Origin of the sequence: Paraburkholderia youngii (genome assembly GCF_013366925.1) — a bacterium.
Classification (GTDB): domain Bacteria; phylum Pseudomonadota; class Gammaproteobacteria; order Burkholderiales; family Burkholderiaceae; genus Paraburkholderia; species Paraburkholderia youngii.
This window is the reverse complement of record NZ_JAALDK010000001.1, coordinates 4,181,603-4,239,273: the sequence shown is the minus strand read 5'-3', so window position 1 is coordinate 4,239,273 and position 57,671 is coordinate 4,181,603. Positions and strand designations below refer to the sequence as shown.

The 57,671-nt window shown below is 65.1% G+C and carries 46 protein-coding genes and 5 tRNA genes (1 of these 51 cut by a window edge); 22 read left to right on the top strand and 29 right to left on the bottom strand.

Annotated elements, in window-relative coordinates; all coding sequences use genetic code 11:
* Positions 1–270: 270 nt before the first annotated feature.
* The 3 genes from map to G5S42_RS19455 are packed head-to-tail and all read left to right on the top strand — an operon-like array spanning position 271 to position 5,891.
* Complete coding sequence (map, locus tag G5S42_RS19465; RefSeq protein ID WP_309235153.1) at positions 271–1,155, top strand: type I methionyl aminopeptidase; 885 nt, start codon at positions 271–273, stop codon at positions 1,153–1,155.
* 29 nt (positions 1,156–1,184) lie between these two features.
* Entirely contained in the window at positions 1,185–3,764 is a 2,580-nt protein-coding gene (locus G5S42_RS19460) for a [protein-PII] uridylyltransferase (protein ID WP_176108285.1), read from the top strand.
* A 6-nt stretch (positions 3,765–3,770) separates the two neighbouring features.
* Complete coding sequence (locus tag G5S42_RS19455) at positions 3,771–5,891, top strand: pseudouridine synthase (protein WP_176108284.1); 2,121 nt, start codon at positions 3,771–3,773, stop codon at positions 5,889–5,891.
* A 96-nt stretch (positions 5,892–5,987) separates the two neighbouring features.
* Here G5S42_RS19455 and def read toward each other — a convergent pair whose 3' ends face one another.
* The 5 genes from def to G5S42_RS19430 form a co-directional block, all read right to left on the bottom strand.
* Complete coding sequence (gene def, locus G5S42_RS19450) at positions 5,988–6,521, bottom strand: peptide deformylase (RefSeq protein WP_176108283.1); 534 nt, start codon at positions 6,519–6,521, stop codon at positions 5,988–5,990.
* Positions 6,521–8,584 carry an NAD-dependent DNA ligase LigA gene (gene ligA, locus G5S42_RS19445; RefSeq protein ID WP_176108282.1) on the bottom strand — a complete coding sequence of 688 codons (2,064 nt, stop codon included), beginning with the start codon at positions 8,582–8,584 and terminating at the stop codon, positions 6,521–6,523. The genes def and ligA overlap by 1 nt, the downstream gene beginning before the upstream one ends.
* A gap of 168 nt (positions 8,585–8,752) precedes the next feature.
* Positions 8,753–10,069, bottom strand: a complete 1,317-nt coding sequence (locus G5S42_RS19440) for a cell division protein ZipA C-terminal FtsZ-binding domain-containing protein (protein WP_176108281.1) — start codon at positions 10,067–10,069, stop codon at positions 8,753–8,755.
* 113 nt (positions 10,070–10,182) lie between these two features.
* Entirely contained in the window at positions 10,183–13,701 is a 3,519-nt protein-coding gene (smc, locus tag G5S42_RS19435) for a chromosome segregation protein SMC (protein WP_176108280.1), read from the bottom strand.
* Positions 13,702–13,880: 179 nt separating this feature from the next.
* Positions 13,881–14,930 carry a DMT family transporter gene (locus tag G5S42_RS19430; protein ID WP_176108279.1) on the bottom strand — a complete coding sequence of 350 codons (1,050 nt, stop codon included), beginning with the start codon at positions 14,928–14,930 and terminating at the stop codon, positions 13,881–13,883.
* A 374-nt stretch (positions 14,931–15,304) separates the two neighbouring features.
* Between G5S42_RS19430 and dapC the strand changes: the two genes are divergently transcribed.
* From dapC to cls, 6 genes are all read left to right on the top strand, one after another.
* The gene (dapC, locus tag G5S42_RS19425) at positions 15,305–16,525 is read left to right on the top strand and encodes a succinyldiaminopimelate transaminase (RefSeq protein WP_176108278.1); all 1,221 of its coding nucleotides are present in this window, start codon (positions 15,305–15,307) and stop codon (positions 16,523–16,525) included.
* 62 nt (positions 16,526–16,587) lie between these two features.
* Positions 16,588–17,415, top strand: coding sequence for a 2,3,4,5-tetrahydropyridine-2,6-dicarboxylate N-succinyltransferase (dapD, locus tag G5S42_RS19420; protein ID WP_176108277.1), 828 nt, complete (start codon positions 16,588–16,590; stop codon positions 17,413–17,415).
* Entirely contained in the window at positions 17,415–17,780 is a 366-nt protein-coding gene (locus G5S42_RS19415; RefSeq protein WP_018435509.1) for an ArsC family reductase, read from the top strand. Before dapD ends, G5S42_RS19415 begins: the two co-directional genes overlap by 1 nt.
* Positions 17,781–17,908: 128 nt before the next feature.
* Positions 17,909–19,048, top strand: coding sequence for a succinyl-diaminopimelate desuccinylase (dapE, locus tag G5S42_RS19410; RefSeq protein WP_176108276.1), 1,140 nt, complete (start codon positions 17,909–17,911; stop codon positions 19,046–19,048).
* Between the two features lie 14 nt (positions 19,049–19,062).
* On the top strand, positions 19,063–19,947 hold the full coding sequence (gene prmB / locus G5S42_RS19405; RefSeq protein WP_176108275.1) for a 50S ribosomal protein L3 N(5)-glutamine methyltransferase: 885 nt from the start codon (positions 19,063–19,065) through the stop codon (positions 19,945–19,947).
* A 281-nt stretch (positions 19,948–20,228) separates the two neighbouring features.
* Positions 20,229–21,716: a cardiolipin synthase gene (cls, locus tag G5S42_RS19400; RefSeq protein WP_176108274.1), complete on the top strand. Its 1,488-nt coding sequence runs from the start codon at positions 20,229–20,231 to the stop codon at positions 21,714–21,716.
* An 11-nt stretch (positions 21,717–21,727) separates the two neighbouring features.
* Here the strand turns inward: cls and G5S42_RS19395 are convergent, their stop codons facing one another.
* The gene (locus tag G5S42_RS19395) at positions 21,728–22,207 is read right to left on the bottom strand and encodes a glutathione peroxidase (protein WP_013089718.1); all 480 of its coding nucleotides are present in this window, start codon (positions 22,205–22,207) and stop codon (positions 21,728–21,730) included.
* Between the two features lie 166 nt (positions 22,208–22,373).
* On the opposite strand from G5S42_RS19395, the gene G5S42_RS19390 reads away from it, so the two are divergent.
* Both G5S42_RS19390 and G5S42_RS19385 read left to right on the top strand, forming a co-directional pair.
* Positions 22,374–24,329, top strand: coding sequence for an ATP-binding cassette domain-containing protein (locus G5S42_RS19390; RefSeq protein ID WP_176108273.1), 1,956 nt, complete (start codon positions 22,374–22,376; stop codon positions 24,327–24,329).
* Between the two features lie 124 nt (positions 24,330–24,453).
* Entirely contained in the window at positions 24,454–25,509 is a 1,056-nt protein-coding gene (locus tag G5S42_RS19385; RefSeq protein ID WP_176108272.1) for a CaiB/BaiF CoA transferase family protein, read from the top strand.
* Positions 25,510–25,519: 10 nt separating this feature from the next.
* Here G5S42_RS19385 and G5S42_RS19380 read toward each other — a convergent pair whose 3' ends face one another.
* The 3 genes from G5S42_RS19380 to alr all read right to left on the bottom strand — a co-directional run bounded on the left by G5S42_RS19380 (position 25,520) and on the right by alr (position 28,402).
* Entirely contained in the window at positions 25,520–25,798 is a 279-nt protein-coding gene (locus G5S42_RS19380; RefSeq protein ID WP_176108271.1) for a DUF2866 domain-containing protein, read from the bottom strand.
* 153 nt (positions 25,799–25,951) lie between these two features.
* Positions 25,952–27,328, bottom strand: coding sequence for a DNA repair protein RadA (gene radA / locus G5S42_RS19375; protein ID WP_013089722.1), 1,377 nt, complete (start codon positions 27,326–27,328; stop codon positions 25,952–25,954).
* Positions 27,329–27,331: 3 nt separating this feature from the next.
* The gene (alr, locus tag G5S42_RS19370) at positions 27,332–28,402 is read right to left on the bottom strand and encodes an alanine racemase (RefSeq protein WP_176108270.1); all 1,071 of its coding nucleotides are present in this window, start codon (positions 28,400–28,402) and stop codon (positions 27,332–27,334) included.
* Between the two features lie 218 nt (positions 28,403–28,620).
* On the opposite strand from alr, the gene lplT reads away from it, so the two are divergent.
* Positions 28,621–29,928: a lysophospholipid transporter LplT gene (gene lplT, locus G5S42_RS19365; RefSeq protein ID WP_176108269.1), complete on the top strand. Its 1,308-nt coding sequence runs from the start codon at positions 28,621–28,623 to the stop codon at positions 29,926–29,928.
* A gap of 61 nt (positions 29,929–29,989) precedes the next feature.
* Positions 29,990–30,796 carry a bifunctional hydroxymethylpyrimidine kinase/phosphomethylpyrimidine kinase gene (gene thiD / locus G5S42_RS19360; protein WP_176108268.1) on the top strand — a complete coding sequence of 269 codons (807 nt, stop codon included), beginning with the start codon at positions 29,990–29,992 and terminating at the stop codon, positions 30,794–30,796.
* A gap of 6 nt (positions 30,797–30,802) precedes the next feature.
* Here thiD and G5S42_RS19355 read toward each other — a convergent pair whose 3' ends face one another.
* From G5S42_RS19355 to tsaB, 4 genes are read right to left on the bottom strand one after another with little or no spacing between them, the layout of a single operon-like run.
* Complete coding sequence (locus tag G5S42_RS19355) at positions 30,803–31,804, bottom strand: DUF1853 family protein (RefSeq protein WP_176108267.1); 1,002 nt, start codon at positions 31,802–31,804, stop codon at positions 30,803–30,805.
* A 26-nt stretch (positions 31,805–31,830) separates the two neighbouring features.
* Positions 31,831–32,817, bottom strand: a complete 987-nt coding sequence (locus G5S42_RS19350; protein ID WP_176108266.1) for a uracil-DNA glycosylase — start codon at positions 32,815–32,817, stop codon at positions 31,831–31,833.
* Positions 32,804–33,298, bottom strand: a complete 495-nt coding sequence (rimI, locus tag G5S42_RS19345; protein WP_176108265.1) for a ribosomal protein S18-alanine N-acetyltransferase — start codon at positions 33,296–33,298, stop codon at positions 32,804–32,806. Before rimI ends, G5S42_RS19350 begins: the two co-directional genes overlap by 14 nt.
* Positions 33,295–34,131 carry a tRNA (adenosine(37)-N6)-threonylcarbamoyltransferase complex dimerization subunit type 1 TsaB gene (gene tsaB / locus G5S42_RS19340; protein WP_176108264.1) on the bottom strand — a complete coding sequence of 279 codons (837 nt, stop codon included), beginning with the start codon at positions 34,129–34,131 and terminating at the stop codon, positions 33,295–33,297. The genes rimI and tsaB overlap by 4 nt, the downstream gene beginning before the upstream one ends.
* A gap of 166 nt (positions 34,132–34,297) precedes the next feature.
* Here tsaB and G5S42_RS19335 point away from each other — a divergent pair, with 166 nt between their 5' ends.
* The 3 genes from G5S42_RS19335 to aceA all read left to right on the top strand — a co-directional run bounded on the left by G5S42_RS19335 (position 34,298) and on the right by aceA (position 38,303).
* Positions 34,298–34,567 (top strand): acyl-CoA-binding protein, encoded by a 270-nt coding sequence (locus tag G5S42_RS19335; RefSeq protein ID WP_152851132.1) that lies wholly within the window; start codon positions 34,298–34,300, stop codon positions 34,565–34,567.
* A gap of 426 nt (positions 34,568–34,993) precedes the next feature.
* Positions 34,994–36,598, top strand: coding sequence for a DEAD/DEAH box helicase (locus tag G5S42_RS19330; protein WP_176108263.1), 1,605 nt, complete (start codon positions 34,994–34,996; stop codon positions 36,596–36,598).
* 400 nt (positions 36,599–36,998) lie between these two features.
* Positions 36,999–38,303: an isocitrate lyase gene (gene aceA / locus G5S42_RS19325; protein WP_176110570.1), complete on the top strand. Its 1,305-nt coding sequence runs from the start codon at positions 36,999–37,001 to the stop codon at positions 38,301–38,303.
* 267 nt (positions 38,304–38,570) lie between these two features.
* On the opposite strand, the gene G5S42_RS19320 is transcribed toward aceA, so the two are convergent.
* Positions 38,571–39,005 (bottom strand): universal stress protein, encoded by a 435-nt coding sequence (locus G5S42_RS19320; RefSeq protein ID WP_018435495.1) that lies wholly within the window; start codon positions 39,003–39,005, stop codon positions 38,571–38,573.
* 127 nt (positions 39,006–39,132) lie between these two features.
* Entirely contained in the window at positions 39,133–40,035 is a 903-nt protein-coding gene (locus tag G5S42_RS19315; RefSeq protein WP_176108262.1) for a LysR family transcriptional regulator, read from the bottom strand.
* A 162-nt stretch (positions 40,036–40,197) separates the two neighbouring features.
* Between G5S42_RS19315 and G5S42_RS19310 the strand changes: the two genes are divergently transcribed.
* Together G5S42_RS19310 and aceB are read left to right on the top strand one after the other, a co-directional pair.
* Positions 40,198–41,016, top strand: coding sequence for a haloacid dehalogenase type II (locus G5S42_RS19310; protein WP_176108261.1), 819 nt, complete (start codon positions 40,198–40,200; stop codon positions 41,014–41,016).
* A gap of 76 nt (positions 41,017–41,092) precedes the next feature.
* Positions 41,093–42,685, top strand: a complete 1,593-nt coding sequence (gene aceB, locus G5S42_RS19305; RefSeq protein WP_176108260.1) for a malate synthase A — start codon at positions 41,093–41,095, stop codon at positions 42,683–42,685.
* A 126-nt stretch (positions 42,686–42,811) separates the two neighbouring features.
* On the opposite strand, the gene G5S42_RS19300 is transcribed toward aceB, so the two are convergent.
* A complete protein-coding gene (locus G5S42_RS19300; protein WP_176108259.1) occupies positions 42,812–43,213 on the bottom strand; it encodes a gamma-glutamylcyclotransferase family protein in 402 nt (133 codons plus the stop codon).
* Positions 43,214–43,395: 182 nt separating this feature from the next.
* Here G5S42_RS19300 and G5S42_RS19295 point away from each other — a divergent pair, with 182 nt between their 5' ends.
* Positions 43,396–44,295 carry an AraC family transcriptional regulator gene (locus tag G5S42_RS19295; protein ID WP_176108258.1) on the top strand — a complete coding sequence of 300 codons (900 nt, stop codon included), beginning with the start codon at positions 43,396–43,398 and terminating at the stop codon, positions 44,293–44,295.
* 47 nt (positions 44,296–44,342) lie between these two features.
* On the opposite strand, the gene G5S42_RS19290 is transcribed toward G5S42_RS19295, so the two are convergent.
* The 7 genes from G5S42_RS19290 to gltX all read right to left on the bottom strand — a co-directional run bounded on the left by G5S42_RS19290 (position 44,343) and on the right by gltX (position 47,288).
* Complete coding sequence (locus G5S42_RS19290) at positions 44,343–44,807, bottom strand: GNAT family N-acetyltransferase (protein ID WP_176108257.1); 465 nt, start codon at positions 44,805–44,807, stop codon at positions 44,343–44,345.
* 150 nt (positions 44,808–44,957) lie between these two features.
* Positions 44,958–45,034, bottom strand: a tRNA-Asp gene (locus tag G5S42_RS19285).
* An 80-nt stretch (positions 45,035–45,114) separates the two neighbouring features.
* Positions 45,115–45,190: transfer RNA gene (locus G5S42_RS19280), tRNA-Glu, on the bottom strand.
* 61 nt (positions 45,191–45,251) lie between these two features.
* A tRNA-Asp gene (locus G5S42_RS19275) sits at positions 45,252–45,328 on the bottom strand.
* Between the two features lie 90 nt (positions 45,329–45,418).
* A tRNA-Glu gene (locus tag G5S42_RS19270) sits at positions 45,419–45,494 on the bottom strand.
* A 189-nt stretch (positions 45,495–45,683) separates the two neighbouring features.
* Positions 45,684–45,759, bottom strand: a tRNA-Ala gene (locus G5S42_RS19265).
* A gap of 119 nt (positions 45,760–45,878) precedes the next feature.
* Positions 45,879–47,288, bottom strand: coding sequence for a glutamate--tRNA ligase (gene gltX / locus G5S42_RS19260; RefSeq protein WP_176108256.1), 1,410 nt, complete (start codon positions 47,286–47,288; stop codon positions 45,879–45,881).
* A gap of 489 nt (positions 47,289–47,777) precedes the next feature.
* Here gltX and G5S42_RS19255 point away from each other — a divergent pair, with 489 nt between their 5' ends.
* The gene (locus G5S42_RS19255; RefSeq protein WP_176108255.1) at positions 47,778–48,722 is read left to right on the top strand and encodes a patatin-like phospholipase family protein; all 945 of its coding nucleotides are present in this window, start codon (positions 47,778–47,780) and stop codon (positions 48,720–48,722) included.
* A 112-nt stretch (positions 48,723–48,834) separates the two neighbouring features.
* Here G5S42_RS19255 and G5S42_RS19250 read toward each other — a convergent pair whose 3' ends face one another.
* From G5S42_RS19250 to G5S42_RS19225, 6 genes are all read right to left on the bottom strand, one after another.
* Complete coding sequence (locus G5S42_RS19250) at positions 48,835–49,500, bottom strand: C40 family peptidase (RefSeq protein ID WP_176108254.1); 666 nt, start codon at positions 49,498–49,500, stop codon at positions 48,835–48,837.
* 135 nt (positions 49,501–49,635) lie between these two features.
* Positions 49,636–51,267 (bottom strand): ABC transporter ATP-binding protein, encoded by a 1,632-nt coding sequence (locus G5S42_RS19245; protein WP_176108253.1) that lies wholly within the window; start codon positions 51,265–51,267, stop codon positions 49,636–49,638.
* Positions 51,264–52,370, bottom strand: a complete 1,107-nt coding sequence (locus G5S42_RS19240) for an ABC transporter permease (RefSeq protein ID WP_176108252.1) — start codon at positions 52,368–52,370, stop codon at positions 51,264–51,266. Before G5S42_RS19240 ends, G5S42_RS19245 begins: the two co-directional genes overlap by 4 nt.
* The gene (locus G5S42_RS19235; protein ID WP_176108251.1) at positions 52,370–53,407 is read right to left on the bottom strand and encodes a microcin C ABC transporter permease YejB; all 1,038 of its coding nucleotides are present in this window, start codon (positions 53,405–53,407) and stop codon (positions 52,370–52,372) included. Before G5S42_RS19235 ends, G5S42_RS19240 begins: the two co-directional genes overlap by 1 nt.
* A gap of 49 nt (positions 53,408–53,456) precedes the next feature.
* Complete coding sequence (locus G5S42_RS19230; protein WP_176108250.1) at positions 53,457–55,373, bottom strand: extracellular solute-binding protein; 1,917 nt, start codon at positions 55,371–55,373, stop codon at positions 53,457–53,459.
* 182 nt (positions 55,374–55,555) lie between these two features.
* Positions 55,556–55,903 (bottom strand): hypothetical protein, encoded by a 348-nt coding sequence (locus G5S42_RS19225; protein WP_176108249.1) that lies wholly within the window; start codon positions 55,901–55,903, stop codon positions 55,556–55,558.
* A 459-nt stretch (positions 55,904–56,362) separates the two neighbouring features.
* Here G5S42_RS19225 and G5S42_RS19220 point away from each other — a divergent pair, with 459 nt between their 5' ends.
* Together G5S42_RS19220 and G5S42_RS19215 are read left to right on the top strand one after the other, a co-directional pair.
* Positions 56,363–57,649 (top strand): MFS transporter, encoded by a 1,287-nt coding sequence (locus G5S42_RS19220; RefSeq protein ID WP_176108248.1) that lies wholly within the window; start codon positions 56,363–56,365, stop codon positions 57,647–57,649.
* A gap of 19 nt (positions 57,650–57,668) precedes the next feature.
* Positions 57,669–57,671 carry the 5' end (the start) of a glycoside hydrolase family 31 protein gene (locus G5S42_RS19215; protein WP_176108247.1) on the top strand. Its footprint extends 2,433 nt past the window's final position, so the window shows 3 of its 2,436 coding nt (coding positions 1–3); it begins with the start codon at positions 57,669–57,671; its stop codon lies off the right edge, out of view.

Genomic DNA, 57,671 nt, shown 5'->3' with positions numbered 1-57,671 from the left:
AAAGCGGACTAGGACCGACTTAGCCAAAGAGTATAGCACGCGACTATCGACCGACTCAACCGACCCAACCACCGGCGGATAGCCGTGCGCACTGGAGCGCACAGCCGGGCTCCGAATCCCGGCTTGGCGCCCTATGGCCCACCAATTGACCGATTTTGATCACTTTTAGCCCATTACCGCCTGATCCAGCGCAACGAGCCCGCCCCCACTGCTGTAAAATGGCTCGATTCCGCCACCCGCGGGGGATCGTCGAGGATCGACCGGCATTCCGTGTGTACCAGACGCCCTCCGCCAGGCCACCGCAACACCCAGCAAGCCTTATCCAGCAAGGCTTCCGAGGAAACCATGGCTATCACCATCAAAAACGAAGACGACATCGCGAAGATGCGCGTCGCCTGTCGGCTCGCGAGCGAAGTGCTCGACTACATCACGCCGTTCGTCAAGGCCGGCGTCACCACTGGCGAGCTCGACCGCCTGTGCCACGAATACATGCTGAAGGACCAGGGCACGGTCCCCGCACCGCTGAATTACCAGCCGCCCGGCTACCCGCCGTACCCGAAAGCCACCTGCATTTCCGTCAACGACGTGATCTGCCACGGCATTCCCGGCGACAAGGCCCTGAAAAACGGCGACGCGCTGAACATCGACATCACGGTCATCAAGGACGGCTACTTCGGCGACACCAGCCGCATGTTCATCGTCGGCGAAGGGTCGATCATGGCGAGGCGCCTCGTGCAGGCTACCTTCGAGTGCATGTGGCTGGGCATCGACCAGGTGCGCCCCGGCGCGCATCTCGGCGACATCGGCTATGCGATCCAGAAGCACGCCGAAGGCCTCGGCTACAGCGTGGTGCGCGAATATTGCGGCCACGGCATCGGCACCGTGTTCCATGAAGATCCGCAGATCCTGCACTATGGCCGCCCCGGCACCGGCCTCGAATTGCAGGCCGGCATGATTTTCACGATCGAGCCGATGATCAACGCCGGCCGCCGCGACATCCGCACGATGCCCGACCAGTGGACCGTCAAGACCAAGGACCGCAGCCTGTCCGCGCAGTGGGAGCATACCGTGCTCGTCACGGAGACCGGCTACGACGTGCTGACCGTGTCGGCCGGTACGCCCGCGCGTCCGCCCGTGGTCGCGGCTACCGCCTGACCGATTCCGACCTCACCTTCCGTCTGCCAATGAGTAGCGTTCCAGCCGTCGCCCCCTCCCATGCCTCGTCGCTCAAGGCGGACTACAAAGTGGCCAAAGCCCAGTTGCTGGAACGCTTTCGAACGGCCACCAACGTCGACGCGTTGATGGCCGCGCTGGCGCGCGCCACGGACCATTCGCTGCGCGCCGCCTGGGACACCTGCGAACTGCCCGACGATCTCGCACTCGTCGCGGTCGGCGGCTATGGGCGCGGCGAACTCGCGCCGCACTCCGACATCGACATCCTGGTGCTGTTGCCCGACACGCGGCTCGAGCATCTGGAGGCGCGCATCGAGCGCTTCATCAGCCTCGCGTGGGATCTCGGGCTGGAACTCGGCAGCAGCGTGCGCAGCGTGTCGCAATGCCTCGAGGAAGCGGCCAACGACGTCACGGTGCGTACCTCGCTGCTGGAAGCCCGTCGCATCACCGGCAGCACCGCGCTGTTCAACGATTTCGCCCAACGCTACCGTGCAGCGCTCGACCCGAAGGCGTTCTTCCAGGCGAAGGTGCTCGAAATGCGCCAGCGTCACGCGAAGTTTCAGGACACGCCGTACGCGCTCGAGCCGAACATCAAGGAAAGCCCGGGCGGGCTGCGCGACCTGCAGCTGATCCTGTGGATCACGCAGGCGGCCGGGTTCGGCAGCAGTTGGCGCGAGCTCGAAGCGCGCGGACTGATCACCGAGCGCGAGGCGCGCGAGCTGCGCCGCAACGAGAGCTTCCTGAAGGCGCTGCGCGCGCGGCTGCATGTGATCGCCGGGCGCCGTCAGGACATCCTGGTGTTCGACCTGCAAACGCCGGTCGCCGAAAGCTTCGGCTTCAGGCCGACCGCGACCAAGCGCGCGAGCGAGCAACTGATGCGCCGCTACTACTGGGCCGCGAAAGCAGTCACGCAGCTCGCGACGATCCTGATCCAGAACATCGAGGCGCAGCTGTTTCCGAACACGAGCGGCATCACGCGCGTGCTGTCGGATCGCTTCGTCGAAAAGCAGGGCATGCTCGAAATCACGTCCGACGACGTGTTCCAGCGCGAGCCGAACGCGATCCTCGAAGCGTTCCTGCTTTACGAGCGCACCCCCGGCGTGAAGGGTCTGTCGGCGCGCACGCTGCGCGCGATCTACAACGCTCGTGACGTGATGGACCAGCATTGGCGGCGCGACCCGGAGAACCGCCGGCTTTTCATGGAAATCCTGAAACAGCCGGCCGGCATCACGCATGCGTTCCGGCTGATGAACCAGACCAGCGTGCTCGGGCGTTATCTGCTGAATTTCCGGCGCATCGTCGGGCAGATGCAGCACGACCTGTATCACGTGTACACCGTCGATCAGCACATCCTGATGGTGCTGCGCAATCTGCGCCGCTTCGCGATCGCCGAGCATGCGCACGAATACCCGTTCTGCAGCCAATTGATTGCCAACTTCGACCGGCCGTGGGTGCTGTACGTGGCCGCGCTGTTTCATGACATCGCCAAGGGGCGCGGCGGCGATCATTCCACGCTGGGCATGGCCGACGCGCGGCGCTTCTGCCGGCAGCACGGCATCGAAGGCGAGGATGGCGAACTGGTCGTGTGGCTCGTGCAGCAGCATCTGACGATGAGCCAGGTCGCGCAGAAGCAGGACACCAGCGACCCCGAAGTGATCAAGCGCTTCGCCGAACTGGTCGGCACCGAGCGGCGTCTGACCGCGCTCTATCTGCTGACCGTCGCCGACATCCGCGGTACCAGCCCGAAGGTCTGGAACACGTGGAAAGGCAAACTGCTCGAAGACCTCTACCGCACCAGCCTCGCCGTGCTGGGCGGCGCTCAACCGGACGAGCATTCGGAACTGAAGTCGCGCAAGGAAGAAGCGCTCGCGCTGCTGCGTCTGGAAACCGTGCCGGAAGGCGCGCAACGGGCGCTGTGGGACAAGCTCGACGTCGGCTACTTCCTGCGCCACGACGCGGCGGACATTGCGTGGCAAACCCGCGTGCTGTACCGCCACGTCGAAACGCCAACGCCGCTCGTGCGCGCGCGGCCGTCGCCGATCGGCGAGGCGCTGCAGGTGCTCGTCTACGTGAAGGACCAGCCCGATCTGTTCGCGGGCATCTGTGCGTATTTCGACCGCAACGGCCTGTCGGTGCTCGACGCGCGCGTCAGCACGACGCGCCACGGCTACGCGCTCGACAACTTCCTCGTCACGCACACCGAAGAGGACGTGCACTATCGCGACATCGCCAATCTGGTCGAGCAGGAACTGACCGCGCGGCTCGCGGGCCACGGCACCTTGCTGCCGGGACCGTCGAAGGGCCGGCTGTCGCGGCTGTCGCGCACCTTCCCGATTACGCCGCGTGTCGACCTGCGGGCCGATGAGCGCGGCCAATACTACATCCTGTCCGTGTCGGCGAACGACCGGCCGGGCCTTCTTTATTCGATCGCGCGCGTGCTGGCCGAGCACCGGGTCGGCGTCGCCTCGGCGCGGATCAATACGCTCGGCGAACGCGTCGAGGACGTGTTCCTGCTCGAAGGACACAGCCTGTCGGACAACCGCCTGCAAATTCAGGTCGAGACCGAACTGCTGCGCGCGATCGCAGTGTGAGATTTCATGCGAAACAAATTAACAGCGAAGCATCCGCGGCCGGCGTCGTCCGAACGGGCCCCTGTCCGCCCCGGCAGCGCGTCGGCGCGTAAACCGACCCGTCCAGCGCGGCCGAAGCCTTTCGAGGCCGAGGGTGGCGCGACGCGGCCGGTCAGCGCGAAGCCGGCGGGCGCCGGTGCCCGCGCGCCGCGTGCCGAAGGGTCGGGTCCGCGCGAACGGGGTGCGGCTGCCGCGGGCGCACTGCGCCGCTTTGAAGGTGCGGCTGAGCGTGGCGAACGCGGAGAACGCGCACCGCGTCGTTTTGAGGGCAGCGCTGAGCGTGGCGAGCGTGCCCCCCGACGCGAATTCGGCGAGCGGACTGAACGCGCGCCGCGTCGCTTCGAAGGCAGCGCTGAGCGTGGCGAGCGTGCCCCCCGGCGCGAATTCGGCGAGCGGACTGAACGCGCGCCGCGTCGCTTCGAAGGCGGCACTGAGCGTGGCGAACGTGCTCCACGGCGCGAATTCGGCGAGCGGAGTGAACGCGCGCCGCGTCGCTTCGAAGGCGGCGCTGAGCGTGGCGAACGTGCTCCACGGCGCGAATTCGGCGAGCGGAGTGAACGCGCGCCGCGTCGCTTCGAAGGCGGCACTGAGCGTGGCGAACGTGCTCCACGGCGCGAATTCGGCGAGCGGAGTGAACGCGCACCGCGTCGCTTCGAAGGCGGCGCTGAGCGCGGCGAACGCGCGCCCCGTCGCGAATTCGGCGAGCGCGCAGAACGCGCGCCGCGTCGTTTCGAGGGCAATGCGGAGCGCGGCGAGCGCTCACCGCGCCGCGACGACGGCGAACGCCGTCCGTTCAGTGGTCCACGCGCAGGCGCAGGCAGACCGTCGGAAGCCAGCGGGCGTGACGACCGCCCGGTGCGCCGGGAGCGCGATGCCGCCGATCGTCCGCGCTTCGGTAGCGATCGCGGCGAGCCGCAGCAGCGTCGCGGTGGTGATCGAGGCGAGCGCAGCGACCGCGCCCCGCGCCGCTTCGAAGGCGAGCGTGGCGAGCGCAGCTTCGGGAAACCCGCAAAAGGCGGCTACGGCGAGCGCACCGAGCGTCCGGCGCGCGCCACGCGTGAGGACCGCGGCGACCGCGGTGCACGCGGCGACTGGACGCCCTCGCGTCGTGAGTCCGGCGACCGCGCCGCACGCGGCGGTGAACGTACCGAGCGTCGCGAGCGCCCTGCGCGCAGCTTTGGCGACACGCTGCCAGCCGCGAACCGCCGCTTCGGCGACGACCGGCCCGCCCGCGCCGCCAAGCCGCGAACGTCGGCATCGGCAACAGCCCAACCGGTCGACACCACCATCGACACCCCGCACCCGCCCCGCCGCGATCGCGAAGACGCGCCGGGCATGCTACGTCTGTCGAAGCTGATGTCCAAGCTCGGCCTGTGCTCCCGCCGGGAGGCCGACGAGTGGATCGAGAAAGGCTGGGTCATGGTCGACGGCGAGCGCGTCGACACGCTCGGCACCAAGGTGTTCCCGGATCAGCGCATCGACATCGATCCAGCCGCCGAAGCCTTTCAGTCGAGCCAGGTGACCGTGATCGTCCACAAGCCGGTCGGCCTCGTATCGGGACAGGCGGAGGACGGCTATCAGCCGGCCATCACGCTCGTCACGCCGGAAAATCGCTGGGAAGGCGACCATTCGGGCATCCGCTTCTCGGTGTCGCATCTGCGCCAGCTCGCGCCGGCCGGACGTCTCGACATCGATTCGACGGGCCTGCTGGTGCTGACGCAGGACGGCCGCATCGCGAAGCAACTGATCGGCGGTCACTCGGACGTGGACAAGGAGTATCTGGTGCGCGTCGCCTACGGCGATCACACGGTCGACGTCGAAAGCCACTTCCCGGCCGAAAAACTCGCGCTGCTGCGCCATGGCCTGTCGCTCGACGACGTCGCGCTCAAGCCCGCGCAAGTCAGCTGGCAAAACGGCGAGCAGCTGCGTTTCGTGCTGCGCGAAGGCAAGAAGCGTCAGATTCGCCGCATGTGTGAACTGGTCGGTCTCGAAGTGGTGGGCCTGAAGCGCGTGCGCATGGGCAACGTGATGCTCGGCGCGCTGCCGCCGGGACAGTGGCGCTATCTGTCGGAAGACGAGTCGTTCTGAAGTCCGTCCAATGCGCCTCGTTGCTCAGAGCGGGCGCATCGGCATAACAAAAAACCCACGCACTTAGGCGTGGGTTTTTTGTTGGCGGCAGCCGTGTCAGTCGTCGCTATTCGGATCGAGATCGGGGAACAGGACCTCGGTAAAGCCGAACTTCGAGAAATCGGTAATCCGCATCGGATACAGCTTGCCGATCAGATGATCGCATTCGTGCTGCACGACCCGTGCATGAAAGCCCTCGGCGACCCGGTCGATCGGATTGCCGAACTGATCGAAGCCGTGATAGCGGATCATCGAAAACCGGCTCACCACGCCGCGCAGTCCCGGCACCGACAGGCAGCCTTCCCAGCTCTCTTCCATGTCCTGCGACACCGGCGTAATGGTCGGATTGATCAGCACCGTCTCCGGCACTGGCGGCGCGTCCGGATAGCGCTCGTTCGAACCGAAGCCGAAAATCACCACCTGCAGATCGACGCCGATCTGCGGTGCCGCAAGACCCGCGCCATTCGCCGCGTGCATGGTCTCGAACATGTCTTCCACGAGCCGGTGCAGCTCGGGCGTGTCGAAGTGATCGACCGGCTCGGCGATTCGCAGCAGGCGCGGGTCGCCCATCTTCAGAATGTCGTGAATCATCAGTGCCCCTCCAGGAGCTTGCGCATACCATCTTCGTCGAGTACGGGGATGCCGAGTTCCTCGGCCTTCGCGAGTTTGCTGCCCGCGTCGGCGCCCGCCACCACGTAACTGGTTTTCTTCGAAACCGACCCCGCCACCTTCGCGCCGGCCGCTTCGAGCATTTCCTTCGCATCCTCGCGCGACAGGTTCGGCAGCGTGCCGGTCAACACGACCGTCTGGCCGGCCAGCACGCCCTGCGGCGCCTTCGGCGCGGGCGGCCCCTCGGGCCACGTGACTCTGCCCGGCGCGCGCAGCTGCTCGATCACCGTGCGGTTGTGGTCCTCGGCGAAGAACTGGTGGATCGATTCAGCGACGACCGGCCCCACATCGTTGACTTCGAGCAGCGCTTCCAGCGACGCATCCATGATCGGATCGAGCGAGCCGAAGTGCTTCGCAAGATCCTTCGCGGTCGATTCGCCGACATGGCGAATCCCCAGCGCGTAGATAAAGCGGCCGAGCGTCGTGTGCTTGGCTTTTTCGAGCGAGTCGAGCAGGTTCTGCGCCGATTTATCGGCGAAGCGGTCGAGCTCCGCGAGCGTCGCGAAGCCGAGATTGAACAGATCGGCCGGCGTGCGGACCAGGTTCTGTTCGACCAGCTGATCGATGATCTTCTCGCCGAGGCCGTCGATATCGAGCGCGCGGCGCTGCGCGAAGTGCCACAGTGCCTGCTTGCGCTGCGCCGGACAGAAGAGCCCGCCCGTGCAGCGGGCAATCGCCTCGTCGGGCAGCCGCTCGATCGCCGAGCCGCACACCGGGCACTGCGTCGGCATCACGAACTCGCGAGCGTCGGCCGGACGACGCTCGAGCAGCGCGCTGACCACCTCCGGAATCACGTCGCCGGCGCGCCGCACGATTACCGTGTCGCCGATGCGGATGTCCTTGCGGCGCACCTCGTCTTCGTTGTGCAAGGTCGCGTTCGTGACCGTCGCGCCGCCGACGAACACCGGCTCCAGCCGCGCGACCGGTGTGATCGCGCCGGTGCGGCCGACCTGCACGTCGATCGCGACGAGCTTCGTCAGCGCTTCCTGTGCGGGGAATTTGTGCGCGAGCGCGAAGCGCGGCGCGCGCGACACGAAGCCGAGCCTGTCCTGCTCGTCGCGCCGGTTGACCTTGTAGACGACGCCGTCGATGTCGTACGGTAGCCTGTCGCGCTTCTCGCCGACCGCGTGGAAGAAGCCGAGCAGGCCTTCGGCGCCCTGCACGACCGCACGCTCGCCATTGACCGGCAAGCCCATCTCCTTGTACCAGTCGAGCAGTTCGCTATGCGTGGGCGGCATCTCGATGCCGTCGAGCACGCCGATCCCATACGCGAAAAACGACAGCGGCCGCTGCGCGGTGATCTTCGAATCGAGCTGGCGCAGGCTGCCGGCCGCCGCGTTGCGCGGGTTCGCGAATTCTCGTTGCCCGGCGGCGCGCTGGCGTTCGTTCAGGCGCTCGAAGTCGCGCTTGAACATCAGCACTTCGCCGCGCACGTCGAGCACGTGCGGCACGCGCTTGCCCTTCAGCTTCAGCGGAATCGAGCGGATCGTGCGGACGTTTTCGGTGACGTTCTCGCCAGTCGTGCCGTCGCCGCGCGTGGACGCCTGCACGAACACGCCGTCGACGTAGCGCAGCGAGATCGCGAGACCGTCGAATTTCAGCTCGGCCGCGTAGTCGACGGGGACCGGCGGCTCGCTCGCGTTATTGCCGAGCGCGTCGCCGATGCGCTTGTCGAACGCGACGATGTCTTCGTCGGCGAAACCGTTGTTCAGCGACAGCATCGGCTGATCGTGCACGACCGGCTCGAAACCGCTCGCGGCCTTACCGCCGACACGCTGCGTCGGCGAATCGGGCACGATCAGATCCGGATGCTCGGTCTCGATGCGCTCCAGCTCCTTGAACAGCTTGTCGTACTCGGCATCCGGCAGATCCGGCTGATCGAGCACGTAGTACGCGTAGTTCGCGCGTTCGAGTTCCGCGCGCAACCACGCGGCGCGTTCGGCCGGAGCACTGGTTGCGGAAGAAGGGACGGAGGATCGGGCCATGCGGTCGGAAGCTTCTCGATAATGAAAGTCGGACATCGGATTATCGCAGGAAGCGTGCCCCTTTACATCGGTGAATACCGCGCAAACCGTGCTGCGATGCAGGCCGGAAACGACGACGGCCGCACATCGTGCGGCCGTCGTCAAAATGCGTAGAACGCTGAAATGGGCTTACTGGCTGAACAGGCGCCGCGTGGCCGGCGAACCCGCCGGAATGCCCGCCTGTTCGAGCTTCGCGTACAGCGTCATCAACTGTTTTTCGATCGCGAGCAGCGCGCTTTCGGGCAACGGCCGGCGGCCGTCGTCGACCACGCGTCCGCCGATACGCTCGGCCAGCGACTTCGCGTAATCGCACATCAGACGGAACGGCAGAATGTCTTCGTCGGCGACCGGCACATCGAGCACCAGCGTGATCATCTCGCCGCCTTTATACGTGAGGTCGTCGCGCAGGAAGTTGGTGTCGCCGAACTGCAGCATGAATACCGGGTTTTGCCGCGAGTCGAGCTTGACGAAGCGCGTGCCGTCACGCGACAGCAGCAGACCGTCCTGCGACGCGACCGCCTGCACGTAGTTGGCCGACCACGGTGCGCCGTCCGACAGCACGTTGATCGACAGCTGCGCGTCGCACTGGGCGGCAAAGCCATCGAGCTCGCGCGCCATCGCGACGGTTTCGAGCATGTCGGGGAATTCCGGCGCGGCGTCGAGCGCGTCGGCGAACTGCTGCACGCCGGTCACGAACTCGGAAAATTCGAGCTCGTTGAGCGCGCCGCTGCGGTTCGCGAGCTGCGCGGCCGCGCGCAGTTCGTCGTAGCGCGTGCCGTTCTGCAGCAGCTCCCATGCGCCGCCGCCTTCGGGCTTGCCTTCGATATGCACGGGCTTGCTGCCCGCGCGACGCAAGCGCTGCGCGAGCGGCAGCACCTTGTCGCCGGCCACGGGACCGTTCAATCGGATCGGCACGATACAGTCGATGCGCCGATCCACGATGGCCGGCGGCGCCGACGAGATCGTCGTGGCGGCCGGCAGGATCGGTTCGACCCGCTCGTGCTCGGCGGGCGCCGGCTGGGCCGCGGGCGCTTCGGCCGCGGGTCGCTCCACGTCGGCGTCCGAAGCCGCCGCATGCTCGCCTTCGCCGGCGGTATCGGAATCCGCCAACGGGTAACCGTTCGGCGACGTCATCTCGGCCTGGATATCAGCCGGTGTATCGAGCGGCGCCGCGCCCGCGCCGAACGTCGGCTCGACGCGCGCGGCGCTCGGGTGCGCGGTCGCCTCGGCGCTCACGCTGGGCTCGCGCCGCGTGGTCGGCCGGGCCGGCTCGATGAACGGGCTCTGCTCCTCATGCTCGTCCCGCGCGAGGCTCTCGGCGGTGTCGGCCGGCATCGGCCGCGGCATCTTGCGACGCACCTTCGCGCCCTGCCACGCGTTGTACACGACCACGCCCCCCACCACCACGGCACCCGCGCCGATCAAACCGAGTGTCAACTCGTCCATGCATGCTCCGTCAGCAATTCTTCTATCCACGCAGGCCTGCCGTCCGCTCCACGTACCGCGCGGCTCTCATCGAGGCCGCTGCGCTGAATGCGGATGCCCGCGAAGGCGTTAACTCAAACGATATTCTGGGCGAAACCCGCCGCCGTTTCCATGTCGACCGCAACGATCCGCGAGACGCCCTGCTCCTGCATCGTCACGCCGATCAGCTGCTGCGCCATCTCCATCGCGATCTTGTTGTGCGAGATGAACAGGAACTGGGTTTTGTCCGACATCGCCCGGACCAGATTCGCGAAGCGTTCGGTGTTGGCGTCGTCGAGTGGCGCGTCCACCTCGTCGAGCAGACAGAATGGCGCCGGATTCAGCTGGAACATCGCGAACACGAGCGCGGTCGCGGTCAGCGCTTTCTCGCCGCCCGACAGCAGGTGAATCGTCGAATTCTTCTTGCCCGGCGGCTGCGCCATCACCTGGACGCCGGCGTCGAGGATTTCGTCGCCGGTCATGATCAGCTTCGCCTGGCCGCCACCGAACAGACGCGGGAACAGTTCGCCGAAATGACGGTTCACTTCATCGAACGTGCTTTGCAGCAGCGTGCGCGTTTCGGCGTCGATCTTGCGGATCGCGTCTTCGAGCGTTTCGATCGCGCTCGTCAGGTCGGCCGACTGCGAATCGAGGAAGCTCTTGCGCTCGGTCGCGGCCTTCAGCTCGTCGAGCGCGGCCATGTTGACCGGCCCGAGCGCGATGATCGCGTTGTTGATGCGCGTGACTTCGCCCTGCAGGTACGAGGGCTTCATGTCCGGCGTCAGCTTCGCTTGCAGATCGGCTTCATCGACCCCGGCCGCGGTCAATTGCTCGACGAACTGCTCGCCGTTGATGCGCGCGGCCTGCTCCTTCAACTGCAATTCGTTAATGCGGTCGCGCAGCGGCTGCAGCGCGCGCTCGGCGGTGAGGCGCGTTTCGTCGGCCGAGCGCAGCTTCGCGGTCAGGTCGTCGAGCTCGACGCGCGCGGCGCGCAGCGCCTCTTCCTTGACGGCGCGGATATCGAGCGCGTCCTGCAGACCGGTGTGCGCGGTCTGCTCGTTGATCGTTTCGAGCTCGGCGCGCGCGTCTTCGAGCGAGCCCGCAACGCGCTCGCTCTGCTCGTGCGCGACCTGAATGCTGCGCTTCAATTCGTCGATGCGGTTCGCCATGTTGCGCGCGGCAAAGCGCGCGTCGGTGGCGGCGCGGTCGAGATCGCGTGCTTCGCCGCGGGCGGTCGTCAGTTCTTCGTCGAGTGCTTCGAAGGCGAGCTGATGGTCTTCGAAGCGCGCCTGCAGTTCGGCGAGCTCGCCGTCGTGACGCTCGAAGTTCGCTTCCGATTCCGCGCGCAGCGCACGCTGCTCGTCGACCTGGGCGGCAATCTCTTCGAGTTCCTCGCGGATCTGCGTGCTGCGCTGTGTATAGCGCTCGTGCGCCTGGGTGAGCTTCAGCACGTCCATCTGCAACGCGTGGACCCGCTGCGTCGCGCGTTCGGCTTGCTGACGCATTTCGGCGAGCGCCTGCGCGGCTTGCGTGTGCGCGGCTTCGGCGCGGATCGCGGCGGCCTTCGCCTCATCGGCGAGCAAGGCCTGCGCACGCACCTGGCGGCCGAGATTTTCGATTTCCTGCTGACGCGCGAGCATGCCGGCCTGTTCGGAATCGGCCGCGTACAGTTGCACGCCGACGCGCGTGACCACGTGCCCCGCCTTCACCACGAATGCGCCGCCCTCGGGCAGCTGCGCGCGCATAGAAAGCGCCTGCTGCAGATCGTCGGCGACGAACGCAAGGCCGAGCCAGTCGGTCAGCACCGCGCGGATACCCGCGTCCTCGATGCGCACGAGCGACAAAAGCGAGCGCAGCGCGCCGGCGGACGGGGCCGGCTGACCGGCCGCGGGCGGTGCGTAGAACGCGAGCTTGGCGGGGGGCGCGTCGGTTGCGAACGCCTTGACCCAGTCGAGATTCGACACTTCGAGCGCGGCGAGGCGCTCGCGCAGCACCGCTTCGAGCGCGGTTTCCCAACCGGCCTCGACATGCAGCTTCTTCCATAGACGCGGCAGGCTGCCCAATTCGTGCTTGTCGAGCCACGGCTGGATCTTGCCTTCGGTCTGCACGTTTTCCTGCAGCTGCTTGAGCGCGGCGAGGCGCGCATCGAGCTGATGAATCTGCGCGCTTTCGGCCTGCACGCGCTCCTGCGCGGCGCGCCGTTCGCCGTCGAGCCGCGGCAGTGTTTCCTGCGCGTCGGCGAGGCGTCCCTGCGCGTCGTGCAGGATTTCCTCGTGCTCGGCGAGCTGCATGCGCAACTCCTCGAGCTGCGCTTCGTCGGGCGCGTCGAGGCCGCCCTCTTCCGATTTCAGCCGCTCCTGGCGCTGCTGCAGTTGCTGCAATTGCTGATCGGCATTGCGCTGATGCGCGGCTTCGAGCTTCAGCGCCTGCTCGGTCTGCGCGATGCCGGCGCGCTCGGTGTTCAGCTCCGCCTGCGCGTCGCGCCAGCGCGCTTCGAGCGCGGGCAGCGCGTCGTGCTTGGCGGCGGCGTTCTCTTCGGCCAGCACGGCTTTTTCTTCGGCGACGGCCAGTTGTTCTTCGGCGTCGGCGATATCGTCCTGCGCCTTGTCAGCCTGCGATTGCCACTGTTCGCGCTGCGCGGTCAGCGCGGCGATCTGCGCCTGCACGCGGTTGCGCGATTCGACGATGAAGCGGATCTCAGCTTCCAGCCGGCTCACTTCCGCGTTCGCCTCGTACAGCGCGCCCTGCGCGCCCTGCATCGCGTCGCTCGCCGAGTAATGCGCGACGCGCAGCGTTTCGAGTTCCGCCTCGACTTCGCGCAGCTTCGCGGTTTGCGCCTCGAGGTCGATCTGCGCCTGTTCGATCGCGCGTTGCTGACGCTGCTGCTCGCCAGCCGCCTCGTTTTTGCGCAATAGCCACAGCAGACGCTGCTTTTCCTCGCCATCGCTTTGCAGCTCGCGATAACGCGTCGCGACGACCGCCTGCCCCTCCAGCTTCTCGAGGTTCGTGCCGAGCTCGCGGATGATGTCCTCGACGCGCGTCAGGTTCTCGCGCGTGTCGTGCAGACGGTTCTCAGTCTCGCGGCGGCGTTCCTTGTACTTCGACACGCCGGCAGCTTCTTCGAGGAACACGCGCAGCTCTTCGGGCTTCGCCTCGATCAGCCGCGCGATCATGCCCTGCCCGATGATCGCGTACGCACGCGGACCCAGGCCGGTGCCGAGGAAGATGTCCTGGATATCGCGGCGGCGCGCCGGCAGATTGTTGATGTAGTAGCTCGAGGTGCCGTCGCGCGTCAGCACGCGCTTCACGGCGATCTCCGCATACTGGCCCCACTGGCCGGCGGCGCGGCCGTCCGCGTTGTCGAACACGAGTTCGACGCTCGCGCGGCTGCCGGGCTTGCGGGCGGTCGAGCCGTTGAAGATCACGTCCTGCATCGACTCGCCGCGCAATTCAGAGGCGCGCGATTCGCCGAGCACCCAGCGCACGGCGTCGATGATGTTGGATTTGCCGCACCCGTTCGGACCGACCACGCCAACCAGCTGGCCTGGGACCTGGAAATGCGTGGGATCGACGAAGGATTTGAAGCCAGCGAGTTTGATCGAGGTGAGCCGCACGGCGATTTCGCTGTTTGAAAAGAGAGTGTGATAGGTGGCTCGCGAGGTTGCGCCAGTCGTTCACCGCCGCGGCGGGACGGCCCCACGCAACCTCGCGAGCCTTCGCAATTTGTTGCCGGCTGCGTGCGCCCATGCACATCGAAGGCACAGGTGCGCATGCGCCGGCTAATGAGGGGGAATCATACCATCGCGCGTGGACGATTCTTACCGCCCTTTCGGTGGTCGTCGCTATCGCCGTCACGGCCGTGTTCGTCACCGCGTTGCTCACCGCACGGGCCACCGCGTCCATCGTCGCCGCTCGGCCCGTCCGTGTCGCCGATGGCCGGATCGGGGGGCGCCGTCCTCGTCCGATGCACCCAGCTCGACAACGCCGATGCGAGCACGATGCACGCGCCGCCGGCCCATTCGCGCGGCCCCGGTACTTCGCCGGCGAACAGCCACGCCGACAGCGCCGTCACGACCAGCTCGAACAGCATGATGATCGAAGCGCGATTGGCCGGCACGCGCGAGAGCCCGTACTGCACCAGCATATTGTTCGACGCGAGCAGCAGACCGAGACCGAGCACCAGCAGCGCCGCGGTATCCAGATGCGCGCCGGTGGGCGGCGCGGGCATCGGCTCGATGAGCGACGCGAGCGCGCCGAACAGCGCCGCGCCGCCGAAGACCACCGCGGTGCGCATTTCGGGCTTCATGTCCGGCAGCACGCGGCTCGTCTTCAGAATCAGCACATTGCTCATCGCGAAGCCCATGCCGCCGGCGAGCCCGGCCCATTCGGCGGGATTGCCGGGCACCGGAATGCCGAGCCGCGGCGACCACAGCATCGTCATCGCGCCCGCGAGCGACAGCGCGGCCAGCGCCGCGCCCGACCACGTGAGCCTCTCATGCAGGATGAAATGTGCGAACAGCGCGGTCCACGCGGGCGTCAGATAGAACAGCAGCAGCACGCGCATCACCTGACCGTGGATCGCGCCCCACACGAAGCCGAGATTCGTGACGCCGGCGGCCAGCGCGAGCGCCGGCAGCAGCCAGTGCCATCGCACGGTCTTCAGCGCGCGATGCCGCACGAGCAGCACGAACAGGCAGCCGGTGCCGCTCGTCAGCGCGCTCGCTGCGGTGCCGCTCACGCCGAGCGCGGCGAGCATGCGCAGCGGGTACCAGACCATCCCCCAGACCGACGCGCCCAGCATGATCGCGAGCGTCGGCCAGCCGTTGCGAAGCCAGTTGGTCATGGGGCCGGACTCCGACGGGCGCCGTGGGCGGGTCGGATGAGGGTCCAGCCGGGTGTCTGCTGCTCTGCTGCGTACATTGCTGCTCCTGCAAATTCTTTTACGCGAACCGTAGGGGATTCGCGCCGTTCCCGCCGCGGCGCGCCGGTGCGCCGCCTCGCGGATTGCTGCCGCGCCGCGCGGCAACCTCCCGCTTGGCCCGCGGGCGCGCCACGCTATAATCGTCCGTTCGCCGCCGCTGGTGGCCGGCTCGCCGCCGGCCAGTCCATCGCGCGCAGGGACGCCGATTCATGTTTGATGCACCGACGCCCGCCGGCGCGCGTGCCCGGTCGTCCCGACTTTCATCCGCGTCCATTCCGATCAGGCCAACTCGTTCCGTGAATCCGCTACTCGACTCCCTTCAGCCCTATCCGTTCGAAAAGCTGCGCCTGCTTTTCAAGGACGTCACGCCGCCGGCCGGCCTCGCGCATATCAGCTTCGGCATCGGCGAGCCGAAACATCCGACGCCGCCACTGATCCGCGACGCCGTCATCGCTTCGCTCGGCGGCCTCGCTGCCTATCCGGCCACGCTCGGCTCGGCGCCGCTGCGTGAGTCGATCGCGAAGTGGGTCACGCAACGCTACAACCTGCCGCCGCTCGATCCGCTGACCGAGGTGCTGCCGGTGTCCGGTTCGCGCGAGGCGCTGTTCGCGCTCGCGCAGACGGTGCTGAACCCGCGCCGGGATGCCGACGGAGAGCCTGCGATCGTACTCTGTCCGAACCCGTTCTACCAAATCTACGAAGGCGCGGCGCTGCTCGGCGGCGCCCAGCCGTACTTCGTCAACAGCGACCCGGCGCGCAACTTCGCGTGCGACTACTCGGCGGTGCCCGCCGACGTCTGGGCGCGCACGCAACTGCTGTACGTCTGCTCGCCGGGCAACCCGACCGGCGCCGTGCTCACGCTCGACGACTGGCGCGAACTGTTCGCGCTGTCGGACCGCTACGGCTTCGTGATCGCGTCGGACGAGTGCTACTCGGAAATCTATTTCGACGAGTCGAAGCCGCCGCTCGGCGGTCTCGAAGCGGCGCACCAGCTCGGCCGCGGCTTCGAGCGCCTCGTGATGCTGTCGAGCCTGTCGAAGCGCTCGAACGTGCCGGGCATGCGCTCGGGCTTCGTCGCCGGCGACGCGTCGATTCTGAAGTCGTTCCTGCTGTATCGCACGTACCACGGCGCGGCGCTCTCCACCGTGTACCAGAGCGCGAGCGTGGTCGCGTGGAGCGACGAGACGCACGTGCGCGAGAACCGCGCGAAGTACCTGCAGAAGTTCACCACCGTCACGCCGATGCTCGCCGACGTGCTCGACGTGCGCTTGCCCGACGCCGCGTTCTACCTGTGGGCCAATGTCGAGCGCACCGGCCTCACGGACACCGAGTTCGCCCAGCGCCTCTACGCCGACTATAATGTGACGGTTCTGCCGGGCTCGTTCCTCGCGCGCACCGCGCACGGCGTGAACCCCGGCCGCAATTTCGTGCGCCTCGCGCTCGTCGCCGATGTCGACGAATGCACGGCAGGCGCGCAGCGGATCGTCGAATTCTGCCGGTCTCTCGCTGCGGCTTGAGCCGCACCCGAGCCGCACCGCATCCCCGTCTCCAGACTTCAACCCTTCAGAAAATCACGCATATGTCGCAACAACTTCAGAGCATCATCGATACCGCCTGGGACAACCGCGCCGAGCTGTCGCCGAAAGCCGCGCCGGCCGAAGTGCGCGAAGCCGTCGCCCACGCGATCGAGCAACTCGATAAGGGCGCGCTGCGCGTCGCCGAAAAGAAGGACGGCGACTGGATCGTCAACCAGTGGCTGAAGAAAGCCGTGCTGCTGTCGTTCCGTCTGGAAGACAACGCGCCGATGCCGGCCGGCGGCTACAGCCAGTTCTACGACAAGGTGCCGTCGAAGTTCGCCAACTACACCGCTGAAGACTTCGCCGCCGGCGGCTTCCGCGTGGTGCCGCCCGCGATCGCGCGCCGCGGCTCGTTCATCGCGAAGAATGTCGTGCTGATGCCGTCGTACACCAACATCGGCGCATACGTCGACGAAGGCACGATGGTCGACACGTGGGCCACCGTCGGCTCGTGCGCGCAGATCGGCAAGAATGTGCACCTGTCGGGCGGCGTCGGCATCGGCGGCGTGCTCGAGCCGCTGCAGGCGAACCCGGTCATCATCGAAGACAACTGCTTCATCGGCGCGCGCTCGGAAGTCGTCGAAGGCGTGATCGTCGAGGAAAACTCGGTGATCTCGATGGGCGTGTACCTCGGCCAGAGCACCAAGATTTACGACCGCGAAACCGGCGAAGTCACGTACGGCCGCATTCCGGCGGGCTCGGTCGTGGTGGCGGGCAACCTGCCGTCGAAGGACGGCACGCACAGCCTGTACTGCGCGGTGATCGTCAAGAAGGTCGACGCGAAAACGCGCGCGAAGGTCGGCCTGAACGAGTTGCTGCGAGGCGACTGATGGCGCGCGGCACCAAAACCGTCGTCTACGGCATTCCGAACTGCGACACCGTAAAGAAGGCACGTGTGTGGCTCGAAGAGCACGGCGTCGAGTTCGAGTTTCACGACTTCAAGAAGGCCGGCGTGACCGAGCCGCTCGTGCAGGACTGGCTCAAGGACGTCAAGCTCGACGCGCTGCTGAACCGCCGCGGCACGACGTGGCGCGCGCTGTCCGACGACATGAAGGCGGCCGCTGAAACGCAGCCGGGCGCGATCGCGCTGATGATCCACAAGCCGTCGGTGATCAAGCGGCCGGTGCTGGTCGTGAACGGGCGCGTGAAGTCGCTCGGTTTTTCCGCCGACGAGTACGCGGCGTTGTTTGCCTGAGCGCCAGACTCAGGCACAAGGCAGTAAGACGCGCGGCCTCGCGTCGCGTCGTTCAAAGGCTGTTGCCGGCTGCGGTGGCTCACCGCGAGCCGGCATTTTTTCATTTCAAAGTGGCTTGTACTGAATCCATGTCCGGCACCCTCGCCCTTACCGAACAACTGATCGCGCGCGCGTCCGTGACGCCCGACGACCAGCATTGCCAGCGTCTGTTGATCGAGCGCCTGGCCGCGCTCGGCTTCGAGCACGAGACGATCGAATCCAACGGCGTGACCAACCTGTGGGCCGTCAAGCGCGGCGTCGACGGCACCGCGGGCAAGCTGCTCGCGTTCGCCGGTCACACCGACGTGGTGCCGACCGGCCCGCTCGAACAATGGCACTCGGCGCCGTTCGTGCCGACCCAGCGCGACGGCAAGCTGTACGGCCGCGGCGCGGCGGACATGAAGGCATCGATCGCCGGCTTCGTCGTCGCGAGCGAGGAGTTCGTCGCGGCTAACCCTCGGCACCGCGGCTCGATCGCGTTCCTGATCACGAGCGACGAGGAAGGTCCCGCCACCGACGGCACCGTCAAGGTCGTCGAAGCATTGCAGGAGCGCGGTGAGCGCATGGACTACTGCATCGTGGGCGAGCCGACCTCCAGCGAGCGGTTCGGCGACATGGTCAAGAACGGCCGGCGCGGGTCGATGTCGGGCAAGCTGATCGTCAAAGGCGTGCAAGGCCATATCGCTTATCCGCATCTGGCGAAGAATCCGGTGCACCTGCTCGCGCCCGCGCTCGCCGAACTCGTTGCCGAGCGCTGGGACGAAGGCAACGAATATTTCCCGCCGACCACCTGGCAGGTGTCGAACATCCACAGCGGCGCCGGCGCGACCAACGTGATCCCCGGCCATGCGGACGTGATGTTCAACTTCCGCTTCTCGACCGCGAGCACCGTCGAAGGCCTGCAAAAACGCGTGCACGCGATTCTCGACAAACACGGCCTCGAATACGACCTGCAATGGACCGTGAGCGGCCTGCCGTTTCTCACCCCGCGGGGCGAGCTGTCGAGCGCGCTCGCGCAAGCGATCAAGGACGAGACCGGCGTGGACACTGAACTGTCGACCACCGGCGGCACGTCGGACGGCCGCTTCATCGCGCGCATCTGCAAGCAGGTGATCGAGTTCGGTCCGCTTAACGCGAGCATCCACAAGATCGACGAACATATCGAAGTCGCCCATATCGAGCCGCTGAAGAACGTGTATCGTCGCGTGCTCGAACAACTGATCGCATAACCAGGAACCTTGCGATGACGCTTCCTTTTTGCACCGTCCGCGACCTGCTGCGTTATGCAGTGTCGCGATTTAGCGAGGCCAAGCTGTCTTTCGGCCACGGCTCGGCCAATGCCTACGACGAAGCCGCCTATCTGATCCTGCACACGCTGCACCTGCCGCTCGACCTGCTCGAGCCGTTTCTCGATTCGCGCCTGACCACGGCCGAAATCGAGGCGGTGCTGAACGTGATCGAGCGACGCGCGGCCGAACGCGTGCCGGCCGCGTATATCACGCAGGAAGCGTGGATGCACGGCTATCACTTTTACGTCGACGAGCGCGTGATCGTGCCGCGCTCGTTCATCGGCGAGCTGCTGCAGGACGGCCTGCAGCCGTACGTCGAGGACCCCGAGCAGGTCGGCGCGGTGCTCGAGCTGTGCACCGGCTCCGGTTGTCTCGCGATCCTCGCCGCCCACGCGTTCCCGAACGCCGACGTCGACGCGGTCGATCTGTCCGCGCCCGCGCTCGAAGTCGCGACTCGCAACGTGCTCGACTACCACCTAGACGACCGCATCGCGCTGTTCGAAGGCGATCTGTACGCGCCGCTCGCCGAGCGCCGCTACGACGTGATCATCAGCAACCCGCCGTACGTGAACGCGAAGTCGATGCAGGAGTTGCCGGCCGAATACAAGCACGAGCCGGAGATGGCACTCGCGGGTGGCGCGGACGGCATGGACATCGTGCGCCGGATCATTGCCGACGCGCGCAACTGGCTGACCGAAGACGGCGTGCTCGTCATCGAGATCGGCAACGAACGCGAGCACGTCGAGGCGGCGTTCGGCGGTCTGGACCTCGTGTGGCTGTCCACCAGCGCCGGCGACGACAACGTGTTCCTGATTCAGGCCAGCGACTTGCCGGTCTGAGTGCGGCGTGCTGTCCGTTTGATCGCGCGACGTGCGCGGCGCCGCTTGCAGCGGATTTCGCAAGTGACGCGCGCGCCGCGCGCCGCAGCACACACGGTTTATTCGTACGAGTTTTTGCGCTATTTTTTAGCGCGGGTTTTTAGCCCGTTTTTGGCGCTTTCCCAGGCGCCGCAGCCGCAGTCTGAATTCGTTGCCCGACGCGTTCGCCGCAGACCACGAAGCGAGCCTGTGCCCGCCTCCGTTTCCTGAATCACGGCGCTTCGCCAACTGTTCGCGAGCTTATGACATTCGACCTGCTTCACGTCGGCCCGCTGGTTCTCCTTGCCCACATTCTCGGCATCATCGCGGCTGCTCACGCGATCCTCCATACCCGCACCTCGCAAGGGGCGATCGCGTGGGCCGTGTCGCTCGTCGCGATGCCTTATCTGACGCTCGTGCCCTACCTGTTCCTTGGCCGCAGCAAGTTCGCCGGCTACGCGGACGCGCGCCGCGTCGAGAACGAGCTGCTGCGCACACGCGCGCATCCGCAGGTGTGGGACACGCACGCGTCGTCGGCCGGGGTGCCGACGCAGCAGCTCGGCTCGCGGCTCGTGCAGTCGCTGACGCGCCTTGGCGGCATGCCATTCCTGCCCGGCAATACCGTGCGCACACTGATCAACGGCACGGCGACTTTCGAGGCGATCTTCGACGCGATCCAGAACGCGCGCCGCTATGTAATCGTGCAGTTCTTCATCGTGCGCGCCGACGCGCTCGGCGACATGCTGAAAGACGCGCTGATCGCGAAAGCGCAACAAGGCGTGCGCGTGTACTTTCTGTATGACAGCATCGGCAGCTTCGATCTGCCGCACCGCTACGTCGCGGCACTGCGCGCGGCCGGCATCGAGATGCAGCCGTTCGCGACGAACCGCCGCTTCGTCAACCGTCTGCAACTGAACTTCCGCAATCACCGCAAGATCGTGGCGGTCGACGGCGAGCGCGCGTTTATTGGCGGTCACAACGTAGGCGTCGAATATCTGGGCGCGAAGCCGCCGCTGTCGCCGTGGCGCGATACGCACATCGAGGTGCGCGGCCCGGCGGTCGCCAGCATCCAGTTCGTTTTTATCGAGGACTGGTACTGGGCCACGCAGCAGTTGCCCGAGTTCGACCTGCCGGCCGCCGAATCAGCCGTCCCATCCGTCGAACAGCACGACGCCCACGACACCATCGAACGCCCCGCGAACAACATGCACTGCATCGTGCTGCCGAGCGGCCCGGCCGACAACCAGGAGACCTGCTCGCTGTTTTTCGTCGAAGCGATCAACGCGGCGCGCGAACGGATCTGGATCACGACGCCCTACCTCGTGCCCGACGAGGCGGTGTTCGCCGCGCTGCGGCTCGCGGCGCTGCGGGGCGTCGACGTGCGCATCCTGATTCCGAGCCGGCGCGATCACCGCGTGGTGTTCGCGGCGTCGAAGCTATACGCATACGACTCGCTGCGCGCGGGCATTCGCATCTTCCGCTATCAGCCGGGTTTCCTGCACCAGAAGGTCGTGCTGATCGACAGCAACGCGGCCGCGATCGGCAGCGCCAACCTCGACAACCGCTCGTTCCGTCTGAACTTCGAGATCATGGTGCTGACCGTCGACCGCGGCTTCGCGCTCGAAGTCGAAACGATGCTGCTCGACGACTTCGCCGAGTCGCGGGAAATCGATCGCGACGAGTACCGCAAGGCGAACGCGCTGCGACGCATGCTGATGCACGTCGCGCGGCTCTTTTCGCCGATCCTGTAAAAGCGCTCCTGTTACAGCAGCGCTTCGATATCCTCGGTGATCGCCTCGGGCTTCGTCAGCGGCGCATAGCGCTTGACCACGTTGCCGTCGCGGCCAATCAGAAACTTCGTGAAATTCCACTTGATCGCCTCGAGGCCGAGCAGCCCCGGCGCTTCGATCGTCAGGTAACGGAATAGCGGGTGCGCGTTCGGGCCGTTCACGTCGATCTTGTCGAACATCGGGAACGTCACGCCGTAGTTCTTCTCGCAGAAGCTGCCGATCTGCGCGGCGTCGCCCGGCTCCTGCTTGCCGAACTGATTGCACGGAAAGCCGAGCACCGCGAGCCCGCGCGCCGCATAGGCGTCGTACAGCTTCTGCAAGCCCGCGTACTGCGGCGTGAACCCGCATTCGCTCGCGGTATTGACGATCAGCATCACCTTGCCTTGGTACTTCGCGAGACTCGCTTCCTCGCCGCCGAGCGTGCGTGCCGAAAACGAATAGATCGATGTCATGTGCCCTCCCGTGAAAGCCGTCAGTCTATGCCAAAAGCGCTGCCGATACAGTCAGCCGAATGGCCGATGGCGGCTGCGCTCGATGTGACAGCCGGGCGATCGGCGCCGCGCGCCCGGCAACCCGCCGGGCAGTCTAAAATAGCGGTTTTCTTCAGCCGGCCACGTCGTGATCCGCTTCAATCAGTTCAGCCTCGCGCGCGGCACCAAGCCGCTTTTCGACAACACCACGTTCACGTTGAACCCCGGTGAAAAAGCCGGCCTCGTCGGGGCGAACGGCGCGGGCAAGTCGACGCTGTTCGCCGTGCTGCGCGGCGAGCTGCATGCGGACGGCGGCGATTTCTCGATCCCGCCGACCTGGCGCATCGCCCACGTAGCGCAGGAAACCCCCGCCGTCGACAAAACCGCCCTCGCCTACACGCTCGACGGCGACGCCGCGCTGCGCGACATCGAGGCGCGCATCGCTTCGGCCTCCGCGGCGCACGACGGCGCAGCCGAAGCCGAAGCCCACGCCGCGTTCGCCGACGCCGACGGCTACACCGCGCCGGCTCGCGCCGAAGCGTTGCTGCTCGGCCTCGGCTTCACGCTCGACCAGACCCGTGAGCCGGTCAGGAGCTTCTCGGGCGGCTGGCGCATGCGGCTGAATCTCGCGCAGGCGCTGATGTGCCGCTCCGACCTGCTGCTGCTCGACGAACCGACCAACCACCTCGACCTCGACGCGATCGTCTGGCTCGAAGACTGGCTCAATCGCTATGCCGGCACGCTGATCGTGATCTCGCACGACCGCGAGTTTCTCGATTCCGTCTGCAATGTCACGCTGCATCTCGAGAACCAGCAGATCAAGCGCTACGGCGGCAACTACTCGCAATTCGAAGTGCTGCGCGCGCAGCAGATCGCGCTGCAACAGAGCGCGTACGAAAAGCAGCAGCGCACGGTCGCGCATCTGCAGAGCTACATCAACCGCTTCAAGGCGCAGGCCACCAAGGCGCGCCAGGCGCAAAGCCGGGTGAAGGCGCTCGAGAAGATGGAGCTGATCGCGCCCGCGCACGTCGCGTCGCCGTTCACGTTCGAGTTCCGTACGCCCGACTCCGCGCCGAATCCGATGATGGTGATGGAAGAGGTGCGCTGTGGCTATCACGCCGAAGACGGCAGCGAGATTCCGATCGTCGAGCGCGTGATGCTGTCGATCCAGAACGGTCAGCGCATCGGCCTGCTCGGTGCGAACGGCCAGGGCAAGTCGACGCTGATCAAGACGCTCGCGGGCACGCTCGAACCGCTCTCCGGCCACGTGCGCGAAGGCAAGGGTTTGCGCATCGGCTACTTCGCGCAGCATCAGCTCGAAACGCTGCGCCCCGACGACACGCCGTTGCAGCACCTCGCGCGTCTCGCGCCCGACACCCGCGAGCAGGAGCTGCGCGACTTCCTCGGCAGCTTCAACTTTTCCGGCGACATGGCGACCGCGAAGATCGCGCCGTTCTCGGGCGGCGAGAAGGCACGCCTCGCGCTTGCGCTGATCATCTGGCAGAAGCCGAACCTGCTGCTGCTCGACGAGCCGACCAACCACCTCGATCTCGAAACGCGCCACGCGCTGACGATGGCGCTTGCGCAATTCGAAGGCACGCTGATTCTGGTGTCGCACGACCGCCATCTGCTGCGCGCGACGACCGATCAGTTCATGCTGGTCGCGAAGCATCGTCTGCAGGAATTCGACGGCGATCTCGACGACTATCGCGACTGGCTGCTGCAGCATGCGGCCGAGCAGCGCGCGGCGTTGAAGGCGAACGCTTCCGGTGCGTCGGACGCGGCGTCCAACGGCGCGGCAAATGGCGACAGCAACGTCAATCGCAAGGAGCAGCGCCGCCTCGAAGCGGAAACGCGGCAGAAGCTCGCGCATCTGAAGAAACCGCTGCAAAGCCGTATCGCGAAGATCGAAAAGGAAATGGACGCGCTCAACGCGGAGAAGACGACGCTCGATGCGTTCGTCGTCGATCCCGCGAGTTACGAGCCGGAACAGAAGAGCAAACTGACGGAGGCGATCCGCCGTCAGGCAGACGTGAACGCGCGCCTCGATACGCTCGAAGCCGAATGGCTGGAGACGCACGAGGAACTCGAACAGATCGGCTAGCGGCACGCAACGGCCGGGCCGCGCCGGCATCCACGGGAGCTTGGCTTTGTCATTTGCGAACTCGTCGTCCGCGTCATCGGTGTCTGGACCCGCAGCTGCAACGGCAACCGAGCTGCCGCCACCGTTGCAAGGACTCCGCGTGCTCGACCTCACGCGCCTCTTGCCGGGGCCGGCGGCCGCGCTGCGTCTCGCCGAGCTCGGCGCCGATGTGCTGAAGATCGAGGCGCCCGGCGCGGGCGACCCGACGCGCACGATGATGCAATCGTCGAGCGATCGTGTCGCGGGCCGGCCCGGTGCGTTCTACCGGATGGTCAATCGCGGCAAGCGCGAGACGCGCCTCGACCTCAAATCCGAAGCGGGACGCAACGTGCTGCGCGCGCTCGCGGCCGAAGCCGACGTGCTGATCGAGAGCTTCCGGCCCGGCGTGATGGAGCGGCTCGGCCTGGGTTACGCGGCGCTCAGCGCGGCCAATCCGCGGCTCGTCTATTGCGCGATCAGCGGATATGGCGCAAGCGGTCCATTCGCGGACCATGCCGGTCACGACCTGAACTACATCGGCTATGCGGGCGTGCTCGATCAACTGGCAAGCCGCGACGGTGCGCCGATCCTGCCGAACTTCCAGATCGCCGATCTGCTCGGTGGCGCCTTGAGCGCGGTCACGCAGATTCTCGCCGCGCTCTGGCATGTCGCGCGAGGCGGCGCGGGCCGCTTCGTCGATGTATCGATGACGCACACGAGCTATGCGCACAACTTCGTCGCGCAGGTCTCGCTGCTCAACGAAGGGGCGGCGCCCGCCGCGGGCCGTGGTCTGTTGAATGGCGGCGTGCCCTGCTACAACCTGTACCGCACGAGCGATGAGCGCTGGCTCGCGGTCGGCGCGCTCGAATTGAAATTCTGGGAAACGCTGTGCATGGCGCTCGACCGGCCCGAATGGGCGACGCGTCACTGGAGCCTGGGGCAGGCGATCGGCGGTCCCGATGCCTTGGCGCTCATCCGGGAACTCGCTGAGGTGATCGCGACGCGCACGCTCGGCGAGTGGGTGGAATCGTTGGAATCGCTCGATTGCTGCGTGTCGCCGGTGCTCACGCCCGCTGAAGCGGCGCAGCATCCGCTGTTCAATCCGCATGCGTATGCGGCGGTGGCCGCGAGCGCCGCCGACTCGGACGACGACGGGGCATGAACCGCCACCGTCAACGCCGCGTCGCCGTCTGGCGCGGCAACGTTTGACGCGGCGATTTCTCGTCGTCGTACAGCAAGTGCTTGCGACCTTCCACATGGCGGCTGATCGTGGCGCGCACTTCGGCGGCTGTCACGTCTTCGGCCACCACCCGCCGCGAGATCTGCCCGGCGGTGTCGATCCACTCGACGATTCGGCAAGCGCCGCCCCAAGGCTGATGAATCGGTGCGGAGACCCGGCAGCCGCGCACCTGGATGTGCTGGTCGGCAGCGGTTTCATGTGACTGTTTCAAAGCGCGATCCTTTTTCGAGCATCAGAAGGGATGCATATCGTTACAGCTTAGGAAAAAGGTATGGCGGCCAGGTTACAGCCAATATGGCGATATTTACAGGGCATTACGCGACCGCAAGCGCACAAAGTACCGGCGAGCCGTCGCCGCCCCCGTCTATTCGAGCGTGCGGACGCGGTCGATGGCCTGTTCGATCCGTTCGACCGCAACGACCTGTAAGCCTTCGATCGGCTGTTTCGGTGCATTGGCCTTCGGAATCACCGCCACCGAGAAGCCGAGCTTGGCCGCTTCCTTCAGGCGTTCCTGACCGCGCGGCGACGGCCGGATTTCGCCGGCGAGGCCGACTTCGCCGAACACGACGAGCCCTTTCGGCAGCGGCTTGTTGCGCATCGACGAATGAATCGCGAGCAGTACCGAGAGGTCTGCGGCGGGCTCGGAGATCTTCACGCCGCCCACCGCGTTCAGGAACACGTCCTGATCGAAACAGGCGATGCCCGCGTGCCGATGCAGCACCGCGAGCAGCATCGCGAGCCGGTTCTGTTCGAGGCCGACCGCGAGGCGCCGCGGATTCGGCGCGTTGGCCGAATCGACGAGCGCCTGCACTTCGACGAGCAACGGCCGCGTGCCCTCCTGCGTGACGAGCACGCAGGACCCCGGCACCGACTGTTCGTGCTGCGACAAAAACAATGCCGACGGATTCGCGACGCCGCGCAAACCACGCTCGGTCATCGCGAACACGCCGAGCTCGTTGACCGCGCCGAAGCGGTTCTTGATCGCGCGCACGAGACGGTACGACGAGTGCGTATCCCCTTCGAAATACAGCACCGTATCGACGATATGTTCGAGCACGCGCGGCCCCGCAAGCGCGCCCTCTTTCGTCACGTGCCCGACCATGATGATCGTGGTGCCCGACTGCTTGGCGATGCGGGTGAGTTGCGCGGCGCACTCGCGCACTTGCGCAACCGAGCCCGGCGCCGATGTCAAAGCATCCGAATAGACGGTCTGGATCGAATCGATCACGGCGACTTCGGGCCGTTGCTCGGTGATCGTCGCCTGAATTTTTTCGAGCTGGATTTCCGCGAGCAATTGCAGTTCGCTCGCCTTCGAGCCGGGTTCGAGCAGTGCGAGCCGTTGCGCGCGCAACGCGATCTGCGCGCCCGATTCTTCGCCGCTGATATAGAGCGCGCGCTTGTCCGCGGCGATTTCCGCGAGCGACTGCAACAGCAGCGTCGATTTACCGATGCCCGGATCGCCGCCAATCAGCACCACGCCGCCCGGCACGAGGCCGCCGCCGAGCACGCGGTCGAATTCGCTGACGCCGGTGGAAAAGCGCGGCACGTCCGACGCGTCGATGTCGGCGAGGCGCCGCACTGGTGTGCTCTTCGCAAGCGACTGGAAACGGTGACCGGACGGCGCCTCGGCGACCGATTCGACGAGCGTGTTCCACGCCTGGCAGGACGGGCATTGACCGGACCACTTCGGCGACTGTCCGCCGCATTCGCCGCAGATGTACAACGTCTTCGCTTTCGCCACGCGTTACTCCGCCCGAACCGGCACACGCGGCGCGACCGCGCACATCAGCTCGTAGCCGATCGTGCCGCAGGCTTGCGCGACGTCGTCGATGGGCAGCGCGGTACCCCACAGTTCCACGCGCGAGCCGACGTTGGCGGTCGGCACCGGGGTCAGGTCGACGGTCAGCATGTCCATCGACACACGTCCAACGATTCGCGTGCGCACGCCATCGACGATCACCGGCGTGCCTTCGGGCGCGACGCGCGGATAGCCATCCGCGTAACCGCACGCGACCACGCCGATGCGCATCGGCCCGCGCGCGGTGAACGTGGACCCGTAGCCGACCGAACTGCCTTCGGCGAGCGTTTGCACGGCGATCAGTTCCGACGCGAGCGTCATCGCGGGCTGCAGGCCGGTGCCGTCGATCGCGGCCGTCACGCCGGACGGCGACGCGCCATACAGGATGATGCCGGGACGCACCCAGTCGAAATGCGCTTCGGGATGCCACAGCGTCGCGGCCGAATTCGACAGGCTGCGCGCACCGGCGATGCCCTGCGCGCCGCGCTCGAACGCCTCCAGCTGATGCGCGATGCCGCGCTCTGCATCGGCATCCGAAAAATGCGTCATCAACGTGATCTGGCCGACCCCTGGGCAGGCGCGCGCGCGCTCCCATGCGGCACGGAATTTTTCGACCGTATAGCCGAGCCGGTTCATGCCGGTGTTCATCTTCAACTGGATATTGACCGGTTTCGACAGGCGCGCCATTTCGAGCATGCGTAGCTGCTCGTCAGAATGCAGCGCCGTGGTCAAGCTGTAGCGGTCGATTACGTCGATGTCGGTCGGCCGAAAAAAGCCTTCCAGCAGAAGAATTGGGCCTGCCCAGCCCAATTCACGCAACTTCACCGCTTCTTCGAGGTCCAGCAACCCAAAGCCGTCCGTCGCGCGCAATCCGGGAAACACGCGCGCGAGGCCATGCCCATAGGCATTAGCCTTGACGACGGCCCAGATTTTCGATTTCGGCGCATAGCGCCGCGCGACAGCGAGGTTATTGGCGAGAGCAGCGGTATGAATCGTGGCGGAAAGGGGGCGCGGCATGGGATTTTTTCGAAAAGACACTTGCGAATCAGCGGCTTACAAGGCGTTTTCAGCGCTCTGCGGCCCGCTGGGCGGTGCGATCAAGGATTCTGCTAGTCTGAATCCATCTATTTTCATGATATAAAGCCGTGCGCACAACCCATTTCGATCGGCATAAGCCCGGACGCATAACAAACGGCCGGGGCGGACGGACCGCAGCGAGGACAGCATCGCATCAGATGAAAAAAGGCTTTTACACCATCATGGCCGCGCAGTTTTTTTCGTCGCTGGCCGACAATGCGCTTCTGATCGCTGCTATCGCACTGCTGAAAGATCTTCACGCTCCGAACTGGATGACGCCGCTGCTCAAGCTGTTTTTTGTGCTGTCGTACGTCGTCCTTGCCGCCTTCGTCGGCGCATTCGCCGACTCCCGTCCGAAAGGACGCGTGATGTTCATCACCAATACGATCAAGGTGGTCGGCTGCATCACGATGCTGGTCGGCGCGCATCCGCTGATTGCGTACGGCATCGTCGGCTTCGGCGCGGCGGCCTACTCGCCCGCCAAATACGGCATTCTCACCGAACTGTTGCCGCCTGACCGGCTGGTCGCCGCGAACGGCTGGATCGAAGGCACCACGGTCGGCTCGATCATTCTCGGCACGGTCCTCGGCGGCGCGCTGATCAGCCCGCACATCGCCGCGCCGATTCTCAAATGGCACGTCCCCACCGTGAACACGCCTGCGGAAGCCGCGATGCTCGTGATCATGGGCATTTACGTGGTCGCCGCGCTATTCAATCTGCGCATTCCCGACACCGGCGCGCGCTATCCGCGCCAGGAACACGGTCCGATCCGTCTGATCACCGATTTCGCCGACTGCTTTCTCGTGCTGTGGCGTGACAAGCTCGGACAGATTTCGCTCGCCGTGACGACGCTGTTCTGGGGCGCGGGTGCGACGCTGCAATTCATCGTGCTGAAATGGGCCGAGGTGTCGTTGGGCATGTCGCTGTCCGAGGCGGCGATCCTGCAGGCGGTGGTCGCGGTGGGCGTCGCGGGCGGCGCGATTTTTGCGGCTTCGCGTGTGCCGTTGAAGAAGTCGCTGTCGGTCTTGCCGGTCGGCATCATGATGGGTATCTCCGTGATGCTGATGGCGTTCTATACGCGCGATCTGTTTCCCCCGCACTGGGGCATTTATTTTGGCCGCATGCACGTGTCGGGCTACCTGATCTTCGCGTATATCTTCCTGATGTTCGTGGGCGGCCTGTCGGGCTTTTTCGTCGTGCCGATGAATGCGCTGCTGCAGCATCGCGGGCACGTGCTGCTGTCGGCAGGCCATTCGATCGCCGTGCAGAACTTCAACGAGAATCTGTCCGTGCTCGTGATGCTGTGCCTGTACGCGGTGCTCGTGTGGCTCGACGTGCCGGTTACCGTCGTGATCGTGCTGTTCGGCACCTTTGTGTGTGTGATGATGTGGCTCGTCATGCGACGCCACCAGGCGAACCAGCGCGCGTTCGATTCGGTCGCGCTGATCGGCGAAGCCAAGCACTGATCAACCGCGCCGGGCCGGCCGCGACACGCACGAGCGCGCCCTTCTTCTTCCTCGCTCGACCATGACTCAAACGATTCCCAATGTGCTGACGATCGCCGGTTCCGATTCCGGCGGCGGCGCCGGCATCCAGGCCGATCTGAAGGCTTTCTCCGCGCTCGGCGCCTATGGCGCGAGCGTGATCACCGCGCTGACCGCGCAGAACACGCGCGGCGTGACCGCGATCCACGCGCCGGACCCAGGGTTCATCACCGCGCAGCTCGACGCGGTGTTCGACGACATCCGCATCGACGCGGTGAAGATCGGCATGCTCGCGAACGCGCCGATCGCACGCGCGGTTGCCGACGCGCTGCGCCGTCACCGGCCCAAACACATCGTGCTCGACACGGTGATGATCTCGAAGAGCAATCACGCGCTATTGCTGCCCGATGCGGTCGCGGTGGTTCGCGACGAACTGCTGCCGCTCGCCGATCTGCTGACGCCGAATCTGCCGGAAGCGGCCGCGTTGCTCGGCACGCAGCCCGCCACCGGCGAAGCCGGCATGGTCGAGCAAGGCGAAGCGTTGCGCGGGCTCGGCGCGCGCGCGGTGCTGATGAAGGGCGGCCATCTGAGCGCGACCGATAGCCCCGACTGGCTCGTGCAGGAAAGCGGCACGCTGCGTCTCGGCGGTCCGCGCGTGCCGGTGAAGAACACGCATGGAACGGGCTGCACGTTGTCGTCGGCGATCGCGGCGTTGATTCCGCAGCGCGACGATCTCGCTAGCGCCGTGGCCGATGCGAAGGTTTATCTAACCGGTGCGCTGCAGGCGAGCGAGCGGCTCGACGTCGGCCACGGCGTGGGGCCGGTGCATCACTTTCATCGGTGGTGGTGAGCGACGCTATTGCTTCGCGTAACGCCGCGCGTGCTCGGGCCAGTCGTCGGGCACGATAAAGCCGCGCGAGCGCTCGAGCAGACGTCCCGTGTTGTCTTCGATAAATCCGGCAACCATCGTCGGGCCGTATTGCGGTGAGATTCGAGCGGCGAGCGCGGTTGCGTCGACATAGCTCGAGTCGTCCGCGCCGGCTTGCATTCGATACTGCGGCGCGAGCCATTCGAGCCGCGGCAACAGCCGCCACTTGCGCGTGTGCGCGCACTCGAAAGCCGGCCAGTCGCGATGCGTAACCCACCAGCCGCGGCCATGCGCGGGATCGAGTTCGGGAGGATCGGTGGGCGTGGCGCCATGCCGGTAAAACAGCCAGCCTTTGACGAACATCTGCGGCGTCCACGCGCCCGTATAGCCCGTCGTTGCAAATTCCTCGCGTGCGCTGAGCGGCAACTGATGATCGAGCAGATGCGTGAGCTTCAGATCAAAGCGGTCCTTCAGATTGGGGCCGACATAATCGGCGAGACGCGCCGCCTCTGCCCCATTCGGATCGCCCGCATGCAGATAGCACTTCACCGCGAGTTCCCAATGCAGTCGCGCGCCCTCGCGTGTGCGCACGAGGAAATCGCATTCACCGAGCGTGCGGCCCGCGTGCCGTAGCGGCACACCCGCTGCGATAAGTTGCGTGCCCGGCCCATGACGAAGGAAAAAGCCCAGCAGGCGTTCGGCGTAGCGGCCAAGACGCGTGATGCGCGTTGCCGCGAGATCCTGATGCAGAGGTTCTGGAGTGGCATCGAGCGCGCGCAGCCAGTCGAGCGTGGCCTGCAATTCCTGCGGTGTGTCGAATGGATCGGCGAGCGCGCCCGCGGGAGGCTGAGGGCGCAACAGATCGGGACTCAGCAGCAGCCAGGCGAGATCGCGGACGGCGGGATCGCGCAGCGCATCGACTGAAGCATCGTCACGCAAACCCAGCAACGTATCGAGAAGCGCCGCGCGGCTGACAGACGTGGCGGACATGCGCGCCGCCGGTCCCTCGGGGATCGTCACTTTGATTCGTTCGACGGCGCGCCGCCGTTCGCGAGCCACGTGGCGCGCGCAAGGCACAGGTCCGTCCATGCCTTGGCCTTGTCGGGCAGGCTACGCAGCAGATAGGCCGGATGATAGGTGACGATCACCGGTACACCCTCGTACGTATGCACGCGGCCGCGCAGCGACGAAATGCTCGCCTCGGTCTTCAGCAGACTTTGCGCGGCGAAACGGCCGAGCGCGACGATCAGCTTCGGCTTCACGAGCGACACCTGGCGCTGCAGATAAGGTTCGCAACGCGCGACCTCATCCGGCTGCGGATTGCGGTTGCCAGGCGGCCGGCACTTGATCACGTTCGCGATATAGACGTTGGTGCCGCGCGCGAGCGCGAGCGAATGCAGCATGTTGTCGAGCAGCTTGCCGGCCTGGCCGACGAACGGTTCGCCTTGACGGTCCTCGTTCTCGCCGGGCGCTTCACCGATCAGCATCCAGTCGGCCTCGCGATCGCCGACGCCGAACACCGTGTTCGTGCGCTTCTCGCACAGCCGGCAGGCCTCGCATCCGGCGACGCGCTCGGCGAGCGCGTCCCAGTCGAGCGTGTGGATAGCCGGCAGCGCGGGCGCGTCGCGGCGTGCTTCGGCCGGTGCGGGGGCCGATGCCGTTGGATCGTCGAACCACGCGAAGTCGTCGTCGGGTGGTGCATCGAAAGTTGGCGGGGCTGAAAAGTCCGGTTGCGGTTGTGATGTCTCGCGGCGCGCGGCGGTTTCGTCGAAGCGCGGTGCGGGTTCACGCGGCGCTTGCTGCGGCTGCGCGTCGGCGGTTGCGCGCAGCGCTTCGCGCGCGGTCTGCGGCGCCGGCTCCGCGCGTCGCTCGTCGTTTGCGTGTTCCGCCAGCGACTGCGACGCATCACCCTGCCCGGCCTCCGCCTCGCGCGCGGCGAGTCCGCGACGCACCCACAGCGGCGCGAGTCCAAATTCTTCGAGCACCGTTTCATGCAGCGCCATCTTCGCCCTCCGTGGCAAACGACAGACGCATCACGATCGCGTCTTCCCGGGCGCGATGCCGCGCCGGATAATAATTTTTGCGCCGGCCGATCGATGCGAAGCCAAAGCGCTCGTACAACCGGATTGCCCGATGATTCGACGGCCGCACTTCGAGCAGCAGCCCGTCGAGCTTCTCCGCGTGCGTGATGCGCACCGCCTCGCGCAGCAGCGCGAGGCCCGCGCCGGCGCCTTGCGCTTGAGGTGCGACGCAAAGATTTAGCAGATGCATTTCGTCGACGACCGGCATCAGCACGCAATAGCCGATCAAAGTGCCCGTCACGTGACGCAGACAGACGCCGAAATAGCCGTTGCGCAGCGAGTCGCCGAAGTTGCCGCGACTCCACGGAAACTCATACGCTAGCTTCTCGATCGCGGCGACTTCGTCCAGGTCGCTTTCGGTCATCGGCGACATGTAGCGGTCCGTGAGCAGCACGCCGCTCATGGGCGCGCCTCGTCGTGGGACGGCTGGCCAGCCGCGCCGTTGGGCGCACTCTGTGCGGACTGCCCGGCGCTATGAGCCGCTTTGGCCGATTTCGCCGCTTTGTCGGCCATGCGCTCGGCGGTCGTCTGCGCGACCTTGTCGCGGACGTACTCGGGCGCGGCCTGATCGGCTGGTACGGTGCGACCCGCGTGAAACGCGCGCAGCGCCGCGTACGCGAGCGGCAACGCATGCGGCAACGCCTCGCCATCGACGCGCTGCGCGGCCGCAACCGCCGGCAATCGCTCGCCGAACGCGGCTGCCGCGTTGCCGGCGAGTGTGAACGGTACGTCGGGCAGCGCGATCCGCTCGGGCGCATCGAGCGACGCCGTCTGAACGGTGCGCCATTCGTGTTGCGCGTCGTCCCACGCGTAGTCGGCCCAGTAGATTTCGTCCATGCGCGCGTCGAGCGCGGCCAGCACGCGCGTGGTCGACGGATCGCGCAGGCGGGCGCTCTCCGCGCACGCGAGCAGCGTGCCGATCGGTACGACTGGCAGGTTCAGGCCGAACGCGAGGCCTTGGGCGACACCGGTCGCCGTACGCAGTCCGGTGAACGAACCCGGACCCGAGCCGAACGCGATCGCGTCGCAGTCCGCCAACGTGAGGCCGGCTTCGTCGAACAGTTCGCGGATCGCCGGCAGCAGGCGGGTACTGGACACCGCGCCGGTTTGTTCGTGACGAACCCAGACGCGCGGTTCGGCGTTGGGCTGACCGGCGGCATCGACGGACGCGGACACGAGCGCCGCCGAACAGAATTCGGTCGATGTATCGATTGCAAGGAGCACTGTTTGAGTCATGGACCGTATTGTAATCGGCGCGGTGCGCGTGAATGGTGGTTTGCGCGACCACGCTGCCCCCCTTCGCGGCCGCCCGGTTTGGAATAAGCCCTCGGCCCCGCGGCGGCGGTCAATTGTTATGATTTTCAGCCGATCTCATCTATCCCGCCACGCGGGCCAAACCACCATGACCGATATCAACTCCCAGTTCGAACAAGCCCAGCAGGACGTCAAGCAGTTGCCCGAGCGTCCGGGCAATCTGACGCTGCTGCGTCTGTATGCGCTCTTCAAGCAGGCGAGCGAAGGCGACGTGCACGGCGACAAGCCGGGCTTCACCGACATCGTCGGCAAATACAAGTACGAAGCTTGGGCGGCGCTCAAGGGCACCGCGCAGGACGCTGCTAAGCAGCAATACGTCGAGCTCGTCGAATCGCTGAAGAGCGGTGCCGCGGCCTGAGTCTCCGGCGCGCCAATCTCAATTCCCTACTGCATTCCGTCACTTTTTTCTGTCGGAATTGCCTGAATGGTGGCGCAGTGCAGCAAAGGTCGCTATAATGCCGCCTGCGCTTCACTGCTTCGCCCGTTTTTTCCAACGGTCCTCGCGGCGCAGCGTCCCATAGCGTTTGCTCCAATCCAGTTTAGAACCTGTCCCCTTCTGCCTAGCCCACTACGGGCTCAAGTCCCAGGCTGGCGACTCGCCATGTTGGCATGTCGCATCCGATACAGCTTCTAACGAAAAACTCGCCTTCATTGTCGCGAGTTGCCCCCGTTTTTCGATTTGCTCGCTGCTTTTTTGCTCGCTGAATCCGACGACTTGGGTATGCCGATTGGCGTTGACGTTTTTCATCCGATGAACCACCCAGGATCGTTTTCAAGGATTCACATGACTTTGAGCAACACCCCCAGCAGCCCGTTGAACGCCATCGCCGACGAAGCACTTGGTCTCGAGCCCGCCGCTCCCGCAGCCGCCGCGCAGGCTGACGCCAAGCCGAGCTTCGCGTCGCTCGGCCTGTCCGCGGAAGTCGTCTCCGCGCTGACCGCCGCTGGCTACGAGCACCCCACGCCGGTGCAGCAACGCGCTGTGCCGGCCGGTATCGCCGGCCGCGATCTGCTGGTTTCGAGCCCGACCGGGTCGGGCAAGACCGCCGCCTTCATGCTGCCCGCCATCGAGCGTTTCGCGCAGCTGCAAAAGGCCCAGGCGAGCCAGCCGCGCGAACCGCGCCCGGCCGACGGTGGCCGCGGCCGCCGTCCGCAGCCGGTCGCACGTCCGACCATGCTGGTGCTGACGCCGACCCGCGAACTCGCGATGCAGGTCACGACCGCCGCCGCGACGTACGGCAAGCACCTCAAGCGCCTGCGCACCGTCAGCATTCTCGGCGGCGTCGCTTACGGCCAGCAGCTGATGCTGCTCGCGAAGAACCCTGAAATCCTCGTTGCGACGCCGGGCCGTCTGATCGACCACCTCGAGCGCGGCCGCATCGATCTGTCGCAACTGCAGATCCTCGTGCTCGACGAAGCCGACCGCATGCTCGACATGGGCTTCATCGACGACATCGACACGATCGTCGCCGAGACGCCGGCTACGCGTCAGACCATGCTGTTCTCGGCCACGCTCGACGGCAAGATCGGCTCGCTGACCGGCCGTCTGTTGAAGGACCCGGAGCGTATCGAGATCGTCCAGCGCATGGAGCAGCGCACCAACATCTCGCAAACCGTCCACTACGTCGACGACCGCGATCACAAGGACCGTCTGCTCGACCATCTGCTGCGTGCCGACGGCCTCGATCAGGCGATCGTCTTCACGGCAACCAAGATGGACGCCGACCAGCTGGCAGGCCGTCTGGCCGACGCCGGTTTCGAATCGGCCGCGCTGCACGGCGACCTGCCGCAAGGCGCGCGTAACCGCACGATCCGCGCGCTGCGCGAGCGCCGCGTGCGCGTGCTGGTTGCAACCGACGTCGCCGCTCGCGGTATCGACATCCCGGGCATCACGCACGTGTTCAACTACGACCTGCCGAAGTTCGCCGAAGACTACGTGCACCGTATCGGCCGTACCGGCCGCGCGGGCCGCTCGGGTATCGCGGTGAGCCTCGTGCATCACGCCGAACAGGGCGCGTTGAAGCGCATCGAGCGCTTCGTGCGCACGCCGCTGCCGGTCAACGTCGTCGAAGGCTTCGAGCCGCGCAAGGCGCCGCCTTCGGGCAACGGCCGTCCTGGATTCGGTGGCCGCGGTCGTCCGGCCGGTAACGGCCGCCGCTTCGGCAGCGGCTCGGGCAAGCCGGGCGGCTACAGTGGCTCGCGCAACGGCAACGGCAACGGCGGCGGCTGGGGCAACAAGTCGGCCGGCGGTTCGCGTGACGGCTACGGCTCGCGCGAAAGCCACGGCGGTTCGCGTGACGGCTATGGTTCGCGCGACGGTTACGGTTCGCGTGACGGTTACGGCGCGCGCCGCAACGACGGTCCCCGTTCGGCACGTCGCGGCAGCTAATCGCTAGCCATCAGACCCACGGACGGCTTCGCGCCGTCCGTGGCAACAGAAGAAACCGGCGCTCAGGCGCCGGTTTTTTTTCGCCTATCGACTGCCCGCCCCAAATTTCACGATGTAAAAAAATTTTTTGCGTCGTAAAAAATCATGCTGCAAAGCACAAGAAGGACTATTGCAACAGGGAAAATATCGTTTCTCATCGCGAAACGTAGGATTTAACCTATTGATTTCATGAAAAAATAAATATTGGAAAAACGCTTTGCGGCGTCTATTGTGCGTCCATCGATTTGCCTAGACTCTTATATAAGACTTCACGAAACAGAACGCCTCTGCTGGCCCTACGCTTCGAGAAGACAGAGTCACCCATCCTCCATAACTGGCATCGAAGGAGCACATCATGACAATGACCCGCGAACAGCAAGTGCAGCAACTCAAGCAACAATGGGAAACGGACCCGCGTTGGAAGGGTGTCAAGCGCACCTACTCGGCCGAAGACGTGGTGCGTCTGCGCGGCTCGGTGCAACCCGAGCACACGCTCGCAAAGCGCGGCGCCGAAAAGCTGTGGGCCGCAGTGAACAGCGAGCCGTTCGTCAACTCGCTCGGCGCGCTCACCGGCAACCAGGCGATGCAGCAAGTGAAGGCCGGTCTGAAGGCAATCTATCTGTCGGGCTGGCAGGTCGCGGGCGATGCCAACGTCGCCGGTGAAATGTACCCGGACCAATCGCTGTATCCGGCCAACTCGGTGCCGCTCGTCGTTAAGCGCATCAACAACACGCTGACGCGCGCCGACCAGATCCAGTGGTCGGAGGGCAAGAACCCGGGCGATGAAGGCTACGTCGATTACTTCGCCCCGATCGTGGCCGACGCGGAAGCCGGTTTCGGCGGCGTGCTGAACGCGTTCGAACTGATGAAGGCGATGATCGAAGCGGGAGCGTCGGGCGTGCACTTCGAAGACCAGCTCGCCTCGGTCAAGAAGTGCGGCCACATGGGCGGCAAGGTGCTCGTGCCGACCCGCGAAGCCGTCGCGAAGCTGACCGCCGCGCGTCTGGCCGCCGACGTGTCGGGCGTGCCGACCGTGCTGCTCGCTCGCACCGACGCGGAAGCCGCCGACCTCGTGACCTCGGACATCGACGACAACGACCGCCCCTTCCTGACCGGTGAGCGCACCGTCGAGGGCTTCTATCGCACGAAGCCGGGCCTCGAACAGGCGATCTCGCGTGGCCTCGTGTACGCGCCTTACGCCGACATGATCTGGTGCGAAACCGGCAAGCCGGACCTCGAGTTCGCGAAGAAATTTGCCGACGCGATCCACAAGGAGTACCCGGACCAGCTGCTGTCGTACAACTGCTCGCCGTCGTTCAACTGGAAGAAGAACCTCGACGACGCGACGATCGCGAAGTTCCAGCGCGAGCTCGGCGCAATGGGCTACAAGTTCCAGTTCATCACGCTGGCCGGCTTCCACGCGCTGAACTACTCGATGTTCAACCTCGCGTACGGCTATGCGCGCAACCAGATGACCGCATTCGTCGAAATGCAGCAGGCGGAATTCGCGGCGGCCGAAAAGGGCTTCACCGCGGTCAAGCACCAGCGCGAAGTCGGCACCGGCTACTTCGACGCCGTCACGCAGACGGTCGAGCGCGAAGCATCGACGACCGCGCTGCATGGTTCGACGGAAAATGAGCAGTTCTTCGACAAGAAGGTCGCCTGAGACCAGCCGCTCGGGTCACGCAATCCCGTAGCCTGAACGCAGCAACGATTGGCAAATGTCGAGCGGCACCGTCACAGTGCCGCCGACACAGGGGGGACCGCGCCGTACCGGATTGGCAGGAGCATTAGTGCGCATGCCAGCGGCCGGGGTCTGAGAGAAGCCAGCACGCGGCAAGCGTGCGGCGAACCTGAACGCGCCGGCTTCGCCGCCGGTGCGTTTTTTTTGAAGGCGGATGCCGGCACGCCGCCGGCGGCGGCGCAAAGCGAATCAGCGATAGACGATCACAGGAATTTTCGTATGCGTGAGCACGCGCTGCGTTTCACTGCCGATCAACAGGCTGCCGAGCCCACGCCGCCCATGCGACGCCATGAAGATCACGTCGCAGCCGCCCTGCTCGGCCGCTTCGATGATGCCGAGATACGGCGCCGGATGCACGCTCGTGCGGCTCTCGACGTGGACGCCGACGCGGTGGGCCGCATGCTCGACTTCGCGCAGATGCACGCGTGCTTCGCGCTCGCTGCGTTGCAGGAACTCGCCGGGTGGTTCGACCGCGACATCGGAGAACGGCGAGTACGGATATTGCGGCAGACATGCGTACGCGGTCACGCGGGCGCCCACGGCCTGCGCGAGATCGATCGCGCCCGCTATCGCCTTGCGTGAAAGATCTGAGCCATCGGTCGGAACCAGGATGTGCCTGAACATGATGCCCTCCGTCGCCGGCTGCGCGCAGCACGGCGTCAGCGTCCAACAAAGCCCAGGGTGCAGGCTGCCCGGAACGATTGTAATGCGTATGAATGCGGGTAATTGCGTCCGTCTGGAGATTGGCGCGTCAGTCCCAGTAACCGGGTTCGCCGTACGTATGCTTGAGAAAGTCCAGAAACAGCCGCACCCGCAGCGGCAGATGACGGCGCTGCGGGAACACCGCGTGGATGCCGATCGGCGGCGCGGCGAATTCGTCGAGCACCGTGACGAGGCGTCCCGCCGCGAGGTCCGCGCCGACTTCCCACCAGGAGCGCCACGCCAGTCCGTGTCCGGCGAGACACCATTCATGCAGCACCGCGCCGTCCGAGCATTCCATCGTGCCGGACACCTTGATCGACACGACCTTGCCGTCGTGCTGGAACATCCAGCCGCGCTGCTGGTTCGCGCTCGCGCCGAGCGCGAGGCAGTTGTGGCGCGCGAGCTCGGCGAGGCTGTGCGGCGCGCCGCGCCGATTCAGATACGCGGGCGACGCGACGCACACGCGGCGGTTTTCGGCGAGCTTCAGCGACACCAGCGACGAATCGGGCAACTCGCCGAGCCGCACAGCGCAATCGAAGCCCTCGTTGACGAGATCGACGAGACGATCGGACAGATCGAGCGTGATCGACACGTCCGGATGCGCGACAGTGAATGCGGGCACCAGTGGCGCCACGTGCCGGCGCCCGAAGCCGGCCGGCGCCGACAGCCGCAGATGGCCGCTCGCCTTGACGCCGCCCGCCGACACGCTCGCCTCGGCGTTCTGCATGTCGTGAAGGATGCGCTGGCAGTCTTCGAGAAAGGCCGAGCCTTCGAAGGTCAGCGTGATCTTGCGCGTTGTGCGCACCAGCAGCTTGACGCCGAGGCGCTCCTCGAGCGCGTCGATGCGCCGGCCGATGATCGCGGGAGCGACGCCCTCGGCGAGCGCCGCCGCGGACAGGCTGCCTTTGGCCGCGACGGTGGCGAAGGTCTCGATCTGCTTGAAACGGTCCATGAACGATGCGCGCCGTGCGAACCAATGAAATCGGCGCAAGAGTGAGGTTTGTGTGCGAGATTAGGTACATAAAAGTAAAAGATCAAGTGATTTTTAGCCTATTTTTTAGCACCTAAGGTCACCAATACAATCGATCCCGACCTCTGACAGGAGCGCATGGCAATGTCGGCCACAACGACACCTTCCCCGCGAGCAGTGATTTTCGACGCCTACGGCACGTTGTTCGACGTGCATTCGGTGATCGCCGCCGCGGAGCAACTATTCCCCGGACACGGCGACGCGCTGTCGCAGCTTTGGCGCCAGAAGCAGATCGAATACACGCAGCTGCGCACGCTCGCCGCGCGCAGCGACGCCCCCGGCGAACACTACCGCCCGTTCTGGGACATCACGCTCGACGCACTGCGCTTCGCCGCGAAAAGACTGCAGCTCACGCTCGGCCGCTCGGCCGAAAAGCGTCTGATGGACGAATACGCGTGCCTGTCGGCGTTTCCCGACGCGGTGCCGGTGCTGCGCACGTTGCGCGAGCCCGCTGGCGCGCCGCGTGTCGGGCTCAGACTCGGGCTCGCGATTCTGTCCAACGGCAATCCGCAAATGCTCGACATCGCGGTCAAGAGCGCCGGCATGAGCGCCCTCTTCGATCATGTGCTGTCGGTCGATGCGGTGCGCGCGTACAAACCCGCGCCCGCCGCGTATGCGCTCGGCCCCGATGCGTTCGGCGTGGCCGCGCGCGAGATCGTGTTCGTGTCGGCGAACGGCTGGGACGTCGCGGGCGCGACGTGGTTCGGCTTCACGACGTTCTGGCTGAACCGGCAGAACCTGCCCGTCGAAGAGCTTGGCGTGAGCCCGCATGGCACCGGCGGCGGCATGAACGATCTGCTGGGCTTTCTGCAGACGCTCTCGACGTCGTCGCGCTCGGGCGGCGGCCGTCAACCCAAAACTCATGGCAGTGGCGGCCGCAAGCGCGCCAGCCCGCGCGTATGACGTCCCCTCGCTTTCGGGAACCCACTCCCGTTTTCAACCTTCGCACTTTTGCAATCTGACCGACCAAGGAGAAAAGATGGCTAATCCGCTGTCGTTGCCGCAAGGCATGGAAATCACCGGCGACATCAAGCCCGGCTTTGAAGCGATCCTCACCCGCGAAGCGCTGGAACTCGTCGCGGCCTTGCACCGTACGTTCGAGCCGCGTCGTCAGCAGTTGCTGCAGGCGCGCGTCGAACGTGCGAAGCGGCTCGACGCGGGCGAGCGTCCCGACTTTCTCGCCGCGACGAAGAGCGTGCGCGAAGGCGACTGGAAGATCGCGCCGCTGCCGCAGGATCTGCAGTGCCGGCGCGTCGAGATCACCGGACCTGTCGAGCGCAAGATGATCATCAACGCGCTCAATTCGGGCGCGGACTCCTACATGACCGACTTCGAGGATTCGAATGCGCCGAGCTGGGACAACCAGATCACCGGTCATATCAATCTGAAGGACGCGGTGCGCCGCACGATCTCGCTCGAACAGAACGGCAAGTCGTACCAGCTCAACGACAAGACCGCGACGCTGATCGTGCGTCCGCGCGGCTGGCATCTCGACGAGAAGCACGTGAAGGTCGACGGCAAGCGCGTGTCGGGTGGCATCTTCGATTTCGCGCTGTACATGGTGCACAACGCGAAGGAGCTGATCGCGCGCGGCTCGGGCCCGTACTTCTATCTGCCGAAGATGGAGAGCCATCTCGAAGCGCGCCTGTGGAACGACATCTTCGTCGCCGCGCAGGAAGCCGTTGGCGTGCCGCGTGGCACGATTCGCGCGACGGTGCTGATCGAGACGATCGTCGCCGCGTTCGAAATGGACGAAATTCTGTACGAGCTGCGCGAACATAGCTCGGGCCTGAACGCGGGCCGCTGGGACTACATCTTCTCCGCGATCAAGAAGTTCAAGAGCGACCGCGACTTCTGCCTCGCCGATCGCTCGCAGATCACGATGACCTCGCCGTTCATGCGGGCGTATGCGCTGCTGTTGCTGAAGACCTGCCATCGCCGCAACGCGCCGGCGATCGGCGGCATGAGCGCGCTGATTCCGATCAAGAACGATGCGGCCGCGAACGACAAGGCGATGGCCGGCGTGCGCTCGGACAAGGCGCGCGACGCCGGCGATGGCTACGACGGCGGCTGGGTCGCGCATCCGGGTCTCGTGCCGGTCGCGATGGAAGAGTTCGTCAAGGTGCTCGGCGACCGGCCGAACCAGATCGACAAGCAGCGCGTCGACGTGCTCGTGACCGCGACCGATCTGCTCGACTTCCGCCCGGAAACGCCGATCACCGAAGCGGGCTTGCGCAACAACATCAACGTCGGCATCCACTACCTCGGTTCGTGGCTCGCGGGCAATGGCTGCGTGCCGATTCACAACCTGATGGAAGACGCGGCCACCGCCGAGATTTCGCGCTCGCAGGTGTGGCAGTGGATCCGCTCGCCGAAGGGCAAGCTCGATGACGGCCGCAAGGTGACGGTCGAACTGGTGCGCGCGCTCGCGGGGCAGGAACTCGACAAGGTCAAACAGACGGTGGGCGGAGATACGAAGCCGTATGAGCGCGCCGCGCAGATCTTCGAGCAGATGTCGACCGCGGAGCAGTTCACCGATTTTCTGACGCTGCCGCTTTACGAAGAGATTTGATGGTGTCGATGACGCGGGCTCGGGCGCCTCGTGCCTGCTCGAGCCAGGCGATCGCATCAGCTTGAATGACGGCGCGCCGCGGACATACGTGGCGCGCTGCTCTATTGGCCGCTTGCGCGCACCGGCTCAGCGCGTGCGCCGATGTTTGACCCAGTCTCCCGAACGGATTTCGGGCAGCCCTTTTACCGCGTTCGGCACAACCGGATAGAAGCGGCAGTTCACGACGTTTCCGTCTACTTTGACCATCACCTCGCGGGCCAGAAAACGCTCGTCGACACCCGGATATACGGCTTCGATTTCGTCGAGCACCGCGACGAGCGCATCGTCGATTTCATAGACGTCGCCGACCACGTCGACGCCCGCTTCGTCGACGACGAGACCCGGATAGTCGCCAAAATCGAACAGATGGCCGCGCACCGTGGTGCTGCCGAGCAGGCTTGGCGCGGGGAGGTCGTTGCGCGCGGCGGCTTCGCTGATGTCGTTGGTTTCACCGGCACGCAGCGTGCCATAGACAAAGACGGTCTGCATCGTCGTTGAGTCTCCGTGGTCAGAGGTGAGATTGGTGGCTCGGGGGCCATCGGGACATTATGCAACGGTGGCCCGACGGCATCAGCAACCAGGCACGATCTACAATGCTTGGAACCCGCGCCGGTGAATGGCCTCGACCGCGCTTCGCCGTTGCCGGCTCCGTTATCCGAACCGACCTTGCCATGCCCTCGTCCGCCGAGTCCAACCCGTTGAGCCGCGTGCGTTTCGCCGACATACCGCCCGAGTTTGCGCCGAACGACACGCATCCGATCCGCGTGCGCTCGCGGCCGATGCCGGCGGGCTGGCATATCGCGCGTCATACGCATGCATGGGCGCAGGTCGCGTATGCGTCGCGCGGCGTGCTGCGCGTCGCGACAACGGGCACGACGTGGATGGTGCCGCCATCGCGCGCGATCTGGTTGCCGCCGCATGTCACGCACGAAGTGGTCGCCGTCGAGGATGCGTTCCTGCGCACGCTGTACATCACCGAGAGTACGGTGCCGGCCGGGCTCGATACGCCGCGCGTCGTCGAAGTATCGAACCTGTTGCGCGAGGTGATTGCCGCGCTCGATACGCCTGGCCTGTCCGCCGCACGCGAGCAACTGCTCGGCGCGCTCGCCCTCGATGAACTGACGCGCTCCGAGCCGTTGCCGCTGTCCGTGCCGATGCCCAGCGAAAAGCGCCTGCGCGCGCTGTGCGAGGCCGTGATCGCCGACCCGATGCATGGCGAGCCGCTCGAACAGTGGGCGTCGACGGTCGGCGCGAGCACGCGGACGATCGCGCGGCTGTTTCGTCAGGAGCTGGGGGTGAGTTTTTCGCAGTGGCGTCAGCAGGCGATCCTCGCGCGCGCCATTCCCTTGTTGAGCCAGGGACGGCCGCTGTCGCATGTCGCGCAGGAACTGGGCTATCAGAGCCAAAGCGCCTTCTCCGCGATGTTCCGGCGCGCGTTCGGCGCGAGTCCACGCGCGTTTATCGACCGAGGCGCCGAGCATCGCGCAAGCAACGGCGAGCATGATGATGCGCAAGCGGATGATGAAACGGCACAGGATCAAGCCGGTTCGGCTGATGTTGCCGAGCGGTGAACGTCGATGCGTGGCGGTGCGAGTCGGCGAACCACGCAGACCTGGCCTCAAACCCGCCGCGCCAGATGACGGATTGCGCCTAGCTGCGCGAGCCGCGGCCCGGCGAGCTTATAGCCCTTGCGCTGATAGAGCCGCGCAGCCGGATTATCGACGAACACGCGCAACTGCAACTCGCGCAGCCCCCGCTCGCGCGCCCATTGATGCGAGATGTCGAGAAGAAACGTACCGGCGCCAAGCCGCCGATATCCTTCGGCAATCTGCACGTCGCGGATATGCAGCGAATCACCCTCCTCGGTGATACGCAGCACGCCCATCGGCACGCTATCCACTTCGAGAATGAAATTCTCCGATTCCCGCCAACTGCCGAGAAACAGATCGCTGCGCCAGACCAGATGATGCCGGCGATAGTAGCCGCCCATGTTGTTGCGGGTCAGCGCCTCGGCAAACTCGAAATCGTCCATGCTTGCCGTGCGCAGATGAAACGGTGACGGGGCTTCGGTTGGATCGAACATGGCAGGACCGCGAGGATGAGTCGGATCAACGGTAAAACAGGCCGCGCGCGCTGGCAATGGCTGTTTGTCCCGAGCTTTCCGCGAGGCGGCCGGCAACGGGCAGCCGAAATAAAAAAAGCCCACTTCTCGTGAAGTGGGCTTTCTCAAATCTGGCGGAGCGGACGGGGCTCGAACCCGCGACCCCCGGCGTGACAGGCCGGTATTCTAACCAACTGAACTACCGCTCCAGATTTTGCATCGCAGTCTGCGAGCCATGCTCACAGCCTGCTGCACCGTTCAAACTTCCAACCGAACGACGCCGATGTTCTGGCGTCCCCTAGGGGATTCGAACCCCTGTACTCACCGTGAAAGGGTGATGTCCTAGGCCTCTAGACGAAGGGGACAACGTACTGCTTACACCTTTAATGAAAAAGCCCGTTCAGGTATGTGTGAACGGGCTTTGTCTGGCGGAGTGGACGGGACTCGAACCCGCGACCCCCGGCGTGACAGGCCGGTATTCTAACCGACTGAACTACCACTCCAGTCTTTACACCCTGCTTGCGAGCGTCGGTTAATTCTCTGCAAGCTGCGCTGCTTTACTACTACTCGAATACTAAAGCGACGCTGATGTTTGGCGTCCCCTAGGGGATTCGAACCCCTGTACTCACCGTGAAAGGGTGATGTCCTAGGCCTCTAGACGAAGGGGACAAAATCTTTTCAGATCCGTCTTAATTCTCTTTCGACTTATTCAGCTCGCCCTAACTTTTCAGTTAATTCGCTGAGCTTTTTAACGTCAACTGCGAAGACCGATATTTTAACTACGTTTCAGCGATTTGTGAAGTCTTTTTTTCTACAACTTTCAGACTTCTTAACCACTTTAACTTCTCTCTGCTGTGTTGGTGGAGGTAAGCGGGATCGAACCGCTGACCTCTTGCATGCCATGCAAGCGCTCTCCCAGCTGAGCTATACCCCCGCGCACATCAGAGAAACGAGATTCTAGAGGGCGATCTGCGGTTTGTAAATACCCTTTGAGCAATTACATGCGATTTTTCCGAAGGCGTGCGAAACCCTGTCACGCACGCCCGCAGCTGATCAGCCAAGCGCTGTTTCGATACGGCCAACGACGACGTCGCGACCGAACAGCATCAGCACGCTATCGATCGACGGAGTATGCGTCGTACCCGCCACCAGCAAACGCACCGGCATCGCGAGCTGCGGCATCTTCAGCTTGTGCGCGCCGAGCGTAGCCTTCAGCGCGGCGGCGATCGCCTCCTTGGTCCATTCGACCGTCTTCAATGCAGCGGCCAGATCAGCGAGCGCCGGACGAACCGCGTCGGTCACGTGCTGTGCAAGCGACTCCGCATCGGGTGCCGGCGTGCGATAGAACATCGCGGAGTTCTGCGCAATTTCCTTCACTGTCGACGCACGATCCTTCATCAGGCCCACCACGCCCGTCAAATCCGGACCTTGCGCGAGTGTGGCTTCGTCGATGCCGAGCTCCGCGAAGAACGGTATCGCCAGTTCGGCGAGGCGTGCGTTGTCGGCTTCCTTGATGTAGTGCGCGTTGAGCCAGTTCAGCTTGTCATGGTCGTACTGCGCCGGCGACTTGCCGAGGTGCTCGAGATCGAACCACTCGACGAACTGCTCGCGCGTGAAAATCTCCGCGTCGCCATGCGACCAGCCGAGGCGCGCCAGATAGTTGACGACCGCTTCCGGCAGATACCCTGCATCGCGATAACCCATCACGCTCATCGCGCCGTGGCGCTTGCTCATCTTCTCGCCCTGCTCGTTCAGCACGGTCGGCAAATGTGCATACACCGGCGGCTCGCCGCCCAGCGCGCGCAGAATGTTGATCTGCCGCGGCGTGTTGTTGACGTGGTCGTCGCCGCGGATCACGTGAGTGATGCGCATGTCGAGATCGTCGACGACGACGCAGAAGTTATACGTCGGCGTGCCGTCCGGACGGGCGATCACGAGGTCGTCGAGTTCTTCGTTCGAGATTTCGATGCGGCCTTTCACCGCGTCGTCCCACGCGACCACGCCGGTCAGCGGATTACGAAAGCGCAGCACCGGCGTCACGCCCGCGGGCGGCTCCGGCAGGACCTTGCCCGGCTCCGGACGCCACGTGCCATCGTAGCGCGGCTTTTCACCCGCTTCGCGCTGACGCTCGCGCAGCGCGTCGAGCTCTTCGGTCGACATGTAGCACGGGTAGACGAGCCCGGCGTCCTGCATCTGCTTCAGCACTTCGCGGTAACGGTCCATGCGCTGCATCTGGTAGAACGGGCCTTCGTCGAAATCGAGACCAAGCCATGCCATGCCCTCGAGAATCGCGTCGACCGATTCGGTCGTGGAGCGCTCGACGTCGGTGTCCTCGACCCGCAGCACGAAGGTCCCTTTCATCTTGCGCGCGAACGCCCACGGATACAGCGCGGAGCGGATGTTGCCCAGGTGGATGAAGCCGGTGGGACTCGGTGCGAATCGGGTACGAACGGAGGTGGTCATTAGCGGTTACTCGGAAAACAGGCGCCGGCGCTCGAGCGAACATGGCTGCGAAGCGCGGCAGCGAAGCGTGCCCATGCTGCGCGCGATGTCGCGCACGGCCACGAGGGAAATAGATGCAAGAGGCGAATTATACCTTCCGCCCGCGGGTTGCCGCCCTCGTCCGAACGGCCTAAGGCGCATGGGCGAACGGCGTCCGGACACCTGCGCAGGCACCTTCCCTCCGCTCACCGAACTCATCTTGAAAAGACGCGGCCCCAGTTCCGAATACTTCCTCTGCAACGTTTCATTACAGCGGACCGCGCGCGCTGATCGTTTGCATTAAGATGTGCGCGCGCTGATATAAGGGCTTGCCCCGCACATCGATCCGATAGGAACGGGACACTCTCCAGCGCGCGGAATCGCCGCCGGCGATACGCCTGGCCTGACCTCAGCCTGATCGCGGTACGCGCGACGCCGCCTGCGTCGCCCGCGCCGCAGCTGGAGAACTCGTTGAAACCCTCATCCCCAAGTTTGAGCCGCCGCAGCTTTTCGCTGGCGGCCGCATCCGCGGTGCTTGCCGCCTGCACCACGACCAACGGCAAACTCAATGGCGCGCCCATCACCGCGACGCCCGCCGTTGCGCCGCCTGAAAAAGCGCAACAGAAACCGGTTCGCGTCGCGCTCGCTCTCGGCGGCGGCGCCGCGCGCGGCTTTGCGCACATCGGCGTGATCAAGGCGCTCGAGGCGCGCAATATTCAGATCGACCTGATCGCCGGCACGAGCGCCGGCTCCGTGGTCGGCGCGCTGTACGCGTCGGGTATGAACGGTTTCGCGCTGAACAAGCTCGCGCTGTCGATGGACGAAGCGTCGATCAGCGACTGGGCGATGCCGTTTCGTACGCGCGGCTTCCTGCAGGGCGTCGCGCTGCAGAACTACCTGAACACGACGCTGAACAACCGCCCGATCGAGAAGATGGCGAGGCCTCTCGGCGTAGTCGCGACCGATCTGCAAACCGGCCAGCCGATCCTGTTCCAGCGCGGCAACACCGGCACCGCGGTGCGCGCGTCGTGCAGCGTGCCGTCGATTTTCGAGCCGGTGAAGATCGGCGGCCACGAGTATGTGGATGGGGGTCTCGTGAGCCCCGTACCGGCGTCGTTCGCGCGCAAGATGGGCGGGGATTTCGTCATCGCCGTCGATATCTCGCAGCGGCCGGAGACCGGCCTCACCACGAGCTCGTTCGACGTGCTGATGCAGACCTTCACGATCATGGGCCAGACGATCAAGGCCTACGAGCTCGACAAGTACGCCGACGTGGTGATCCGGCCGAATCTCGCGGCGATGAGCGGCAGTGATTTCTCACAGCGCAACGCGGCGATCCTCGCCGGCGAGGAAGCGGTCGCGAAGATGATGCCGGAATTGCAGCGCAAGCTCGCCGCGCGGCGCATGGGCGCGTGAAAACCTCGTGGCGCACGGTCGCCGTGCGCCACCAGGGCAAAATTCGCGCATCAAATGCAAAAAGCCTGCTTCGAAAGAAGCAGGCTTTTTTATCGCCGGACTCAGCGCGGAATCAGTTATTTCCGCTGATCGTCGCGGTCACGCGCTTGCGCAGATCGTCGGCCTGATACGAGGTCTCGATCCGACGCGCACCCGTGAAGCGCTTTTCCCAGTAGCCGTCATCCATGTCGTCGACGCGGATCGTGCTGCCAGTGGACGGCGAGTGCACGAACTTGTTGTCGCCGATATAGATGCCGACGTGCGAGAACGTGCGGCGCATCGTATTGAAGAACACCAGATCGCCCGGCTTCAGGTCGCTGACGCGCACCTTCTCGCCCATCCGGCTCATTTCCTCGGCACGACGCGGCAGCGCGAGGCCGAGCGTGTCCTGGAACACGTAGCGCACGAAACCGCTGCAATCAAGCCCTGAATCTGGTGTATTGCCGCCCCAACGGTAGCGAACACCGATCATGTTCAGCGCGCCGACCACCACGTCACCCGCTTTGCCGGCCATACCGGAAAGGAATGATTTGGCGCCGCTGCTCTCGGTGCTAGCAGCCTTGGGTTGCGGAGTGAGGAGGGAGAGAGGATCCGAGCCGTTGGTGGTCGGATACGAGGCATTCTGATTAAAACCGCTTACTTCATCGGCGAATGCGCCGGGAGCTGCTGCCATCAAGACGCCAATGAACATCCCGGCGACGACGCGCGTGCAAGCCTGGGTGAAGTTTCTGTGCTGCATTGGTCGGTAGTTTTTGCCAAAAAATCAGACGTCTACGAAAAAGTTTGGTCGATACTAGCCAGTAAGTATTTGCGTGTCAAAAGGAATAGAAAAAATCAATCGCGACGCGCACTCAATTGGTGAAACGGTGAAAAATCAACGATCAAGCGCCGCTTTCAGCAGCTTTCGCGTGTAAGGATGCGCGGGTGCCGCAAAAATTTTCTCGACTTCGCCGGTCTCGACGATCGATCCGTTTTGCATCACCACGACGCGGTGCGCCATCGCCCCGATCACCTCCAGATCGTGACTGATGAACACGAAGCCGAGGTTGTACTTATGCTGCAAACCGGTGAGCAGCTTGAGCACCTGCTGCTGAATCGAGACGTCGAGCGCGCTGGTCGGTTCGTCGAGGATCAGCACGCGCGGCTCGAGTACCAGCGCGCGCGCGATCGCGATGCGCTGCCGCTGCCCGCCCGAAAACTCATGCGGATAGCGATACAGCGCGGTACGGTCGATGCCGACTTCACGCAGCACCGCGAGCACCTTGTCGCGCCGCGCCTGCGGCGTCATCTGCGGCCGATGTAGCGCGAGCCCCTCGCCGACGATCCGCTCGATCGTCTGCCGCGGCGAAAGCGAACTAAAAGGGTCTTGAAAGACAACCTGCATATTCGAGCGCAGCGCGGTCTTTTCGGCGCCGCGATAGCTCGCGAGCGCCCTGCCCTGAAACTGGATCTCGCCGTGCGCGGTGCGCTGCAGACCGAGCAGCGCCATCGCGAGTGTCGACTTGCCCGACCCTGATTCGCCGACGATCCCGAGCGTCTCGCCCTGGCGTACCGACACGTTCGCCGCGTCGACCGCACGAAACCGCCCCGCGCCGAACCAGCCGCGCAGGCCCGGCAGCTTCGTTTTGAAGTCGACCGACACGTCGCGAGCTTCGAGCAGCACCGGCGAGATCGGCAGCACCGGCGCGACCTCGCGCTGCGGCCGGCTGGCGAGCAGCCGCTGGGTATAAGGATGGCGCGGCGCCTCGAAGACCTGCCCGACCGTGCCGGTTTCGACCAGCACGCCCCGCTCCATCACCGCGACGCGCTGCGCGAAGTGACGCACCAGGTTCAGGTCGTGCGTGATCAGCAGCACGGCCATGCCGCGCTTTTGCGCTTCGTCGCGCTGCAACTCCAGCAGCAGTTCGACGATCTGCGCGCGAATCGTCACGTCGAGCGCAGTGGTCGGCTCGTCGGCGAGCAACAGGCGCGGCCGGCAGGCGAGCGCCATCGCGATCATCGCGCGCTGCCGCTGGCCGCCCGATAGCTGATGCGGATAGCTGTTGACGCGCTTCTCCGGTTCGGTGATGCCGGTGCGCGCAAGCAACGCGACCGCGCGCCGGCACGCCTCGGCCACGCTGACGCCGTCATGCACGACGATCGTCTCGGCAATCTGGTCGCCGATCGTATACAGCGGATTGAGCGCGGTCATCGGCTCCTGGAAGATCATCGCGATGTCCGAGCCGCGCAGGCCGCGCATCGAGCGCTCGCTCTTCGCGAGCAGATCTTCACCATCGAAGCGGACCGCGCCGCTCACCTGCGCGTCGTTCAGCAGGCGCAGCACCGACAGCGCGGTCACGCTCTTGCCCGAACCCGACTCGCCGACGAGCGCGACGCGCTCGCCGCGCGCGATCGCGAGCGTGACGTCGTCGACGGCCACCGTGTCGCCGAACGCAACGCGCAGATGGTCGAGTTCGAGCAGCGGCATATCCGTCGATGGCGGATCGATTTGCGGCAGCGCGCTCATTGGCCACCTCCGGCGTGTATCGCATCGGAGATACGCGTGTCGAGCGCGTTGCGCAGCGCGTCGCCCATGAAGGTCAATAGCAACAGCATCGCCACCAGCACGCCGAAGGTCGACACTGAGATCCACCATGCGTCGAGATTCGCCTTGCCCTGAGCGAGCAATTCGCCCAAGCTCGGCGTCGGCGGCGGCACGCCGAGGCCGAGGAAGTCGAGACTCGTCAGCGCGAGAATCGCGCTGCTCATGCTGAACGGCAGGAACGTGATGACTGGCGTCAGACTGTTCGGCAACACGTGACGCCACATGATCTGCCAATGCGACAAGCCCATCGCGCGCGCGGCGCGCACATAGTCCTGCTGGCGATTGCGCAGGAATTCGGCGCGCACGTAATCGGACAGGCCGATCCAGTTGAACAGCGACAGCAGCACGATCAGCAGCGCGAAGCTGCGCTCGAAGATCGACGAAAAGATGATCAGCAGATAAAGCTGAGGCATCGCGTTCCAGACTTCGATCAAGCGCTGCCCGACGATGTCCGTTCGCCCTCCGAAGTAACCTTGCACCGCCCCCGCGACGATGCCGACTATCGTGCTGATCACGGTCAGCACGAGGCCGAACACGACCGACACGCCAAAGCCGTACAGCAGACGCGCGAACAGATCGCGGCCGCGGTCGTCGGTACCGAGCCAGTTTTCGCGCGACGGCGGCGCCGGGTTGGGCGCCTTCGAGAAGTAGTTGAGCGTGTCGTAGTAGTAATGATTCGGCGGATACAGCGCGAAGTTGCCCGGAGCGTCGAAGCGGTGACGGATGTACGGATCGAGGTAATCGGTCGGCGTCGGGAAGTCGCCACCGAAGGTGGTCTCGGCGTAGGTCTTCACGAGCGGAAAATACAGATGACCGTCATAGCGCACGACGACCGGCTTGTCGTTCGACCACAGCGGCCCCACGAGGCTCGCCGCGAACGCGACGACGAAGATGATCAGGCTCCAGTAGCCGAGACGCTGCTGGCGAAACCGCTGCCACACGCGACGCGCCGGCGACGGCGACATCAGTGCGCGCGCGGGTTCGGTGCGTGCCGCCGCATCGGCGGAAAGGCGGGCTCGATTCATCAGCGCTCCAGTTGTTCGAATTGGATGCGGGGATCGACCCACACGTAACACAGGTCGGAGATCAGTCGCGTGACGAGGCCGATCAGCGTGAACAGATACAGCGTGCCGAGCACGACCGGATAGTCGCGCCGCATCACCGATTCATACGACAGCAAGCCGAGCCCGTCGAGAGAGAACAGCGTTTCGATCAGCAGGCTGCCGGTGAAGAACGCGCCGATGAAAGCACCCGGGAAATTGACGATCAGCGGCAGCAGCGCATTACGAAACACGTGCTTCCACAACACGCGCCGCTCGGACAAACCCTTTGCGCGCGCGGTCAGCACGTACTGCTTGCGGATTTCGTCGAGGAACGCGTTTTTCGTCAGCATCGTGACGACCGCGAAGCTGCCCACCACCGACGCCGTGATCGGCAACGTGATATGCCACAGATAGTCGAGGATTTTGCCGATGAGGCTCAGCTGGCCCCAGTTGTCGGACGTGAGGTTGCGCAGCGGAAACAGCTGCAGGAAGGTGCCGCCGCCGAACAGCACGAGCAGCAGCACGCCCAGCACGAAGCCCGGAATCGCGTAGCCGACCAGCACGACGAGGCTCGTCGCGATATCGAAGTGCGAGCCGTTGCGCACCGCCTTCGCGATGCCGAGCGGCACCGATATCAGATAGGTCAGAAAGAACGTCCACAGGCCGATGCTGATCGACACCGGCAGCTTCGACACGATCAGCGACCACACGCTCTGATGCCGGAAATAGCTCTGGCCGAGATCGAAGGTCGCGAAGCGCTTGAGCATCAGCCCGTAGCGTTCGAGCGGCGGCTTGTCGAAGCCGTACAGCTGCTTGAGTTGCGCGATCTGCTGCGCATCGACGCCGCTATGCGAACGCAGCCCGAACGGCGAGGCGCCCTCCGCGCCCTTGCGCAACTCGTGCTGCATCTGCTCGACGGGACCGCCCGGCACGAACTGGATCACGACGAAGGTCAACGTCAGCACGCCGAGCAGCGTCGGGATCATCAGCAGCAGGCGTTTGAGGATGTAGCTCCACATAGGCGGTGTTCCAGTGCGAACGCGTTGGTGGGGGCGATGGGTCTGCGGATCAGTCGGCGCTGGCCGTGTGCGCATGCGCCTGCGGATCTTCGTACCACCACATCGTCGTGATCCAGCCCTCCGCGCCATAGTACAGCGGCAAAGTCTTCGGCCACGCGAGTCCGCGCTTGTACGCGACGCGATGCGTGCCGCTGTACCAGTGCGGCACCACATAGTAGCCATGCATCAGCAGACGGTCGAGCGCGTGCGCAGCGTCGGTCAGCTGCTCGCGCGTTTGCGCGTGTACGAGCGCGTTCAACACCGCGTCGACGGTCGGCGACTTCAGGCCGATCGCGTTGTCCGAGCCGGGGGTATCGGCGGCCTTGCTGCCGAAGCGGGTGATCTGCTCGGAGCCCGGCACCTGCACGTCGGGCATCCGAATCGTCGTCACGTCGAAGTCGAATGCGTCGAGCCGCTTCTGATAGACCGCGAAGTCGGTAGTGCGGAAGTTCACAGCAATGCCGAGCTTCTGCAGATTGCGCGTGAAAGTCGCGATGATCGGCTCCATCGACGAGGCCGAACCCGCGTCGTCGAGTATCTCGAACTGGAACGGCTCGCCCTCGGCGTTGCGCAGCGCGCCGTCGCGATAGGTCCAGCCGGCCTGCTGCAGCAGATCGCGTGCCTCTAGCAGATTCGCGCGCAGCGAGCCGGGCGGATCGGTATCGGCCTGCTTCGGCAGCGGCCCGAATACCGCCGGGTCGAGCTGGGCGCGAAACGGCTCGAGCAGCGCGAGCTCGCCGGGCGACGGCAGCCCCTTCGCCTGCCATTCGGTATTGGCGAAATAACTATCGATGCGCGTGTACTGGCTGAAAAACAGCTGGCGGTTCAGCCATTGAAAGTCGAGCGCGAGATCGAGCGCCTTGCGCACGCGCACGTCCTGGAACAGCGGCCGGCGCGTGTTCAGGAAAAAGCCCTGCATGCCGGTGCCGTTGTGCTGCGCAAACTCGCGCTTGATCAACTCGCCGCTGTCGAACCTCTTGCCGACGTCACGCCGCACCCAGTTGCGCGCGATGTATTCGACCAGCGCGTCGTACTCGCCCGCCTTGAACGCCTCCAGCCGCGCGGTGCTATCCGCATACAGCTTGTAGACGATGCGATCGAAGTTGTTCATGCCGACGCGCACCGGCAGATCGGCGCCCCAGTAGTTCGGGTCGCGCTTAAACGTGATCGTGCGGCCGTTGTCGAAGCTGTCGATCAGATACGGCCCGCTGCCGATCGGCTTTTCGAACGCAAGCTGATCGAACGGAATGCGGCTGCCGTCGGGCTTCAACCCCCACTTGCGCGAGAACACCGGCATGCTGCCCGCGAGCAGCGGCAACTCGCGATTGCGCTCGCGAAACTCGAAGCGCACCGTGGCCGGATCGACGACGACCGCGCCCTTGATCTCGCTGAAAAGCGATGCGAACTGCGGCGCGGCCTGCGGGCTCTTCAGCGTATCGAGCGAGAATTTGACGTCGTCGGCGGTCACGGGCTCGCCGTTCGAAAAGCGCGCGCGCGAATTGATGTGGAACGTGACCGACAGGCCGTCGGGCGCGACGACGATGTCGTCGGCGAGCAGCCCATAAGCCGACGCGACTTCGTCGCTGCTGCCGATCGTCAGGCTCTCGAACATCAATTCGAGGCCCGGCGCCGCATTGCCGCGCAGCGTGAACGGATTGAACTTGTCGAAGCTCGTGAGACGGCTCGGGTTCGCGAGCACCAGCGTGCCGCCTCTCGGCGCATCGGGATTGACGTAGTCGAAGTGTTTGAAGCCGGCTGGATATTTCGGCTCGCCGTACTGCGCGATCGCATGCGCGGCATGCGCATGCGGCGCGGCGAGCAGACTCGCGCACAGCAGCGCGACGGCGAACGCGGCGCGCAAGGGTCCGTGGAGCACGCTGTGTCGAAGTCCCTCAGGCGTTTGAACCCGTCGCGAGCCAGTTGTCATGGAGTCGTGCTGGTAAGTGGGCAGTGGCGATGTGGGGGATTCTACCCAATTAGCTTGCGCGATCCGGCGGGCGACTGCGACGAAACGCATCAGTTATCGATGTTTCAGCGCAGAAAACAAAAACCGCCCTCGCAGGGCGGTTCTGATGTCGCAGCAGCCAGTTAGCGCGCCGCGGTGCCGGCTCAGTGCCAGCCGCGATGCTGGTCGTAGTGACCGCGCCAATAGTCGCCGTGGCCCGGCGGATGGTGGCGATACCAGTCGTCGCGCGCCCAGTAGCGACTGCCATCCCAGTACCGGTCGCCATGCCAGCCGATCACGATCTGCGGACCGCCGTAGTACACGGGAGCCGGCTGATAGACGACGGGAGGCGGCGGAGGCGGCGGCGGTGCGTAGACCGGAGCCGGTGCGACGTAGACCGGCGCGGGAATGCCGATATTGACTCCGACGTTGAGCCCCGCGGCCATCGCGGCACCCGATGCAGCCAACGTGAACACCCCGAGCATAAGCGGAACAAGACGAACGGACTTCATTGATCACCTTTGTACGAACATGTTTGTTGGCGGAAATATAACGCAAGGCAGCAACACGGGTATTTCAACTTTGTAATAACTGATGCTGAAAATCGCCTGACCGGCTGCGGCGTAATGTCTGGTTACATCCGCCATACGGCGGTGAAAAAACGCTTCCGGCGGGGCCGGCGGCTAAGGTCTGGCAGACTTACCGCAAACGAACATTCCATGTTCGAAAGAACATTCACGCTCGCATTTCGGATCGCAGTCATCCGATCACCTCTCAAAAATTCTGACAAAGATTACCAAATTATCTCGAAAAATCAATGAAAAACACCGGGTGTGCTATGGTTTTCCCGAATATCTAACCGGGTTCCAAGTGGTAGGATGACTTTCATTGACGACCAATAAATGTTCGAATTCGCGCATTTCCGAGCGCCGCCTCGGAGGCAACCGCTCAATGCGCCACGGAGACTGATTTTGAAAACGATCAAGGGATTGCGCTGGTGGATCATCGCCCTCGTTTGCGTTGGGACGATCGTCAACTATCTGTCGCGCAACGCGCTCGGCGTGATGGCGCCCGAGCTGATGAAGCTGCTGCACATGAACACGCGGCAGTACTCGTACGTGGTCGGCGCGTTCCAGGTCGGCTATACGGTGATGCAGCCCGTCTGCGGCCTGATCATCGATCTGATCGGCCTGCGCCTCGGTTTCGCATTGTTCGCGTGCCTGTGGTCGCTGACCGGCGTGTTCCATAGCTTCGCGGGCAGCTGGTTTTCGCTCGCCGCGTTGCGCGGCTTCATGGGTCTGTCCGAAGCGGTCGCGATTCCGGCCGGCATGAAGGTCGTCGCCGAATGGTTTCCTGATCGCGAGAAATCCGTCGCGGTCGGCTATTTCAACGCGGGCACCTCCTTCGGCTCGCTGCTCGCGCCGCCCCTCGTCGTGTTCCTGTCGCTGCGCTACGGCTGGCAGAGCGCGTTTGCAGTGACCGGCGCGCTCGGCTTCTTCTGGGCCGCCGCATGGTTCGTGCTGTACCGCTCGCCCACCGAGCACAAGCGCGTGAGTGACGCCGAGCGCACGGCGATCGTCGAAGGCCAGGCACCGCCCGCGGCACGCCGCGCGAGCGTGCGTGAAGTACTGCGCACGCGCCGTTTCTGGGCGATCGCGCAGGCACGCTTTTTCGCCGAACCCGCGTGGCAAACGTTCAGCTTCTGGATTCCGCTCTATCTCGCCACGCAGCGTCATATGGATCTGAAGGAAATCGCGCTGTTCGCGTGGCTGCCGTTTCTCGCCGCGGACCTCGGCGGCCTGTTCGGCGGCTATCTGTCGCCGTTCCTGATGAAGCATTTTCGCGTGCCGCTGATCTGGTCGCGCATCTCGGGCGTGGTGCTCGGCGCGCTGATGATGCTCGGCCCGGCGTCGATCGGTCTCGTCGCGTCGCCGTACCAAGCGATCGCCCTTTTCTGCGTCGGCGGCTTCGCGCACCAGATGATCTCGGCGCTCGTCAACACGCTCGCCGCCGACGTCTTCGATCCCGGCGAGGTCGGCACCGTCGCCGGCTTCGCGGGCATGGCCGCGTGGATCGGCGGCCTCGGCTTCTCGCTGATGGTCGGCGCGCTCGCCGATTCGATCGGCTACACGCCGCTGTTCGGCGCGCTCGGCGCGTTCGACATCATCGGCGCGGCGCTGCTGATCATCCTGATGCGCGGCGTGCCGCGCCACGGCCGCGCGCGCCGCGCCGACCTGAGCGTCAACACCGCTGCCTGACCTCCCTCGAAGACTCGTCATG

Coding starts and splice junctions, on each gene's coding strand:
- lplT (WP_176108269.1), top strand. CDS start 28,621: ATGAAAAAAGGCTTTTACACCATCATGGCCGCGCAGTTTTTTTCGTCG.
- G5S42_RS19455 (WP_176108284.1), top strand. CDS start 3,771: ATGCGAAACAAATTAACAGCGAAGCATCCGCGGCCGGCGTCGTCCGAA.
- G5S42_RS19250 (WP_176108254.1), bottom strand. CDS start 49,500: ATGCAGCACAGAAACTTCACCCAGGCTTGCACGCGCGTCGTCGCCGGG.
- G5S42_RS19235 (WP_176108251.1), bottom strand. CDS start 53,407: ATGTGGAGCTACATCCTCAAACGCCTGCTGCTGATGATCCCGACGCTG.
- prmB (WP_176108275.1), top strand. CDS start 19,063: ATGACGCTTCCTTTTTGCACCGTCCGCGACCTGCTGCGTTATGCAGTG.
- gltX (WP_176108256.1), bottom strand. CDS start 47,288: ATGACCACCTCCGTTCGTACCCGATTCGCACCGAGTCCCACCGGCTTC.
- G5S42_RS19395 (WP_013089718.1), bottom strand. CDS start 22,207: ATGACATCGATCTATTCGTTTTCGGCACGCACGCTCGGCGGCGAGGAA.
- G5S42_RS19430 (WP_176108279.1), bottom strand. CDS start 14,930: ATGACCAACTGGCTTCGCAACGGCTGGCCGACGCTCGCGATCATGCTG.
- aceB (WP_176108260.1), top strand. CDS start 41,093: ATGGCTAATCCGCTGTCGTTGCCGCAAGGCATGGAAATCACCGGCGAC.
- ligA (WP_176108282.1), bottom strand. CDS start 8,584: ATGGCCCGATCCTCCGTCCCTTCTTCCGCAACCAGTGCTCCGGCCGAA.
- G5S42_RS19350 (WP_176108266.1), bottom strand. CDS start 32,817: ATGGCGCTGCATGAAACGGTGCTCGAAGAATTTGGACTCGCGCCGCTG.
- G5S42_RS19310 (WP_176108261.1), top strand. CDS start 40,198: ATGTCGGCCACAACGACACCTTCCCCGCGAGCAGTGATTTTCGACGCC.
- G5S42_RS19230 (WP_176108250.1), bottom strand. CDS start 55,373: ATGACAACTGGCTCGCGACGGGTTCAAACGCCTGAGGGACTTCGACAC.
- G5S42_RS19415 (WP_018435509.1), top strand. CDS start 17,415: ATGGCGCGCGGCACCAAAACCGTCGTCTACGGCATTCCGAACTGCGAC.
- G5S42_RS19315 (WP_176108262.1), bottom strand. CDS start 40,035: ATGGACCGTTTCAAGCAGATCGAGACCTTCGCCACCGTCGCGGCCAAA.
- dapE (WP_176108276.1), top strand. CDS start 17,909: ATGTCCGGCACCCTCGCCCTTACCGAACAACTGATCGCGCGCGCGTCC.
- G5S42_RS19295 (WP_176108258.1), top strand. CDS start 43,396: ATGCCCTCGTCCGCCGAGTCCAACCCGTTGAGCCGCGTGCGTTTCGCC.
- G5S42_RS19440 (WP_176108281.1), bottom strand. CDS start 10,069: ATGGACGAGTTGACACTCGGTTTGATCGGCGCGGGTGCCGTGGTGGTG.
- G5S42_RS19240 (WP_176108252.1), bottom strand. CDS start 52,370: ATGAATCGAGCCCGCCTTTCCGCCGATGCGGCGGCACGCACCGAACCC.
- G5S42_RS19335 (WP_152851132.1), top strand. CDS start 34,298: ATGACCGATATCAACTCCCAGTTCGAACAAGCCCAGCAGGACGTCAAG.
- G5S42_RS19355 (WP_176108267.1), bottom strand. CDS start 31,804: ATGTCCGCCACGTCTGTCAGCCGCGCGGCGCTTCTCGATACGTTGCTG.
- alr (WP_176108270.1), bottom strand. CDS start 28,402: ATGCCGCGCCCCCTTTCCGCCACGATTCATACCGCTGCTCTCGCCAAT.
- G5S42_RS19290 (WP_176108257.1), bottom strand. CDS start 44,807: ATGTTCGATCCAACCGAAGCCCCGTCACCGTTTCATCTGCGCACGGCA.
- def (WP_176108283.1), bottom strand. CDS start 6,521: ATGATTCACGACATTCTGAAGATGGGCGACCCGCGCCTGCTGCGAATC.
- aceA (WP_176110570.1), top strand. CDS start 36,999: ATGACCCGCGAACAGCAAGTGCAGCAACTCAAGCAACAATGGGAAACG.
- G5S42_RS19300 (WP_176108259.1), bottom strand. CDS start 43,213: ATGCAGACCGTCTTTGTCTATGGCACGCTGCGTGCCGGTGAAACCAAC.
- G5S42_RS19225 (WP_176108249.1), bottom strand. CDS start 55,903: ATGAAGTCCGTTCGTCTTGTTCCGCTTATGCTCGGGGTGTTCACGTTG.
- cls (WP_176108274.1), top strand. CDS start 20,229: ATGACATTCGACCTGCTTCACGTCGGCCCGCTGGTTCTCCTTGCCCAC.
- G5S42_RS19330 (WP_176108263.1), top strand. CDS start 34,994: ATGACTTTGAGCAACACCCCCAGCAGCCCGTTGAACGCCATCGCCGAC.
- tsaB (WP_176108264.1), bottom strand. CDS start 34,131: ATGACTCAAACAGTGCTCCTTGCAATCGATACATCGACCGAATTCTGT.
- G5S42_RS19460 (WP_176108285.1), top strand. CDS start 1,185: ATGAGTAGCGTTCCAGCCGTCGCCCCCTCCCATGCCTCGTCGCTCAAG.
- G5S42_RS19245 (WP_176108253.1), bottom strand. CDS start 51,267: ATGAGCGCGCTGCCGCAAATCGATCCGCCATCGACGGATATGCCGCTG.
- G5S42_RS19320 (WP_018435495.1), bottom strand. CDS start 39,005: ATGTTCAGGCACATCCTGGTTCCGACCGATGGCTCAGATCTTTCACGC.
- rimI (WP_176108265.1), bottom strand. CDS start 33,298: ATGAGCGGCGTGCTGCTCACGGACCGCTACATGTCGCCGATGACCGAA.
- thiD (WP_176108268.1), top strand. CDS start 29,990: ATGACTCAAACGATTCCCAATGTGCTGACGATCGCCGGTTCCGATTCC.
- dapD (WP_176108277.1), top strand. CDS start 16,588: ATGTCGCAACAACTTCAGAGCATCATCGATACCGCCTGGGACAACCGC.